36 protein-coding genes and 1 pseudogene are annotated in these 43,426 nt (G+C 69.2%); 18 read left to right on the top strand and 19 right to left on the bottom strand.

Annotated elements, in window-relative coordinates; translation table 11 throughout:
* Positions 1 to 26: 26 nt before the first annotated feature.
* Positions 27 to 503, bottom strand: a complete 477-nt coding sequence (locus ADX84_RS16550; RefSeq protein WP_049575151.1) for a globin domain-containing protein — start codon at positions 501 to 503, stop codon at positions 27 to 29.
* A 402-nt stretch (positions 504 to 905) separates the two neighbouring features.
* Between ADX84_RS16550 and ADX84_RS16545 the strand changes: the two genes are divergently transcribed.
* From ADX84_RS16545 to ADX84_RS16520, 6 genes and pseudogenes are all read left to right on the top strand, one after another.
* Positions 906 to 2,108 (top strand): lactonase family protein, encoded by a 1,203-nt coding sequence (locus tag ADX84_RS16545; protein WP_049575148.1) that lies wholly within the window; start codon positions 906 to 908, stop codon positions 2,106 to 2,108.
* A gap of 169 nt (positions 2,109 to 2,277) precedes the next feature.
* Complete coding sequence (locus tag ADX84_RS16540; protein ID WP_049575145.1) at positions 2,278 to 2,901, top strand: biotin transporter BioY; 624 nt, start codon at positions 2,278 to 2,280, stop codon at positions 2,899 to 2,901.
* Positions 2,901 to 3,593, top strand: a complete 693-nt coding sequence (locus tag ADX84_RS16535; RefSeq protein ID WP_049575141.1) for an energy-coupling factor ABC transporter ATP-binding protein — start codon at positions 2,901 to 2,903, stop codon at positions 3,591 to 3,593. The genes ADX84_RS16540 and ADX84_RS16535 overlap by 1 nt, the downstream gene beginning before the upstream one ends.
* The gene (locus ADX84_RS16530) at positions 3,590 to 4,213 is read left to right on the top strand and encodes an energy-coupling factor transporter transmembrane protein EcfT (protein WP_049575138.1); all 624 of its coding nucleotides are present in this window, start codon (positions 3,590 to 3,592) and stop codon (positions 4,211 to 4,213) included. Before ADX84_RS16535 ends, ADX84_RS16530 begins: the two co-directional genes overlap by 4 nt.
* A 96-nt stretch (positions 4,214 to 4,309) precedes the next feature.
* Positions 4,310 to 5,266: pseudogene (locus tag ADX84_RS16525) on the top strand (serine hydrolase); the annotation flags it as partial.
* Positions 5,267 to 5,430: 164 nt separating this feature from the next.
* A complete protein-coding gene (locus tag ADX84_RS16520; RefSeq protein ID WP_049575135.1) occupies positions 5,431 to 6,711 on the top strand; it encodes a hemolysin family protein in 1,281 nt (426 codons plus the stop codon).
* Positions 6,712 to 6,812: 101 nt separating this feature from the next.
* On the opposite strand, the gene fabG is transcribed toward ADX84_RS16520, so the two are convergent.
* On the bottom strand, positions 6,813 to 7,571 hold the full coding sequence (fabG, locus tag ADX84_RS16515; RefSeq protein WP_049575132.1) for a 3-oxoacyl-ACP reductase FabG: 759 nt from the start codon (positions 7,569 to 7,571) through the stop codon (positions 6,813 to 6,815).
* 317 nt (positions 7,572 to 7,888) lie between these two features.
* Here fabG and ADX84_RS16510 point away from each other — a divergent pair, with 317 nt between their 5' ends.
* Both ADX84_RS16510 and ADX84_RS16505 read left to right on the top strand, forming a co-directional pair.
* The gene (locus ADX84_RS16510) at positions 7,889 to 8,386 is read left to right on the top strand and encodes an ATP-binding protein (protein ID WP_049575129.1); all 498 of its coding nucleotides are present in this window, start codon (positions 7,889 to 7,891) and stop codon (positions 8,384 to 8,386) included.
* Between the two features lie 265 nt (positions 8,387 to 8,651).
* Positions 8,652 to 9,488: a helix-turn-helix transcriptional regulator gene (locus ADX84_RS16505; protein ID WP_049575125.1), complete on the top strand. Its 837-nt coding sequence runs from the start codon at positions 8,652 to 8,654 to the stop codon at positions 9,486 to 9,488.
* A gap of 187 nt (positions 9,489 to 9,675) precedes the next feature.
* On the opposite strand, the gene ADX84_RS16500 is transcribed toward ADX84_RS16505, so the two are convergent.
* From ADX84_RS16500 to ADX84_RS16480, 5 genes are all read right to left on the bottom strand, one after another.
* On the bottom strand, positions 9,676 to 9,909 hold the full coding sequence (locus ADX84_RS16500; protein ID WP_017543722.1) for a DUF397 domain-containing protein: 234 nt from the start codon (positions 9,907 to 9,909) through the stop codon (positions 9,676 to 9,678).
* A 316-nt stretch (positions 9,910 to 10,225) separates the two neighbouring features.
* Positions 10,226 to 11,224 carry a metal ABC transporter substrate-binding protein gene (locus ADX84_RS16495; protein ID WP_049575122.1) on the bottom strand — a complete coding sequence of 333 codons (999 nt, stop codon included), beginning with the start codon at positions 11,222 to 11,224 and terminating at the stop codon, positions 10,226 to 10,228.
* Positions 11,225 to 11,325: 101 nt separating this feature from the next.
* Positions 11,326 to 11,997 carry a TrkA family potassium uptake protein gene (locus ADX84_RS16490; protein ID WP_049575119.1) on the bottom strand — a complete coding sequence of 224 codons (672 nt, stop codon included), beginning with the start codon at positions 11,995 to 11,997 and terminating at the stop codon, positions 11,326 to 11,328.
* Positions 11,998 to 12,035: 38 nt separating this feature from the next.
* A complete protein-coding gene (locus ADX84_RS16485) occupies positions 12,036 to 13,325 on the bottom strand; it encodes a TrkH family potassium uptake protein (protein ID WP_053107305.1) in 1,290 nt (429 codons plus the stop codon).
* Positions 13,326 to 13,608: 283 nt separating this feature from the next.
* Positions 13,609 to 14,520 carry a cation diffusion facilitator family transporter gene (locus ADX84_RS16480; RefSeq protein ID WP_049575116.1) on the bottom strand — a complete coding sequence of 304 codons (912 nt, stop codon included), beginning with the start codon at positions 14,518 to 14,520 and terminating at the stop codon, positions 13,609 to 13,611.
* Between the two features lie 167 nt (positions 14,521 to 14,687).
* Between ADX84_RS16480 and ADX84_RS16475 the strand changes: the two genes are divergently transcribed.
* From ADX84_RS16475 to ADX84_RS16465, 3 genes are all read left to right on the top strand, one after another.
* Positions 14,688 to 15,038, top strand: coding sequence for a helix-turn-helix transcriptional regulator (locus ADX84_RS16475; protein WP_199776618.1), 351 nt, complete (start codon positions 14,688 to 14,690; stop codon positions 15,036 to 15,038).
* Positions 15,039 to 15,606: 568 nt separating this feature from the next.
* The gene (locus tag ADX84_RS16470) at positions 15,607 to 18,843 is read left to right on the top strand and encodes an efflux RND transporter permease subunit (RefSeq protein ID WP_199776620.1); all 3,237 of its coding nucleotides are present in this window, start codon (positions 15,607 to 15,609) and stop codon (positions 18,841 to 18,843) included.
* Between the two features lie 231 nt (positions 18,844 to 19,074).
* A complete protein-coding gene (locus tag ADX84_RS16465) occupies positions 19,075 to 19,254 on the top strand; it encodes a hypothetical protein (protein ID WP_049575108.1) in 180 nt (59 codons plus the stop codon).
* Between the two features lie 77 nt (positions 19,255 to 19,331).
* Here the strand turns inward: ADX84_RS16465 and ADX84_RS16460 are convergent, their stop codons facing one another.
* Entirely contained in the window at positions 19,332 to 19,799 is a 468-nt protein-coding gene (locus ADX84_RS16460; protein WP_199776617.1) for an ATP-binding protein, read from the bottom strand.
* 631 nt (positions 19,800 to 20,430) lie between these two features.
* On the opposite strand from ADX84_RS16460, the gene ADX84_RS16455 reads away from it, so the two are divergent.
* From ADX84_RS16455 to ADX84_RS16430, 6 genes are all read left to right on the top strand, one after another.
* Positions 20,431 to 22,047, top strand: coding sequence for a family 2 glycosyl transferase (locus ADX84_RS16455; protein WP_049575103.1), 1,617 nt, complete (start codon positions 20,431 to 20,433; stop codon positions 22,045 to 22,047).
* Between the two features lie 608 nt (positions 22,048 to 22,655).
* Entirely contained in the window at positions 22,656 to 23,666 is a 1,011-nt protein-coding gene (locus ADX84_RS16450) for an ABC transporter permease (RefSeq protein ID WP_049575100.1), read from the top strand.
* 85 nt (positions 23,667 to 23,751) lie between these two features.
* Complete coding sequence (locus ADX84_RS16445; protein WP_049575096.1) at positions 23,752 to 24,660, top strand: ABC transporter permease; 909 nt, start codon at positions 23,752 to 23,754, stop codon at positions 24,658 to 24,660.
* Between the two features lie 15 nt (positions 24,661 to 24,675).
* Positions 24,676 to 26,874, top strand: coding sequence for an ABC transporter ATP-binding protein (locus ADX84_RS16440; protein ID WP_049575093.1), 2,199 nt, complete (start codon positions 24,676 to 24,678; stop codon positions 26,872 to 26,874).
* 70 nt (positions 26,875 to 26,944) lie between these two features.
* A complete protein-coding gene (locus tag ADX84_RS16435; protein ID WP_049575091.1) occupies positions 26,945 to 28,663 on the top strand; it encodes an ABC transporter family substrate-binding protein in 1,719 nt (572 codons plus the stop codon).
* Positions 28,664 to 28,924: 261 nt separating this feature from the next.
* Positions 28,925 to 30,067 (top strand): polysaccharide lyase family 1 protein, encoded by a 1,143-nt coding sequence (locus ADX84_RS16430; RefSeq protein ID WP_049575087.1) that lies wholly within the window; start codon positions 28,925 to 28,927, stop codon positions 30,065 to 30,067.
* A gap of 32 nt (positions 30,068 to 30,099) precedes the next feature.
* Here ADX84_RS16430 and ADX84_RS16425 read toward each other — a convergent pair whose 3' ends face one another.
* The 11 genes from ADX84_RS16425 to ADX84_RS16375 all read right to left on the bottom strand — a co-directional run bounded on the left by ADX84_RS16425 (position 30,100) and on the right by ADX84_RS16375 (position 41,660).
* Positions 30,100 to 30,924, bottom strand: coding sequence for a hypothetical protein (locus ADX84_RS16425; protein WP_234004021.1), 825 nt, complete (start codon positions 30,922 to 30,924; stop codon positions 30,100 to 30,102).
* 348 nt (positions 30,925 to 31,272) lie between these two features.
* Complete coding sequence (locus tag ADX84_RS16420; RefSeq protein WP_234004018.1) at positions 31,273 to 32,238, bottom strand: endonuclease domain-containing protein; 966 nt, start codon at positions 32,236 to 32,238, stop codon at positions 31,273 to 31,275.
* A 163-nt stretch (positions 32,239 to 32,401) separates the two neighbouring features.
* Positions 32,402 to 33,481 carry a pilus assembly protein TadG-related protein gene (locus tag ADX84_RS16415; RefSeq protein WP_156208111.1) on the bottom strand — a complete coding sequence of 360 codons (1,080 nt, stop codon included), beginning with the start codon at positions 33,479 to 33,481 and terminating at the stop codon, positions 32,402 to 32,404.
* Positions 33,482 to 33,778: 297 nt separating this feature from the next.
* Positions 33,779 to 34,492, bottom strand: a complete 714-nt coding sequence (locus tag ADX84_RS16410; RefSeq protein WP_049575077.1) for a vitamin K epoxide reductase family protein — start codon at positions 34,490 to 34,492, stop codon at positions 33,779 to 33,781.
* Positions 34,492 to 35,184: a thioredoxin domain-containing protein gene (locus ADX84_RS16405; protein ID WP_049575073.1), complete on the bottom strand. Its 693-nt coding sequence runs from the start codon at positions 35,182 to 35,184 to the stop codon at positions 34,492 to 34,494. The genes ADX84_RS16410 and ADX84_RS16405 overlap by 1 nt, the downstream gene beginning before the upstream one ends.
* Before the next feature lie 79 nt (positions 35,185 to 35,263).
* The gene (locus ADX84_RS16400; RefSeq protein ID WP_049575069.1) at positions 35,264 to 35,635 is read right to left on the bottom strand and encodes a hypothetical protein; all 372 of its coding nucleotides are present in this window, start codon (positions 35,633 to 35,635) and stop codon (positions 35,264 to 35,266) included.
* Positions 35,636 to 35,714: 79 nt separating this feature from the next.
* Complete coding sequence (locus tag ADX84_RS16395) at positions 35,715 to 38,222, bottom strand: glycosyltransferase family 4 protein (protein WP_049575066.1); 2,508 nt, start codon at positions 38,220 to 38,222, stop codon at positions 35,715 to 35,717.
* A 761-nt stretch (positions 38,223 to 38,983) separates the two neighbouring features.
* Positions 38,984 to 39,568: a hypothetical protein gene (locus ADX84_RS16390; RefSeq protein ID WP_234004017.1), complete on the bottom strand. Its 585-nt coding sequence runs from the start codon at positions 39,566 to 39,568 to the stop codon at positions 38,984 to 38,986.
* A gap of 208 nt (positions 39,569 to 39,776) precedes the next feature.
* Positions 39,777 to 39,953, bottom strand: coding sequence for a hypothetical protein (locus ADX84_RS16385; protein WP_234004016.1), 177 nt, complete (start codon positions 39,951 to 39,953; stop codon positions 39,777 to 39,779).
* Between the two features lie 360 nt (positions 39,954 to 40,313).
* Positions 40,314 to 41,396, bottom strand: coding sequence for an OmpA family protein (locus ADX84_RS26385; protein WP_234004015.1), 1,083 nt, complete (start codon positions 41,394 to 41,396; stop codon positions 40,314 to 40,316).
* A gap of 48 nt (positions 41,397 to 41,444) precedes the next feature.
* Positions 41,445 to 41,660 carry a hypothetical protein gene (locus tag ADX84_RS16375; RefSeq protein ID WP_049575060.1) on the bottom strand — a complete coding sequence of 72 codons (216 nt, stop codon included), beginning with the start codon at positions 41,658 to 41,660 and terminating at the stop codon, positions 41,445 to 41,447.
* A 641-nt stretch (positions 41,661 to 42,301) separates the two neighbouring features.
* Here ADX84_RS16375 and ADX84_RS16370 point away from each other — a divergent pair.
* Positions 42,302 to 43,426: TIGR04222 domain-containing membrane protein (locus ADX84_RS16370; RefSeq protein ID WP_156208110.1), on the top strand; the 1,125-nt coding region annotated here is incomplete at its 3' end.

Here is a 43,426-nt window from a genome sequence, read left to right as displayed (position 1 = left end):
GGGGGGGGGGGTGGGGTGGGGCCGCGTCAGCGCCGTCGGTGGGACGCCCGTGCGGGGTTCGGGGCCTCTTCGGCCCCGGCGATCATGTTCGCGGTGATCCACTGGTAGACGAGCACCCAGGCCGAACTCATCGAGGACGACCAGGTGGGGGAGACCTCGCTGACCGCGCGGACCAGGGCACGGCCCACGTGCGGGTAGTGCTCGGGCAGCACACCGAGTTCGATGCGGTGCTGTCGACCCAGGCGGCGCAGGTAGTGGGCGACCTCGTCGGGGCTGTCGAGATGTCGCACCACGGACAACAGGGCGTCGGCCATGCGCTGCTGCTGGGGCTTGATGTCCTCGGAGAACATGCCCCGCACCTCGGGGACCATCGAGAAGAGGTTCTCGTAGAAGGACCGGGCCAGACGCGTGGAGCCCTCGGGGATGTCCACACAGGACTGGCGGACCAGTTCGATGATCTCCTGGTCGGGCAACGGCACTTCGGACAGGGAGCGATGGGTCAAGACGGGTCCAGACTTCAGGTGAGCGGGGAGCCACGGAACGCGATGGGGGAGCCGTGTACCGAGGTTCGGGTTCCTCTGGCTGTGGTCTTCCTCCGCGGGGGCGCACGCGATCCCGCGGGTGCAGCGCCGAAACGGTTTCCGTTCGCGGCCTCGCCGAGGCCCGGAACCCGGAGACGAAAAGGGCAGGTCGGAGTGAGGGGGACCTGACCACCGTGAATCGGGCTGTCGAGGAGGAACTGTAACAGAAGGGCTACGTGAGACAGGGGTTTCTCTCTGTAACCCCAGTTGGACCGGGCCCCTGGGCCGACCCGCGCGTCCTTCCCCGCCGACGACGGGGGCGGTAGCATTCCCGCCGTGGTCTGGACCACGATCCTGCCCGAGGCGACGGAAACGAGACACCCTGTGGACACACCACGACGGCTCCTGCTCGTGGGGACCTACACGCCCGACTCCGACCCGCCCGGCAAGGGCGAGGGCGTCCACCGTGTCTGGTTCGACCCCGAGACCGGAGAACTGACCTCGGACGGCGTCGCCGCCCGTACGACCGGACCCTCGTTCCTCGCCTTCCGGCCGGACCCTCCCACGGTGTACGCGGTCAACGAGCGGGCCGAGGGCTCGCTCACCGCCTTCCGGGTGCACGGCGACGCCACACTCACCGAACTCGGCTCCGTGCCCACCGGCGGAGGCTCGCCCTGCCACGTCCGCTACCTGGGCCCCGAACGGGTGGCCGTGGCCAACTACGCCGACGGTGTGGTGACCCTCCAGCCCACGGGTGAGGACGGAGCTCCCACCGGACCCCGCCGCGAACTCGCCCACCGCGGCCACGGACCGGTCTCCGACCGCCAGGAGGGGCCGCACGCGCACAGCACCGCCGTGGTCCTGGACTCCGACGACCCCCGCCTGCGCTACCTGCTCGCCGCGGACCTGGGCACGGACGAACTGCGCGTGTACCACTACCCCACCCCGCTCAACGAGGAGAACCAGGGCCCGGCGCCCGCCATCGACGAGGGCCTCCTGGGCACCGTGCGCCTGCCCTCCGGAACGGGACCCCGGCACATGGCGGTCAACGGCCGCCACGTCTACGTCGCCGGAGAACTGGACTCCCGTGTGCACGTCGTGCGCTGGAACCCCCGCAACGGCACGGGGGAGCACCTGGGGTCCGTGCCCGCCGTGGGCGACCCCCTCCCTGACAACTTCCCGGCCGAGATCGCGCTCCACCGGCTCAAGGTCGAGGGCCGTGAGATCGCCGACGGCGACGCCCTGCCGATGACCACCACCTACGAGGGGCGCGTCTACGTGTCCAACCGCGGCGCGGACGCGGTCTCGACCTTCGCCGTCCGCGACGAGGGCGCCCGCCTGGAGCACCTGGCCGACACCCCCGTGGGCGCCTGGCCCCGCCACTTCACCGTGGTCCGGGGTCACAACGGACAACCCGACCACCTGGTCGTGGCCGCCCAGAACGGGGACTCCCTGATGTCGCTGCGCATCGACCCGGACACCGGCGTTCCCAGTGACACCGGCCACCACCTGGACCTGCCGGTCCCCGTCTGCGTGCTGCCGGTCCCCATCAAACGCATCCAGCGCGCCGAGGCCGCCCAGGGCTGAGATCGAGGGGGATCCCGGGGCCCGGTGCACCCACTGTGACCCGGGCCCTGGGCGAACCCCTACAACACCCGCGCCGAGCTTCTGTACGCCCCGCCCCCTGCCGGTCGACCCCGCATAACGGACAATGGACGGTGACCCGCTCCCGACTCCTCCCCGAAGGTGACCACGCATGCCCACCACCGTGACGGCCCACGTCCGCTACCGGGGACTCACCGCGCGCGACCTCGCACTCGTCGCCGTGTTCGCCGCGCTGATCGCCGCGCTGAGCGTCACCGTCGCCATCCCCATCGGGCCGGTGCCGATCACCCTCCAGACACTGGGCATCATGCTCGCCCCCAGCCTCCTCGGGTGGAAGCGCGGCAGCCTGGCGATCGCCGCCTTCCTGGCGCTCGGACTGGCCGGGCTGCCGCTCTTCGCGGGCGGTCGCGGCGGGCTCTCCGTCCTGGCCGGGCCCTCGGCCGGGTTCATCGTGAGCTGGATCTTCGCCGCCCTTGTCATCGGCTTCCTCACCGACCGCATGGTGGCGCACGGGAGGTACGGATTCCTGCGGGGCCTGCTCATCAACCTGCTCGGCGGGATCGTCGTCATCTACGCGATCGGCGTCCCCTGGATGGCGGTGGTCCTCGGGGACGGCGCCCTCGCCGCCGCCCTGTCCATGGCGGTCTTCCTTCCGGGCGACATCGTCAAGGCCGTGGCGACCGCGGCGATCGCCAGCGCCGTCTTCCGCGCCTACCCGATTCCCCCGGCGGGCCGCCCGGTCATCGACGACCGGGTCTCCCAGGAGAACGACTGATGCTGCGCCTCGAAGGAGTCTCGCACTCCTACGACGGCCGCGCGGTGCTGCGGGACGTCGACCTCGACCTGACCGAGCACCGCATCGGTGTGATCGGGGCCAACGGATCGGGCAAGTCCACCCTGGCCCGCACCCTGAACGGCCTGGTGCTGCCGGACGCGGGCAGGGTCTCGCTGGGGGAGTGGGACACCCGTCGGCACGCGAAGCAGGTCCGGCGCAGGGTCGGGTTCGTCTTCTCCGACGCCGCCAACCAGATCATCATGCCGACCGTCGCCGAGGACGTGGAGATCGGACTGCGCTCCCTGAAGCTGGGCAGGGAGGAGACCGCCCGCCGCGTGGACGAGGTCCTGGAGCGGTACGGGCTCGGTGACCACCGCGACCACCCCGGACACCTGCTCTCCGGAGGCCAGAAGCAGCTCCTCGCGCTGGCCTCGGTCCTGGTGACCGGGCCCGAGATCCTGGTCTGTGACGAACCCACCACCCTGCTCGACCTGAGCAACACCCGCATGGTGCACCGCACGTTGGCCGGGCTCGAACAGCGGGTCGTCCTGTTCACCCACGACCTGGACCTGCTCTCCGGCTTCGACCGGGTCCTGGTCATGGCCGAGGGCCGGGTGGCGTTCGACGGAGCCCCCGGGGACGCGGTGACCTTCTACACCAAGCTCATGGACCAGGCGGACGGCGCCACGTGAGCGCGATCGGTCTGTACGTGCCCGGCACGGGCCCGCTGCACCGGATCCCCGCCGGGCCCAAGCTCCTGGGTCTTCTGGTGGTCGGCGCGGCGCTGCTGGTCGCCGGCGACCCGTGGGTGTCCCTGGGTGCCCTCGCGGCGAGCCTTGTCGTGTATCCGCTGGTCGGCCTGCACCCGCGCCGGGCCCTGGGAGTCCTGCGGGCGCTGTGGCCGTTCCTCCTGGCCATCGGGACGTTCCAGGCGTTGTTCGGCGCCTGGGAGGAGGGGCTCCGGCTCTGCGCCCAGCTCGCCACCCTGGTGCTGCTGGCCAACTCCGTCACCCTCACGACCCGTGTGCGGGAGATGCTGGACCTCTTCGAACGCCTCGCCCGCCCGCTGCGCCACGTGGGCGTGAACCCCGACCGGGTCGCCCTGGTGCTCGCGCTGACCGTGCGGTCGATCCCGATGGTCGCCACCGCCTGGCGAGCCGCACGGGAGGGGTACCGCGCACGCGGCCTGTCCGGGCGGCCCCACCTGCTGGTGGTGCCGGTGATCGTCCAACTGCTCCGGATGGCCGACGCCACCGGTGAGGCCCTGGTGGCCCGGGGAATCGACGAGGAAACCCGCCTGGGAACGGACTGACCCACCGGTACCGATTCGGTATCGGACGGGTGATTCGCGCTGGTTGTCCGGGAATAATGGCCGTGAGACCCCCTCAACGGTGCAACCGGTGATCGTGTGCCCCGGCCTCCCTCCACCGATCGACGAGCCCGGTCCGTCGCGACCGCCGTCCTCGTCGCCCTCCTGATGGGCACGTCCCTGCCCGGCGCGCTCCCCGAGATCGAGGCAGTGCCCCCCGGGAGCGCGCGGATCGCCCAACTGGCTGCCCCGCCCCGGCAGCCGCCCACCATCGCGCTGGGAGGCACGGCCCTGCCCCCGGACGAGCGGGCCGCCCTGACCGAACGCGTCGAGGCCCTCGACGCCGAGCACGCGGCCGAGTTCGGGATCGCGGTCCAGGACCTGCGGACCGGCACCACCTTCAGTCACCAGTCGCACCAGCGGTTCCCCACCGCGAGCGTCGCCAAGCTGACCATCCTCACCATGCTCCTCATGAACGCCGAGGAGGAGGGCCGCGCACTCACCGAGGACGAGCTCGACCGGGCCGAACGGATGATCAGGTACAGCGACAACTCGGTCACCGACCTCCTCTACTCCCGGCTCGGCTTCACCGACGGGTTCCGCCGTCACTCGGAGCGCCTCGGGTTCACCGGCACGGGACCCGACGCGGGTGGGAGCTGGGGCGCCACGAAGACCACCGCCGCCGACCAGGTCCGCCTGCTGCGCGCCCTGTACACCGACGAGGGGCCGCTCTCCGAGGACGACCGCGCCCACGTCCGCGGGCTCATGGAGTCGGTCGCCCCCGAACAGGCCTGGGGAGTCTCCGCGGTCGCCGCCCCAGGGGACACCGTGGGGGTGAAGAACGGCTGGACTCCGAACGGGTCCGACGGCGGCACGTGGATCATCAACAGCGTCGGACACGTCCGCGGACCCGACCGCGAGTACCTGGTGGCGGTCCTGTCCGACGGACACCCCGGCTACACCCAGGGCATCGAACTCGTCGAGGAACTGGTCACCGAGGTCACCGAAGCCATCGAGGCCACGCCTGGCCCCCGCGACGACCTCGCTCCGGCCACCGACCCTCACTCCGAACGTGGGGCAGCGGTCGGCACCGGGTGCCCGGGCCCCCGACAAAGAGCGCGGACCACGGTGCGTGGAGGGGGCCCGAACAGCACGTTGTGTCAGGGTGAGGAGACGAGGGGTAATGATCCACGGGTCCACCACTGGGGAGACGGCGGAACATGGATGGCTACGGGGTACAGCTCGGGTTGGTTCTGGCCCTGGTCCTGGTCAACGCGCTCTTCTCGGGCAGTGAGATCGCACTGATCACCCTGCGCGAGGGGCAGGTCAAGCAGCTGGCGGCACGCGGGGCGGGCGGCAGGGCCGTGGCCCGCCTGGCCGGAGACCCCAACCGCTACCTCGCCACCATCCAGATCGGCATCACCCTCGCGGGGTTCCTCGCCTCCGCCACCGCCGCCGTGTCCCTCGCGCGTCCGCTCGTCGAACCCCTGGGCTTCCTCGGTGCCGCGGCGGCCCCGGTGTCGGTCGTCCTCGTCACGGTCGTCCTCACGTTCGTGACGCTCGTGCTGGGGGAGCTCGCGCCCAAACGCGTCGCGATGCAGCGCGCCGAGACCTGGGCGCTGGCGGTCTCCCGCCCCCTGGACCTGATGGCCACGTTGTCCCGCCCGGTGGTGTGGCTGCTGAGCGCGTCCACCGACCTGCTGGTGAGACTGACCGGCGGTGACCCCGCGGCCGCCAGGGAGGAGATCTCGGAGGAGGAGCTGCGGGACATGCTCGCCTCCCAACGCGGCATCACCCAGGAACAGCGCACCATCATCACGGGTGCGTTCGAGATCGACGACCGGCGGCTACGCCAGGTGGTCGTGCCGCGCGGGGAGGTGTTCACCATCCCGGCCGGGACGCCGACCGACGACGCCCTGGGGATGCTCGCCGAGCACGGGCACTCCAGGGCGCCGGTGGTGGCCGAGGCAGACCTGGACGAGGTCCTCGGCGTGGTGCACTGGTCCGACCTCGTTCGGGGCTCGGGAAGCGTACGTGAGGTCGCTCGGGAGCCGATGCTGCTCCCCGACTCGCTGGTGGTGTCCCTGGCCCTCGAACGGATGACCGAGGAACGCGCGCAGCTCGCCGTGGTGGTCAACGAGATGGGCTGGATCGAGGGGATCGTCAGCCTGGAGGACCTGCTGGAGGAGATCGTCGGGGAGATCTACGACGAGACCGACACCGACGTCCGCGTCGTCCGGCGGCACGAGGACGGGTCGATGACGCTGCCGGGTACCTACCCGGTGCACGACCTGTCCGACCTCGACCTGGACCTCCCGGACCCGCCGGAGGGCGACTACGTCACCGTGGCCGGGTTGATCCTCGCCGTGCTGGAGCACATCCCCCAGAGGGCGGGGGAACGGGTGGACTTCGGCGGTTGGACGGCCGAGGTGGCGCAGACCAACGGCAGGACCATCACCGAGGTGCTTGTTCGCCCGAAGCCGGAGGGACCGCACTCCTAGCGCCCCGGCGTCGGAAGCGGGATGGCCGGTTCCGGCCACGTGAATCACGAAGGGCGGGCGCCCCGCCGAAAGGGGACACCCGCCCTGTGGCGCGGGACCGGTCAGTCCAGGGGGCCGCCCGCGACGTACAGGACCTGCCCGGACACGAACCCGGTGTCCTCACCGGTGAAGAACGCGACGGCGTTGGCGATGTCCTCCGGGTAGCCGACCCGCTGGACCGGGATCTCGGCCGACTTGAAGGCCTTCATGTCGTCGTAGTCGATGCCGATCCGCTCCGCGGTGGCGCGGGTCATCGCGGTCTCGACGAACCCGGGGGCGACCGCGTTGCAGGTGACGCCGAACTTGCCCAGCTCAACGGCGAGGGTCTTGGTGAAGCCCTGGAGCCCGGCCTTGGCCGCCGAGTAGTTGGCCTGGCCCCGGTTGCCCAGCGCGGAGGAGCTGGACAGGTTCACGATCCGGCCCCACTTGGCGGCGGTCATGTGCGCCTGGGCGGCCCTGCTCATCAGGAACGATCCGCGCAGGTGCACGCCGAGGACCGTGTCCCAGTCGTCGGTGGACATCCTGAACAGCAGGTTGTCGCGGAGCACACCCGCGTTGTTGACGAGGATCGCGGGCGGGCCGAGGCGTTCGGCGACGGTGTCGACCGCCGCGGCGACCTGGTCCTCGTCCGAGACGTCGCAACCCACCGCGACGGCCGTGCCTCCGGCGTCGGTGATCCGGTCCGCGACCTCCTGGGCGTCGGACTCCCTGAGGTCCAGCACGGCGACGGCTCGGCCCTCACGGGCCAGACGCTCGGCGGTCGCGGCGCCGATACCACGGGCCGCGCCGGTCACGATCGCCACACGAGGCGTTGGGGACATGGTGTTACCTCCGTAATTCGTGTGCTGGGCGCTGGGGAATCCTATCCACATGCCTACCGGTCGGTACGTCCCCGGGTGGTGGTTGCGCCGCACTTGCGAAACACCTGGGTAACGCCTGCGCGACAGCTCTTCGATACCTCCCACCTGCGCAGCGGCAATCCTTTCGGGTTCGTGTCCGCGTTTGCCTGCACTTTGTCGGGGCGTGGCCTACGATTGCCTCCAACGCCGAGATGCACGTGCATTCGGGTCGTGCACCGGCACGGGCCTCCCCATTCGTCGGCGGCCCGGCGCGAAGCGTCAGTGAGGAGTTGAAGGGCATGGAGTGTGCGGAGGTGGTGGCGAAGCCTACCGGCGCCTGGTGGCTCAGGGTCCTGACCCACGGTTCGCGTCGTTGGAACACCCCGGTCTGCGGAGACCGGCACGACGCCGTCACGTGGACCTTCGAGCCCCGTCCCAGGGCGGTGGCCGCCGCGCGCGAGATTTCCGCGGCCCTCCTCCTCGAATGGCGGATGGAGTACTTGTCCGGTGATGTGGCGGTGGTCGTTTCCGAATTGGTCACCAATGCGGTACGGCACGGTGGACCCCTGGCCTTGACCAGGCAGGGCGAAGCCGGTATTCAGCTGTCCCTCATGCGCAGCGGCGGTGAATTCATCTGCGCTGTTCGGGACGGCGGAGATCGCTTGCCCCACAGAAGGGAAGCGGAGCCGAGCATGGAGGGTGGCAGAGGGCTTGCCCTGGTGAGCGCTTTCGCGCGAGAGTGGGGAGTGATTCCCACGCCGCCCGGCGGAAAGTTCGTTTGGGCGCAATTCGTGTGAGTCGATGACACGGCCCCCGTTCTCGGGGGCCGACCGCTTGGCGGCCCCCGGAAGATGTCCACCCAGCGATCCGACGTGTCGCAGGGGTTGACGGGACCGATCCGTGGGCCGGGCGGGACGCGGGCTATATCGTGTACGTGTAGTGTCCGGACCGCCCGGCAAAGGGGTTCGGTCGACCCGATACCCTTGTTCGGAGAATGACAGAGAGGCGGCGAAGGTGGATATCGCTCAATTGCGTCAGGGGAGTGGACCCACCGTGCGTCGCATGCTCCTCGGGCACCAGCTGAGGAAGCATCGGGAGCGCAGCGGCCTCACGCGCGAGGCGGCCGGTGAGAAGATTCGCGCCTCCGCCTCCAAGATCAGCCGCATGGAACTCGGCCGGGTCGGATTCAAGGCCCGTGATATCGAGGACCTCCTGAAGTTGTACGGCGTCACGGACCGCAAGCTGCTCAAGCAATTCCGGGAACTGGCCGCCGAATCCAACAAGCCCGGTTGGTGGAAGGAGTACGGCGACGCCCTCCACAAGTGGTTCATCCGCTACGTGGGCTTCGAGGAGGCAGCCGACCAGATCCGGATCTACGAGTCCCAGTTCGTACCCGGCCTGCTCCAGACCGAGGAGTACGCCCGCGAGATCATCTCCGGCGGGGTCGAGACGGACATGGTGACCGAGCAGCGAATCCAGGCCAGACTCACCAGACAGAAGCACCTGGAAGCCGGGAAGAAGATGTGGATCATCCTCGACGAGGCGGCCGTGCGCCGTCCCATCGGGGGCAGGGAGCGCGGCCCGGCGATCATGGGCGGCCAGCTCCGTCACCTGATCCACCTCTGCGAGAACCACGAGAACGTCACCCTCCAGATCATCCCCTTCGAGGTGGGCGCGCACGCGGCGGAGGCCGGTTCCTTCACGCTGCTGCGCTACTCCGAGTTCGAACTCTCCGACATCGTCTACCTCGAACAGCTCACTGACGGCGAGGTCATCGACAAGCCCGCCACGGTGGAGGCCTACACCAAGGCCATGACGCGGCTCAGTGTCTCCGCCGCCACCCCCGACGAGACCCTCTCCTTCCTCAAGGACATGTTGAAGGACCTCGAAGGCAACTGACACCGGTACCGAGGGCGCCCCCCGCCCGGCCGGTCCACACACGCGTGAAGGGCTCCGTCCGTTTCGGACGGAGCCCTTCGGTGTTCGTGGAGGCCCTGCGACCTGGGAGAGAGCAAGGGTGAGGCGTACCAGGCCGTGGCTGACGCACCGCCCCGGGGTGCGCCGATCAGGAGCCGGGGAACACGTCCTAGCCGAGCAGGTTGTCGAAGTCGCCGTCCTTGGCGCCCAGGATGAGGCAGTCGATCTCCTCCTGGGTGTAGACCAGCGCCGGTCCGGTCGGGAAACGCGAGTTGCGCATGGCGATCGAACCGTCGTTGAGGCGGGCCATCTCGACGCAGGCACCCTGTGAGTTACTGCGCTTGGCCTTCTGCCAGGAGGCCTCGGTCAGCTCGGTCGCGCGGATGCCGTTGTGTGCGGTCATGTTCGTCTAGCTCCTTGGTCTCTCTGAGGGGATGTGCGTACCGATGCACTACCAGATGCACGTGCATCGGACTGACACTCTTCCGAGCATAGCGTGACCATCGCCACTTGTCCGGGGCTTTGTGAGGATGTAAGCGCCATGTAATCGAGATGCCTTCAGTGCCTGATCAAACCCATTCCAATGCAGGTCAGGCCCTATGTGACAATCGCGGAACCGTTATTGGAAAGGACGCTCCGCGTCGAATGTCCTGTGGTAGCAAAAGGCCCCGCCGGTCATCCGACGGGGCCTCGTTGGGGGGTGTGCGCACCCCCTCGACTCACTCGCAGGAGAGCGCGGCGGTCAACGCGTCCAGGTTACCGAGCATGATCGACGGGTAGTCGTCGCCGGGCGACCGGTCGGTGACTCCCTCCAGCGGATCGAGCACCTCCACCCGCGCGCCGGTCTCCGCGGCGATGGTGTCGGCGGTGGCGGCGGGCATCAGCGGTTCGGTGAAGATCGTCGTGATGTCGCGCTCCCTGACGACGTCGGTGATCGCGGCGATCTGCGCGGGGGAGGGCTCCGTCTCGGGGTCCACTCCACTGACCCCGATCTGCTCCAGGTCGTACTGCTCGGTGAGGTAGGTGAAGGCGGTGTGGCCGACCACCACCTCGCGGTGCTCGCAGGTGGCGAGGCCGTCCTCGTAGGCGTCACCGATGGTGGAGAGCTCGCCGACGACGCGCTCGGCCCCCTCCTGGTAGCGGTCGGCCCCCTCGGGGTCGATCTCGCCCATCCGCTCGGCCAGGGCCTCTGCGGACTCCTTCATGAGCTCCACGTCCAGCCAGAAGTGCGGGTCGAGGTCGCCGTGGTCGTGACCGTCGTCCTCGGCGTGCCCCCCGTCCTCCCCGTGGTCATGGCCGTGGTCATGGTCGTGATCGTGGTCGTCGTCCGCGCCGGCGGCCGGGCGGAGCTCGACGACGTCGGCCACGTCGAGAGCGGCCTCCTCCGCCTCCTGGCTGACCGCCTCGTCCACGGCGGGCTGGAGCCCCTGGACGTAGAAGGCGATGTCGGCCTCACTGACCTCGGCGATCTGTCGGCCGGTCAGCTCCAGGTCGTGCGGTTCGGTGCCCGGCTCGGTGAGCTGGACGACGGCGACGCCGTCGCCACCGATCTCCTGCGCCAGCCACTCCAGCGGGTACACGCCGGTGACGACGGTCAGGTCCGCGTCGGCGGGGGAGACACTGTCCTCGTTGGTCCCACCTCCGCCGGTTCCGCACCCGGTGACGATCAGGAGTGTGGTGGCGCCGAGGGCGGCGGCGCGCGCGATGGGAGTTCTCATGGACCCATCATCGGGAAAATGAAAACGGTTGTCAATTTGTCTGCTTTGTGGGAAAGCTCCTGGTCAGCCACGACTCCGCCCAGGTGATCGCCGAGCCCCGCTCAGGTGCTCTCCGCGAACCGCTCCACATCGTCGGTGCGGCCGGCCACGACGATCACGTCGCCCTTGTGGAGGACGGTCTCCTGGGTCGCGTAGGTGAAGGACGCCCCCACCCGTTTCACCGACACCACGGTGATCCCGAACTGCTGTCGTACCCGTGTCTCCCGCAGCGTCCTGCCCAGCAGCGACTTCGGCGCCCGGGTCTTGCCCAGCGCGAAGCCCGAGTCCAGCACCACGTAGTCCAGCATCCGCCCGGAAAGCAGGTGCGCCACCCGCTCGCCCATGTCGTGCTCGGGCAGCACCACGTGGTCGGCGCCGACCTGCTCCAGGATGCGCCCGTGCCTGCGGTTGGTCGCCTTCGCCCAGATCGAGGGCACCCCCATGTCCACCAGCAGGGACGTGGCGAGGATGCTCTCCTCCAGGTGGCTGCCGATCGCCACCACCGCCCGCGCGTACTGGGCCGCGCCGATCTGCCGCAGCGCCTCCTCGTCGGTGACGTCGGCGACCACCGTGTGGGTGAGCGCGTCGGCGTAGGTCTGCACCAGGCGGGGGTTGGAGTCCAGGCCGAGCACCTCCCAGCCGCGGTTGACCAGTTCCAGCGCGAGCGAACTCCCGAACCGGCCGAGGCCGATGACCAGCACGCGCTTGTCGTCTGATCTGTCTCGGTGTGGCATGTTCTCTCTCCTCCGGGGAAGTGCCGAGTGGGTCCGGCTCAACCGATGACCGGCCGGGCCTCGGCGAGTTCGTAGCGGCGGTGCCGGTCGCGGAAGGCCAGGGCCGTCACGAAGGTGACGGGCCCGATCCGACCGGCGACCATCAGCACCGCCATCAGGTACTGGTTCCAGGGCGCGAGATCGGGGGTGATCCCGGTGGAGAGCCCCACCACGCCGAACGCGGACACGACCTCGAAGAGCACCTGCATGAGGGAGTACCGGGTGGCGTACAGCATGAGCAAGGTGCTGGCCGCGACCACGGTCGCGGACAGGAACACCAGGCTCAGGGCCTGGCGGATCACGTCATAGGGGAGCTGACGGCCGAAGACGTGCACCCGGTCGTGCGCGCGGACCTCGGCGAGCACCACCAGGAAGATGACCGCGAGGGTGGCGACCTTGATCCCGCCCGCCGTCCCGGCACTGCCGTTGCCGACGAACATCAGCATGATGGTCAGCAGCAGGGTGGAGTCCTGCATCTCGCCGGTGGGCACGGAGTTCAGGCCGCCGCTGCGCGGCATCACCCCGGCGAAGACGCCGTCGGTGATCCGGGCCCACCAGTGCAGCTGCCCGAGGGTGTGGGGGTTGTTCCACTCCATCGTGGTGACCAGCAGCGCTCCCACCACGAACAGCAAGCTGGTGGTGGCGACGGTGAGCTTGGTGTGCAGGGTCCAGCGGCGCGGGGTGCGCAGCTGGCGCCGCAGCTCCAGCAGCACGGGGAAGCCGATGCCGCCGAGGATCGAGGAGAGCGCGATGGGGAAGAGGACGAACGCGTCCCCGGAGAACCGGACGAAACTGTCGGGGTACAGGGACATCCCGGCGTTGTTGAACGACGAGATGGAGTGGAAGACGCCGGAGTAGACGGCCTGGCCGAAGGTGAGGTCGTAGCCCAGCCACATGCGGGGGGTGATCAGGAGGAAGGTGATCGCCTGGCAGACCAGGAAGATCGTCAGGACCCGGCTCACCAGCCCGCGCACGTCCCCGACCCACAGGGTGCGCATCTCGGCCTGCACGTTGAGCTGCATCCGGAGCCCGAACCGGTGGATCACGGCGGTTCCGAGCAGTGAGGCCAGGGTCATGATGCCCATGCCGCCCGCCTGCATGAGCGCCAGCACCACGCCCTGTCCGAACCCGCTCAGGTCGTCACCGATCGAGACGACGCTGAGCCCGCAGACCGCGAGCGCCGAGGTCGCCGTGAAGAAGGCCTGTTCGAAGGGGAGGCCGCGGCCGTCCGTCGTGGCCCACGGAGTGCTGAGGAGCAGTGCACCGACCAGGTCGACGGCCACGAACATCAGCAGGAAGACCCGCGCGGGCTTGAGCCAGGCGCGGGGCTCCCGCGTGACGTGTCGTGTGGTGGCCGGGCCCCGGTTCCGTACCGCTCCCCGCAGTGAGAAGGCGCCGCGTGCGAACCATCGCAGCGCCCTGGGGCGACGGCGTGCGGGCGGTGGGTTCACCGTTGACGTGCCTGGTGTTCGGGGCTGCGTGACACGGGCTCTCCTCGCTCGGGGACCCACGCAATTCTGCCAAAGCCACGCGGTCCGGGCACGCCGCCCCACCGCGAGGAGGGGGAGCCCCTCAGGGGTGCCGGGCGCCCTCGTGGTCGGCGTGGCCCGGCGGTTCCAGCTGGAGGGTGGAGTGTTCCACGTCGAAGTGCCCGGTCAGGCACTCGTGCAGTTCGTCGAGCATCTTTCCGGAGTCCCTCAGGTCGTCCTCGGCGACCACCACGTGCGCGGACATCACGGGGACCCCCGAGGTGATGGTCCAGGCGTGCAGGTCGTGAACGTCGATGACGGCCGGGTGCCCCATGAGGTGCGCGCGGACCTCGCTCAGGTCCATGCCCTTGGGCGTGGCCTCCAGCAGGATGTGCACGGCCTCCTTCAGCAGCGCCCACGCGCGGGGCACGATGATCGCGGCGATGCCCAGGGAGACCAGGGTGTCCGCCTGCTGCCAGCCGGTGAGCCACACGATCAGCCCGCCCACGATCACGCCGACCGAGGCCAGGGCGTCGCTCATGACCTCCAGGTAGGCGCCCTTGACGTTGAGGCTCTCCTTGGCGCCGGAGCGCAGGACGAACAGCGCGACGATGTTCATGACCAGGCCGAAGGCGGCGACGGCCACCATGCCGAGCCCGGACACCTCGGTGGGCTCGCTGAGCCGCTTGACCGCCTCCATCACGATGAACGCGCACAGGGCGAACAGCACGATCGCGTTGACGGCGGCGGCGAGGATCTCGGCCCGTTGGAAACCGAAGGTGCGCTTGCTGGTCGCGGGACGCGCGGCGATCCACACGGCGGCCAGTGCCAGGGCGACCCCGAAGGAGTCGGTGACGGTGTGTCCCGCGTCGGCGAGCAGGGCGAGGCTGCCGCTGAACACGGCGCCGGTGACCTGAACGACGGCGACGACGAGCATCAGCCCCAGGACCAGGGCCAACTTCCTGCTGTTGGCGGCCCCGGCGGTGATCGGGCCGTGGTCGTGTCCGGCGCCCATGGGTTCCCTCCTCGGTTCGGCGAGCGGTGGCGTCGCCACGCGTCGCGGCGGTCTGCTGCGGCGGGCCCGGGTGATCAGCGGGCCCGGGTGTTCCGGTCAAACAGTTCAGCCTTCACTGTTTATACAGCGTGGGCTGTCTATACAGCAAACGATGTACAATGATTTTCATGTTGACCTCCGAGCAGCGCCTCTCCGCGATCCAGCGTCTCGGCCGTGCCCTGTCCGACCCCACTCGGTGCCGCCTCCTCCTGGCCCTGCTGGAAGGGGCCGACTACCCCGCCGGGCTCGCCGACCGGCTCGGCCTCACCAGGCAGAACGTGTCCAACCACCTCGCGTGCCTGCGCGACTGCGGACTCGTCAGGACCCAGGCGCGCGGACGCCAGGTCAGCTACGAACTCGTCGACGCGTCCCTGGCCCACGCTCTGGAGGACCTCCTCGGTGTCGTCTGGGGTACCACGCAGCCCCACATGACCCTGGACTCCCAGGGGGAACCAGGGGAACAGGCGCCGGTCGTCTGAGTCACCGCGCCGCGCCGTCGTACGCCCCCGGTCCACAGGGAGGGCCACGGCCTCCCGGCGAGTTTCGGTGGGCCGGAAACAGCCATGTGATGTCCGTTACAGGAATCCGTGGGTTCTGAGTGCACGAACACACACTTCGGGATGGGTGACCCGCGACTTTCCGCGGACGTCCCTAACTTTGGTCGGACGGGACCCTGACAGAAGGCTGACATGTCCCTGAGAGATCCCTGAACTCCCTTGTTCCGCTCAACTTCCGATATAACGCGACGTATGGTGAGTGGTGCGCCCGGCGGATGCGCAGCCCCTCGCGGGCCCCGTACCAGGCGGACGAACACCCCGCATCCCCCACACCCACGTCCTCGCGGATCGGCACCGAGACCGCACGGGTGAGCGCGCGCTCGACAACGAACGCCGCACACCCCGGTCCGGCCGTCCCACACTCGGCGAGCTAGGAGCGATCACCTCTCATGTCCAGACAGGCCCCAACGGCCCTCCGCGCGGAACACCCCCCGACTCGGGGCTCCGCCCACCCGGCGGAAGGGACGAACGCGTGAACCGGCTTTCGGTCATGTCGCTCGGCAACCGGGCGCTGGTCCTCCTCATCACCCTGGCCGTCCTGCTCTTCGGCGTCCTCGCGGCGATGTCGTCCAAGCGTGAGCTCTTCCCCGAGATGTCCCTGCCGATGGTGATGGTCTCCGCCCAGTACCAGGGCGCCACACCGCAGGTGGTCGAGGGACAGGTCACCGAGCCCCTCGAACAGGCCCTCCAGGGCGTGGAGGGGGTCGACACCATCACCTCGACCTCCACCACCGGGTCCGCGCAGATCATGGCGGAGTTCGACTACGGCCGCGACCAGGACGCCCTGGTCCGCGAGACCCAGGTCGCGGTCGACCAGATCTCCGGTCTGCTCCCCGACGACGCCTCCACCTCCGTCATGGCCCTGAGCATGGACATGATGCCGGTGATGATGCTGGCCGCCAGCTCCGAGAACGGCGACGAGCAGTCGATGGTCGCGTCCATCGAGAACGTGCTCATCCCGGAACTGGAGTCGGTCCCGGGCGTGCGCTCGGCCAACCTGTCCGGCGTCCCCGAACAGCGCGTCGAGGTCACCCCGGACGAGGACGAGCTCTCCGACGCCGGGATCAGCACCCAGGACCTGGCCGACGCCCTGGAGTCCAGCGGCCTGCTGATGGCGGGCGGCAGCATCGACGAGGACGGCCGCAGCCTGAGCGTCACCACCGGTGACCAGCTCACCAGCCTCGAGGACATCGAGGACGTGTGGGTGCAGCCCTCCCAGGGCGCGGACCCGTCCGCGGCCATGCCCGGTGCCCCGCCGGCCCCGGCGCCCTCTCCCGTGCAGATCTCCGAGGTCGCCGACGTCGAGATGGTGACCGAGGACGCCTCCTCCATCGCCCGCCTGGACGGCGACCCCAGCGTCGCGCTCATGGTCATGGCGACGCCGGACGGCAACACCGTCGAGATCTCCGACGGGGTCCAGGACGTCCTCGACCAGCAGTCCGACCTGCTCGGCGACGACATCAACCTGGCCGTCGTCTTCGACCAGGCGCCCTTCATCAACGACTCGATCACGGACATGTTCGAGGCCGGTGCCTACGGCCTGGCCGCCTCGGTCATCGTGATCCTGGTCTTCATGCTGTCGATCCGCTCCACCCTGGTGGTGGCGGTGTCCATCCCGGTGTCGGTCCTGGCGGCCTTCGTCGGCATGCAGGTGTTCGGGTTCACCCTGAACATGCTCACCCTGGCCGCGATCACCATCGCGATCGGCCGGGTGGTGGACGACTCCATCGTGGTGCTGGAGAACATCCGCAGACACATGGACTACGGCAAGGAACGGATGACCGCCGTCAAGGACGGTGTCCGCGAGGTCGCCACCGCCGTGGCCTCCTCGTCCTTCGCCACCATCGCCGTGTTCCTCCCGCTGGCCTTCGTCGGCGGCATGGTCGGCGAGATCTTCATGCCGTTCGCGGTCACCAGCAGCCTGGCCCTGGCCGGATCCCTGCTCGTCGCCCTGACCATCACCCCGGTCCTGTGCTACTGGTTCCTGCGGCCCGCCGAGGTCGGGGACGCCAGCCGCGAGGAGATCGAGCGAGCCGCGCACCAGCGCGAGATGCGCACCCCGCTCCAGCGGGCCTACCTGCCGGTCATCCGGTGGATCACCACCAAGCGCAGGGTCGCCACGGTGGTCACGCTGGCCGCCTCGGTGGCGATCTTCGGCGGCACCCTCGTCATGGCCGCCAACTCCGAGACGGACTGGCTGGGCGAGGCAGAGGAGAACACCTACACGGTCATCCAGGAGCTCGAACCGGGCATGTCCCTGGAGGCCGCCGATGCCGAGGCCGTCAAGGTCGAGGAAGCCCTGGCCGGGATGGCCTGGATCGAGACCTACCAGGTCAACATCGGCGGCAACCCGATGATGGGCGGGGGCGGCGACCAGATCGACTACACGATCACCGCCGACCCCGACAGTGACCAGCTCCGCAACCGCGACGTCCTGCGGGACACCTTCGACGACCTCGACACCGAGTACCCGCCGCGCATGGACTCCACGGGCGGCATGGGCGGCTCGGGCATCGAGGTCCGCGTGACCGCCGAGGACCAGGACACCCTGGTCGAGGCGGCCGGGATGATCGAGGACGAACTGCGCGGCATCGACGGCGCGGACGACGTCACCAGCGGTATCTCCCAGTCGCAGCCCGCGCTGGAGGTGCACGTCGACGGTGAGGAGGCCGCCGAGTACGGCCTCAACGAGAGCATGGTCGGCCAGACCGTCTCCGCCGCCTTCAACGGCCGCGACGTCGGTGACGCCACCATCGAGCACATCCGCCGCGACGTCGTCGTCCTGGTCCAGGACGCGCCGGGTACCGTGGTCGAGCTCGAGGAGCTGCCGATCACCACGCCCACCGGTGAGGAGATCGAACTCGGCGACGTCGCCGAGGTCACCGAGGTCGAGCAGCCGCCGGAGCTGACCCGCATCGACGGTGTCACCAGCACCACGGTGTCGGCCAACCCCACCGCTTCCGACCTCGGCGCGGTCAGCGTCGAGATCACCCAGGCGCTGGACGGGATCGACCTGCCCTCGGGTGCCACCGCCAGTCTCGGCGGTGTCAGCCAGGACCAGACCGAGGGCTTCGCGCAGCTGGGTCTGGCACTGCTCGCCGCGGTCATCATCTGCTACCTGATCATGGTCGCGACGTTCAAGAGCCTGATGCAGCCGCTCATGCTGCTCATCTCGGTCCCGTTCGCCGCCACCGGTTCGCTGGGCCTGCTGATGCTGACCGGCACACCGATCGGCGCCGCCGCCCTGATCGGCATGCTGATGCTCATCGGCATCGTGATCACCAACGCCATCGTGCTGATGGACCTGATCAACCAGAACCGGAAGAAGGGGATGGGCCTCAGCGAGGCCATCGTCGAGGGTTCGCGACACCGCCTGCGCCCCATCCTGATGACCGCGGTCGGCACCATCGCCGCGCTCGTCCCGATGGCCACGGGCCTGGCGGGCGGCGGAGCCTTCGTCTCCGCCCCGGTCGCCCTCGTGGTGATCGGTGGTCTGGTCACCTCGACCCTGCTCACCCTGATCCTGGTCCCGGTCCTCTACCAGCTGGTGGAGGTGCGCCGTCAGCGGCGCGAGGCCAGGTCGGCCGCCCGTCAGGAGCGGCGCCGCGCCAGGCGCCGTGCCCGGGCGGAGGCGAAGGAGTCGCGCGACGGCACCACGGCCGACGGCGAGACGGGTGACGTCCCGCAGGAGCGGGACACCACCACCGGAGGAACCACAGGGAACTAGCTCCCACCGGTACGGCACCCAACAGGAGGGTGCCCCGCACGCGGGTCGTGCGGGGCACCCTCCTCGCGTTCGTCGGGGCGTCGGACCAGGTCCGGAAGGTCGCGGGAACCCGGGCCCCGGAGTCCGCCGGATGACCGAGAAGCCCTGTGGGTCAGGGGATCCAGGACCCTTCCTCTGTGTCACCGGTATGTCGATTTGTGCTATCCGCCCAGTCCAGGCAGGCTTCCCCCCATGGATGATTCGAAGAAGAGCCTGGATGACCTCGTTCGCGACGAGCTCGGAGACGAGCCCTCGCAGGAGGCCAAGGACTACGCACGCGAGCTGTACGAGCGCTACCGGCTGCCCGCCACGGACACCGGTGTGACCACCGCTGACCCCAAGGGGGCCGCACCGACCACGGCTGACGACTAGGACAGCACACGCCCCCGGCACGGCGACGCACGGACCTCACGACCGGAAACGCCCTGCTCCGGAACCGCACCGGCTCCTCAGCCGGACCGATCGGACTCCTGGTCGTCGCCGTCCCACACCAGCTCGAACCACACCTGACGGCCCCGGCCGTCGTGGCGTGGTTCGGTCCCCCACTTACTGGCGAGCGCCTCCACCAGATCCAGACCCCTGCCGTGTTCGGCGGTGTCGTAGGGATCCCGGTGCTGGGGCGTGGGCGCCTCCGTCGTGCTGCCCAGGTCACGGACCTCCACCCGGGCCCACCCGGGCGCGCGCCGAACGCACACCTCGAACTTTCCGGTGGCGCGGCCCGAGTCGCTGTGCGTGATGGCGTTGGTGGCGAGCTCGCTGGTCAACAGCGTCGCCGTGGTGACCTCCGGTGAGACCGCCAGCTGCCGCGCGACGAACCTGCGCGCGTAGGAGATCTGGCTGGCCAGACCGGGGAAGCGCCGACGCACTGGACGGCCCTCGGTTGTGGATCGGGACGGGGTACTGCTGGACTCTTCCATGGGACTGGCCGGACGTTGGGGACGGTGGAGAGGGGCCGACGCCGTCGGGAGGTGCGCGGGCACTGGTCGAGGGGCTGCGGTCTCACACAAGTGGGTTCACTCCCCGAGGACGTGTGTTCGCGGGCAGGGCCGGACTGGCGCCTGGCCCTGGACGCGTCCATGCCCGGAACGGGTCACGGCGCGGGATGCAGACACGGGGCGAAGCCCCCGGGAGCAGGGAGGGACACGGCTCGGTGCCGCTGGGGACGCGGCACGAGGGCGACGGCATGCGGTGGGGGAGAAGCCGCGGGGCTTCACACGGGACGGTGACGAGGCCGAAGGGCCGGCCGTGGAGGATGGTCATGTGTGGTGTGGGGTGTGCCCTACGACACTGAAGGGCCTAATCGCGCTCAGCATACGCTCCGTGCCTCCTTGACGACCCAGCCGACCTGCTCCGGACAGGGTAACCCCCTCTGAGCTGCCCAAAGAGGGTTCCGCTCGGGTAGGTGGGCCTGACGGGGGTCGGATATCGGCGGGGATACGCGCCGCTGCGCCGGTTCAAGGTCGAATAACGATTTGGTGAAGACCTCCCGAAATTTGCCGCTTGCCTCGGTCTTGCGCGTGGCGCGGATCACCCGAGAAGGTAGGAGGCATGGCCTCGCCCACCCCCGACCCCCTGCCTGTCGGCCTCGGCGTCGAGATCGACCGCGCCGTCCGACTCACGGACGAGGGCCACGCCCTCGTCGGCGGTTCACCGCCCGCTGCCCTGCGTCTGCCTCCCGAGGGCGTCAGCTCGGTCATCCGCTGGCTCAGCGGAGCCACGCCCGACCGCCATGGTGAACGCCGGATCGCACGTGCGCTGGTCGACGCCGGCCTGGCCCACCCCCGGCCCACGTCGGAGGCCCGGCCTCCCGGCGTGCAGGTCGCCGTGATCGGGGCCGAGCGCCACCTCGAACTGGAGGCCACCCTGGACGGGCTCCGGCAGGAGTACCCGGACCTCAGACCGGTGGTGGTCGGCGCCACCTGCCTGGGTGCCCAGGTGGCCCGCGCCAGGGGCCTGCACGTGGTGCCCGGGCCCATGGACGGCGCCGAGGCCCGGGCGGTCGCGCTCAGGGTCTGCGACGCCCCGGTGGTCGCCCTGGTGGACGCCGGGACCCGGCCCGCCCCCGGCTGGCTGGTCACCGCCCTCGGTCACTTCGCCGACCCCGGTGTCGCCGCGGTGGTGCCCCGGGTCCTCGCCGAACGGGTGCGGAGCGGCCCCCGGGGGATGTTTGTCGCCTCCCTCAGCGCGCTCCACGCCGACCGGGGACCCGACCCCACGTCGATCCTGCCCTGGGGACACGGCCCCGCCCGACCCGCGCCCACCCACGGTCCGGCGGCGTCGCCGGAACCGGTGCCCGCCCTGTTCGTGCGGCGGGGCCTGCTCGGCCCGGACCCCTCCCTCGGCGCGACGGCCGACGTGGACCTGCTGTGGCGTCTGGCCGAGCGGGGGTGGACGGTGCGGTACGAGCCCCGGTCGCGAGTGCGCACCGTGCCGCACACGGACCTGCGCTCGCACCTGCTCTCCCGGTTCGAGGCCGGGGCGGCGGCCGGGCCACTGACGCGCAGGCACGGCCGGGGGGTCGCCGGCCCCGAGCTGCCACTGTCCGGCGTGGTCGGACTGGGCCTGGCCCTGTCCGGTCGGCCCCTGGCCGGTCTCGCGGTGTGCGCGCTCGGGGGAGCGGCGACCGCGCGCGAACTGGTTCGGGAAGCCGGGGTCCCGGCCGGGGACACGGTGCGGCCGGTGCTCGTGGACCTGGCCCACACGGTGCGGACCGGAGCGAGGTTCGCGCGGACGGCCCACTGGCCGCTCGTGGCAGCGGTGGCCGTCAGCGGCGGGGTGCTCTGGGCCCGCGAACGCCCGAGCGGCCGTGTGGACCTGCCCCCGGGAGTCCGGCGTGCGTCGGGTACTGGCAGGGACGGGCGGGCGGGGCGTCGGGCGCTGGTCGCCGCCGCCGTGCTGACCGTGCCGCACCTGCTGTCGTGGCGGCGACGCCACGGTGTGGCCCCGGTGGGGCCACTGGCGTGGACCGGTCTCTCCGTCGCCGGTGACGCGGCGCGCTCGCTGGGCACCTGGTGGGGCGCGGTGCGGTCCGGTTCCCCAGCCCCGTTGGTACCGCGTGTCCGACCGCCGGTGTTGGCCACGTCACTCGAATCCGTGCAGGTGGCAGGGGGTGCGGAGGGCGCCGTTCGTAAGACGGCTTCAGGGGCGATGCTTAGCCCGTGTTAACGCGCGTTACCCAAGGTCACCTATTCGGGGGATGCGGCGTGGAACGGAAATCGCCGGAGATCGGGATTTTGGTGACGGATAGTAATGATTGGGCGTGCTGGTCCGGTCTCGGCCGGCGTGCGGAGGGGGGCCGTTTCCGGCGTGTTGCGAACGTTGATCGGTCGGGTGGCGAATCGTCTCGGGGGTCGGTTTTCCGTAAACGACGTTTACGTGATCCGTGCTCGAAATCCACATAGGCCCAGTTCAGTGCGGTTGTGTGACGCAATGGAGTTGAGGTGCTGCGTTGCGTGTCAGGCTTGACAATTGCATGCGAACTTGCTGCCCACATTGCCACCGTTGTCCTTTCTTGATGCGGTGGTTACCGGCAAGTGTCTAGTGATCCCCCAGAATCTTGACATTCCGGTCACTGACCGTGAACTGGAATCCAGTGTGTTTCGGCGGTCACTGGGGGTGATCCCCGCGGTGTCGGCAGAGCTTGGGCGCTTACCCGGACTAACCGATCGGAGCGCGCGAACCTTGCCCGACCCGTGTCACTCCGCGTGCTGGTGACCCACAACAGATCAAGACAGGTCAAGCGCCGGGCTCGGCTGTGAGGTTCGGAGATAGTTTTGGGCAAGTTCCTGGCCAGACGGCTGCTGAACTACGTCGTGCTGATTTTCATCGCGACGAGTTTCGCGTACGTGCTCGCGGCCACCAATCTGTATCCGCGCGGATACTTCGAGCAGATGCAGCCGCCGCCAGAGCCTGAGTTCATCAACGCCCAACTGGACGTCCTGAACCTCAACGATCAGACCCCGATCTTCCAGCGCTACATCACCTGGCTCGTGGGCGACGTCGGCGCGACCGGCCAGATCGGTGGCATCGTCACCGGAGACTTCGGCAAGACCATCCAGGGCGGTGAGGTCTCCTCCCAGATGTGGATGAAGGCCGGTGTGACCCTACGGCTGATCACTGTCGCCACCATCCTCGGCAGCGCGCTCGGGATCCTGATCGGGGCCTACGCCGCGGTGCGCCAGTACCGCCGCTTCGACAAAGCCGCCACCGCCGCGTCCTTCTTCGTGCTGTCGGTCCCGACCGTGGTCATTGCCATCGTCGTCCAGGTCGCCGCGGTCTTCGTCAACGACGCCTTCGGTTTCACGATGTTCCGCTATTCGGGCGAGTACACGGCGGGGTTCAGCGGGGCCTGGTGGGAACTCCTACTCAACCGAGTCCACCACGCGATCCTGCCCACTCTTGTGCTCGCCCTGGCGTTGTTCGCCGCCTTCGCCCGCTACCAGCGCAACATGATGCTGGACGTGCTGGGCTCGGACTTCGTGCGTACGGCGATGGCCAAGGGGCTCACCCGGAGGAAGGCGCTGTTCAAGCATGCGCTGCGTACCGCGCTGATCCCCACGATCACCTACTTCACCTTCACCTTCGGTGCCCTGGTGTCCGGCGCGACCTTCACGGAGAAGATCTACGGCTGGCACGGCATGGGCGCCTGGCTGATCGACTCCATCGCCCGTCAGGACGTGCATGTGGTCGCGGCGGTCTCCTGGTTCATGGCGATCACCATCATGGCGGCGTCCTTCCTCTCGGACATCCTCTACGCCTGGCTCGACCCGAGAGTGCGGGTGTGACTATGACGCACCCGCGAACCCGATCCCACAGCCCCGCCATGCCCCACCCGCGCACCTCCGCGGCAGTCCAGCTGGAGACCACGCCATGAGCACGCCCCAAGAGAGTACGGCGGTCGAAGGGCCGACGATGCCACCGGCCCCGAACCGGCTCAAGGACGTCGTTCGTCAGATGCTGGCCACCCGACGAGTCATCGTCGGCCTCGTCCTGATCGTCCTGCTGGCCCTGTTCGCCTTCGTCGGACCGATCATCAGCGCTTGGGAGGTGGGCCAGCGCGACTACGTGTCCATCCTCAACGGACCCTCACCTGACCACTGGTTCGGCACCAACCGAACCGGCCAGGATATCTTCACTCACACGACGGCTGGCCTGCAGAAGTCGCTCCTCATCGGACTGCTGGTCGCGCTCGGCTCCACCGCCGTCGCCGCGCTCGTCGGCTCCTTCGCCGGATACTTCGGTGGCCTGCCCGACCGACTCCTCATGTGGGTGGCCGATCTCGCTCTGGTTCTGCCCAGCTTTGTCGTCCTCGCCATTCTGTCCCGGCACTTCGTCGGCCAGGGCGGCTGGCTCATCCTGGTCATCCTGCTGGCCGCGTTCAGCTGGATGGTCACCTCGAAGATGGTCCGGGGCCTGACGATTTCGCTCCGTGAGCGCGAGTACATCCACGCTGCCCGCTTCATGGGCGTTCCCTCTCACCGCATCATCCTGCGGCACATCCTGCCGAACATGTCGTCCCTCCTCATCGCGGACGCCACGATCATGGTCAGCGCGGCGATCATCGGTGAGACCGCGCTCAGCTACTTCGGCCTGGGTGTCCAGCCGCCGGACGTCAGTCTTGGTGTCGTGATCGCGGACGGGGCCCCGTTCGCCACTACAGCCCCGTGGGTCTTCATGTTTCCCACGGTCATGCTGGTCGTGCTGGTCCTGGCAGTGAACATGATCGGGGACGGGCTGCGCGACGCCCTCGACCCCTCGTCCAAGTCGCGTCGCTCCTAGGGGGAGGGCACACACATGAGCACCGACATGACTGAAACTCACGCGTCGGAACGGAAAGACCAGACCGGTCACGTCCCGGTTCTGGAGGTCACCGACCTCACTGTCACCTTCGCCGGGCTGAACAACAATCCGGATGTCCATGCCGTACGTGGCGTCAGCTACGCCGTCAACCGCGGCGAGGTGCTCGGCATCGTCGGCGAGTCCGGTTCCGGCAAGTCCGTGTCCTCCATGGCTGCGATGGGATTGCTGCCCGACAACGCCCGGGTCACCGGTTCCGTCCGCCTCCACGGTGAGGAGATCCTCGGGTTGGACGACCGCGCCATGGCCAGGAAGCGCGGCAAGGTCATCTCCATGGTCTTCCAGGACCCGCTGTCCGGGCTCACCCCCGTGTACACGGTCGGCGACCAGCTCGCCGAGGCCGTCCTGGTCCACGATCCCAGGGCGGGCAAGGGCAAGGCGCACGCTCGGGCCGTGGAACTCCTCGAACTCGTCGGTATCCCCAACGCCGCCCAGCGCTACCGATCGTTCCCGCACGAGTTCTCCGGCGGGATGCGCCAGCGCGTCATGATCGCCATGGCCATGGCCAACAACCCCGACGTCATCATCTGTGACGAGCCCACCACGGCCCTGGACGTCACCATCCAGGCACAGATTCTCGACCTTCTGCGCACCGCCCAGGCCGAGACCGGCGCCGCGATCGTCATGATCACCCACGACCTCGGCGTCGTGGCGGGGTTCGTGGACCGCCTCCTGGTCATGTACGCGGGACGCCCCGTGGAGATCGGCGGCGTCGACGAGATCTACTACTCCAGCCGCATGCCCTACACCATGGGTCTGCTCGGTGCGGTACCGCGGATGGACCTTGAGCGCCAGGGCGCGCTCATCCCCATCAAGGGGACTCCGCCCTCCCTGACCAACCTGCCGCCGGGTTGCCCGTTCGCCCCGCGCTGCCCCATCGTCAAGCCAGAGTGTGAGCTCGCCGAGCCCAAACTACTGCGCGTCGGCGGCCAGCCCCCCGCCCACGAGATCCGCGAGGAGGTCGCCGACGACACCGACGGTCACACCACGGTGCACGACACCGGTGTGCAGCGGGTCGCCTGCATCCGCTCCGGGGAGATCGCCGAGAACGACTGGACCGGCCAGGACATCTACCCGATTCCGGAGATTCCCGAGGTTGTCGAGAACGAGGTCCGCCGTGAGGATCGTCCTGAGATGCTGCGGGCTGAGGGCCTCATCAAGCACCACCCGCTGATGAAGGGGTCGGTGTTCAAGCGCCGGGTCGGCTCCGTCTACGCGGTGGACGGCCTCGACTTCGACGTTCGCGAGGGCGAGACCCTCGCCCTGGTGGGCGAGTCCGGCTGCGGCAAGTCGTCGACCCTCATGGAGATTCTCCACCTCCACAAGCCCCAGAAGGGGCGGATCGAGGTCATGGGCAAGGACACCGCCTCGCTCAGCAAGGCCGACCGGTTCGCGATGCGCCGCGACATGCAGATCGTGTTCCAGGACCCGATGAGCTCGCTGGACCCGCGCATGACGGTCTTCGACATCATCGCCGAGCCCCTGCGCACGCACGGCGTCCCCTCCGCTGAGTCCACCGCGCGCGTGTACGAGCTGCTCGAGTTGGTCGGCCTCAACCCCGAGCACGCTGTCCGGTTCCCGTCGGAGTTCTCCGGCGGCCAGCGCCAGCGCATCGGCATCGCCCGGGCCCTGGCCCTGGAGCCGAAGCTGCTGGTGCTCGACGAGCCGGTGTCCGCTCTGGACGTGTCCATCCAGGCGGGAGTGGTCAACCTGTTGGAGGAGCTACAGGCCAAGCTGGGCCTGTCCTACCTCTTCGTGGCACACGACCTGTCCGTGGTCCGGCACATCGCCGACCGGGTGGCGGTCATGTACCTGGGCCGGATCGTGGAGATCGGTGACACCAAGTCGATCTACACCCGGCCCGCTCACCCCTACACCCAGGCGTTGCTGTCCGCGATTCCCATCCCCGACCCCGAGAAGGAACGCGCCCGCACGCACATCGTCTTGGACGGTGACCTGCCCAGCCCCGCAAACCCGCCCTCGGGTTGCAGGTTCCGGACCAGGTGCCAGAAGTTCATCACTCTCTCGGAGTCCGACCAAGAGCAGTGCATGAGCGTCGAACCGCGGATCCTGCCCACCAACGGTGGGGACCAGGGAACGGCCTGCCACTTCGCGGAGCGACAGGACGTGCTCTGACCGCGGTCCGAGACGGCAGAGGCCAGTACCACCCCGCGTACTGGCCGACACTCACAGGAGGAAGATCCCCATGCGAATCGGGAAGGCGCGTTATCTCGCCCCCGCCGCGGTCCTGGTGCTTCTCGCCAGCGCGTGCAGTAGTGACGACGGAAACGACCCGGAAGCCGCTCAGGAGGCGGTCGCGGAGCTTCCACCCGAAGACCTGAACCCTGCGCCCCGTGACGAACTCCAGGACGGTGGCACCTTCGTCTGGGCGCTCAGCCAGTACGAAGAGCAGCACAACATGCACCACGTGCAGGGCAACAAGGCGGATGTCCGCCGCGTGGCCGCCGCTGTTCTGCCCTCCGCCAGCCGTTACACCGCCGAGGGTGACTACTTCCCGCGTGAGGAGTACGTCCTCGACTACGAGCTCAGTGACGACGGCCTCCAGCTTGACTACACCCTGAACCCGGACGCCGTGTGGTCGGACGGCAACCCGGTCACCTCCGAGGACTACGAGGCGACCGTCATCACCCGCACGGGCGAGCGGGGCTCCGACTTCGAGATCGGCTCCACCGTCGGTTACGAATGGATCGACGAGTTCGTCGAAGGGGAGGACGAGTACTCCTTCTCGCTCACCTTCACCGAGCCCTACGGTGAGTGGCCGACCCTGTTCTCCCCTCTGTACCCCAAGGAGTACATGGAGGACGCGGAGCTGTTCAACACCGGGTTCAACAAGGCGATGCCCGTTACCGCCGGTCCCTTCGGGGACGTGGAGTTCGACGACGTCGCGGAGCGCATCACCATCCACAAGGACGAGGACTGGTGGGGGGCCGAGGCCAAGCTCGACCGCATCATCTTCGACGCCATGGCGTTGGACGCACAGCCCGCTGCCTTCAACAACGGTGAAGTCGACGGCTTCTACCTCGGCTATGACGCGGCCGGTTACCAGTTGCTGAAGGACAAGGAGGATGACGGCGCGTACTTCACCCAGGCGGTCAACCACGGCCATCGCTTCCTCTCCATCAACGGTTCCAGTCCGCGACTGGAGGACAAGCGCGTCCGTCAGGCCGTCGCACTGAGCATTGACAGGGACACCATGGCCGAGGTCGCCCTCGGAGCCGTGAACTGGCCCATCACCGGTGAGGTCAACCGTCTTCTGCGATCCAGCCAGAACGGCTACCAGGACAACAGCGGTGAGCTCGGCACCCGAGACCTGGAGCGCGCGGCAGAGCTGCTCGACGAGGCTGGATGGACCCTGGAGGAGGGCCAGGAGTTTCGTACCAATGAGGACGGTGACACCCTGACCCTCGCCTACGTCGCCTCCGACGACATGACGCTGGCGCAGGACGAGGGCGACATGGCCCGCGAGATGCTGGCCGAAGTTGGTATTGAGGTGGACGTCCAGCACGTTCCCGGCAATGCCCTGTTCTCCGAGTACGTCATCCCCGGCAACTACGAGATGGCCGGATTCGTCCTCACCGGCACCAGCCCGTTCTCCTCGAGTTCCAAGGGCAACTACGGCATGCCGCTTGACGAGGACGGTGAAGACTGGGGTAACAACAGCAGTCGCCACTCCACCCCGGAGGTCGAGGAGCTCTACGATGAACTCGCTCTGGAGCCGGACCCCGAAGCCTATGCGGCCAAGGCCAATGAGATCGACGCGCTGCTGTGGGACGAGGTCGTCACCATCCCGCTGTTCGAGCGTCCCGGTCTGTGGATCATGGACGAGAACCTGCACAACTGGGGTGAGTTCGGTCTGGCCTCGGACTACGTGTACGAGGACATCGGCTGGGCCAAGGAGGACTAGGCGCCACCCCAGGGTGACGTGCCTCCAAGGGGCGTCACCGGTGTCCACACCGGGCACCGGGGAGCCCTCGCGGCCACGGTGAGTGATCGCGAAACGTGAGAGTGAGGGCGTCGGCCCCCGTCGGATGGGGGACGGCGCCCTTCGTTGTGCCCGCACGGGGCGGGACCGCGCGGGCGGTGTGTTCGGTGTCTCCCCCCGCCTGAGAGAATCGTCGGAGCCCGACACCCCCCTCCCCCCGCCCCGCTCGTTGGAAAGTTCCAGATGCGACTCCACCCTCTCGCCGCCGCCTGCCTGGCGGCTCTGTTGTGTGTGGCCCTCACCTCCTGCTCCCGGCAGGAGGAGGACGCGGACGACACGCCCGAACCCCCCGTCGGTGCCGCCGTGGACCCGGACACCGGCGAGGCGGACGAGTCCAGCCCGCCCCCGGAGACGCCCGAGGAGGAGTGGCCCTTCGGCACCCCTGTCGGCTGGGCGGACCAGCCCATGGCGCTGGCCGGCCCGGTGGACGAGGACGAGGCGGACGGGGACTCCGGAGACGACGCGGAGGCCTCGGCGGACGAGGAGGACCCCGACTCCGAGGAGGCGGAAGACGCCCCGGCCGAACACCCCGGTGTGACCGGAGGTGCGGACGGCGAGACCGTGACCGCGACCGACGCCGACCAGCTGGCCGAGTACCTGGGGGCCGAGGAGCCCCTCGTGGTGGAGGTGGAGGGCGGGATCGACCTCGACGGCACTGTCCGGGTCGCCTCCGACAAGACCCTCCTCGGTGTGGGGGAGGGCGCCGGGTTCACCGGCGGAGGCCTTGCCGTGGACGGTGCCGACAACGTCATCCTCGCCAACCTGGGCATGGTCTCCGAGGGACCCGCCGTCACGATCAGGGGAGGAGCCCACCACGTGTGGGTGGACGGTTCCACCTTCTCCGGTGGTGAGGACGACTCCCTGATCTCCGTGACCGACGGCGCCGACCACGTCACCCTTTCCTGGAACCACTTCACCGAGGCCGAGTCCGCGGTCACCGTGGGAGGCGGCGACGACGAGCCCGGCGCGCTGCGGGTCACCGTGCACCACAACTTCTTCGACGGCACCTCCGAGCGTCATCCGCGTGCCCGTAACGCCGAGCACGTCCATGTCTTCAACAACTACTTCCGCGCCAACCCCGAGTACGGTGTCCAGTCCTCGCACGGCTCCCAGGTGCTGGTCGAGGGCAACTACTTCGAGAACACCCCGGTCTCCGTGTCCACCGAGCCCGACGAACCGGGCAACGTGGTCACCCGCGACAACCTGCTGGTCGACTCCGACCAGCCCGAGCCGCGCGGCACCGTGCCCGACCCGCCCTACGCCTACGAGCTCGACGACACCGTCAACGTCCCCGAGCTGGTGATGAGCCGGGCCGGAATCGACTGACCGCCGCGCTGCGCACGCTGCCGGAGCGGTTCCTAGGTCTCCACGGGGTGGTACTCGTAGGTCTCACCGAACCCGTTCGGGGCGGTGTAGCTGAGTCTTCGCGGGTGGCCGCCCTCGTCCACCCAGAGGTCGAACCGGGCTTCGGGGACCTGGACCAGGCTGTTGCGGCCGGGCTCCAGCAGGTAGTCGCCCGCCTCCGTCGCGAAGGTCCCCGAGTACCGGTAGGCGGTGTGCGTGCTGGCCCCGACCCCGCGGGTGCTCTCGGGGAGATCGATCTTCTCCGAGCCCACCAGTTCCAGGTCCGTCGCGGTCTCCACCAGGTCCTCCAGGACGCCGAGGACGAACTCCTCCGAACACAGGCGGCGGTCGGCCTCCGTGGGCTGGGTCAGCACGGTCATGCCGGGCAGGCCCTTCTCGGCGGTCATCATGAAACCGGTGCCGGGCAGGTCGTAGCGGTGGACCCGTACCCCCTCGGACGACTCGAAGTAGTGCTCGAAGGCGGTGTCGGAGCCGGGCTCGTGGCGGGCCCACCCCTGGGCGGGCTCCTCACCCTCCACGGTCCGCGTGTAGCTCACGTGGAAGGCGGGGGCGTCCCGCACCTTTTGGACGGCCGACTCCAGAAACACCTCCGGGTCCGAGGGGTCGGCGTCCACGGCCCGCACCAGTGGTGACTCCACCCCGACCGGGTCCGCCAGCGGTGGCACCGCGGACTCCCCGTCCAGCGTCAGCCGGGCCACGCTCCAACCACTGGCGACCACCGCCAGGCTGGCCACGGCCACCAGCAGGCTCAGCAGCCAGTTGGGCTGCCCGGGGACCTCCTCCAGCTCCTGCTCCGTGGACGGCATCGACGTCGACACTGACAACGCCTCGATTCTGCGGCTCGACGATCGGGGGGTACCGCTTACGCGGAGTACGACGCGGTAACTCACCGCTCCGTTCGGGGATCGGGCGAACATCATCGCTGTCACCACTGACGATCGGACGGCCCGTCACGGGGCCCGGGGCGCGTACGGAGGGCCCGGCGGCGCCGACCTCCGGGGCCCCACCACGCGGCCCCGGACACGTTCGACCAGGGTGCGGCAGGGGCCAGGTCCCGCCGCCCGAATCCGTGACCCGGGCGCGCCGGGGACGGTCGGCCACGGTACGCGTCCGTCCGGTGTCCGCATGTGGCCGTATGGGGCCGCGCGAACACCGCCGGGAACGGACTAGCCCAACCGCGGGGGATGGCGCTCGATCCGACGGATGGACCGCCAGGCCCCGGCCGTGCGTTCCGGCGTCCCCGACCAGCCCCGTTCGGTGAGCGCCCCCATCACCCCGCGCAGGAACCCGGCCGGGCGAGCGCACAGGTCGTACACCCCGATGGAGATCACGATCCACCCGGCCTCCTCCATGGCCCGGTACCGCAGCCGGTCGCGGGCGCGGTCGATCGGCAGCGAGTGGTGCTCCGCGCTGTCGTACTCCACGGCCACCCGGTAGGCGGGCCAGCCCAGGTCGACCCTGAAGTCGCCCTCCATGGTGGAGACCGAGCACTGTGGCACGGCCCTGGGCAGGTCCACCTGGTGCAACAGGACCCGGGTCCAGCTCTCGGCGGGCGACTGGCTGCGCCCGTCGGCCAGCCCCAGCGCCCGCCGCAGCTGTCGCTGGGACCGCCGGGGGTGGGTCAGCGCCGCGGCCCGCAACCGCTCCTCCGAGGTGAGGCCCAGGGCGAGGAAGCGGTCCAGTGCCGCGGTCGCGGCGTACAGGGAGGTCGACTGCACCGCCACGTCCAGCGCGGTCCTCGCCCGTGTGGTCACCCGCACCCCGTGCACCCGGGTGCGCTCGGCCTCCGGGAGGCGCTCACGGTGCGCGATGACCCCGGCCCGGGCAGCGCCCTCGACTCCCGGAGGTACCGCCACGTGCAGCCGGTTCCGGGTGACGGAGGTGCCCTGGGGATGCAGGTCGACTCCCCACACGTAGGCGGCCGTCCGACCGAAGGCCACCGCGTCCGGGGACAGCTGGGCCAGGACGGGGCGCAGCGTGCGCAGGAGGAGGTCGTGGTCGGTCGGCGGACCCGTCAGCGGGGAGGGGCGTCGCGGCGGGGGTTCCCTGCGGCGTGGTCCGGGCCGGGGCACGGGGCGGGGGAGCGGGAAGAGCGGGGAACAACCAGAGGGAGCACGGCGGTCTCGCTTCATGCTTCCAGGTTCGGCCGCCGGGTCACCCCGGACAAGCCCCGATCCGAATCTGTGGACAACCCGCCGCGGGGGCTGAGGGAGCCGGAGCACACGACGGGGGAACCGGCGCGGGACCGTGGACCGCTGCCCGCTCGACCCCGTGGACGAGACGTGGTTGTGGGGACTACCGGAAGGGCGGTGGACCGGCGGACAGGTGGATGTGGTCCACGTGGTCCAGGGTCGGGTTGTGGTGAACCGTGGCTGGCCGCCTGACGTCGAGCCACGCCCCCGTGCTGTCTCTGGCGGGATTCCAGATGTGGTAGTTGTAAATGATTCCCTTGACGTTGAGGTCCTGGTGGTTCTCGATGAGGAAGTCGATCACCTGGATGGCGGTCGCGTCCATCGCCGGGGTGGGGGTCCCGCCAGGGTCGGCCATCATGTAGTCCACCGCCTCGCCGTAGCCGTGGTCGCTGGACGACTCGTCGCGGTAGCCGCCCGCGCTCAGGTAGAAGCCGGGGAACTCCTGGTTGAGCACCTGGTGTGCGGCGCACATCTGCGGGTGCAGCCCGCCCAGGGAACCGCAGTCGGTGATCGCCCCGCCGCCGAACACGGAGTTCGGGTCGAACTTGAACCTGCCCTCCTGGTCGATGAGGTGCACGTCGAAGTAGGACGAGGCCTGCTCCTCGTCGGTGACGGCGTCGCCGCCGCACACCAGTCCGTCGGCGTTGCGTCCGCAGTCCGCCGAGAGGTCGATGATCGCGATCGCGGCCGCGGTGCCCTCGAAGGACGAGGCGTCGTCCTCCTCGCCGTCACACACCACGTCGTCCCACGCACGGGACCCGTCCTCCGTCAGCTCCTTCTGACAGAGCGCCCCGCGTACCTCCACCCGGACGATGTTGCCGAACCGGCCCATGGCGTTGTCACTGGCCCGGATGTCCGTGAGCACGCCGCCGTTGTTGCGGGCGTACGTCTCGGCGCGCGACTCGGCGATCTCCTCGTCGTACCGGGGCATGGGGTGGACACCGTCCGCGAGCTGGCGGGCCGCGTGGTCCCGGAGCCCGGCCACGGCCGCCAGCGCAGCAGCGTCGGCGGCCGTCTGCGCCTGTGAGCGCATGTCGTTGGCCGCTCCCACCCGCACGAACAGCACGGTGAGCGCGAGCAGGCTCAGGGTCAGACCGAACAGGAGGAGGACGTTGGCCTGACCGTCGTCGCGGCGACCCTGGAGATGGCGTCTGCGTACCGGGGAGGAGATGGGCCTTCGCATGGCGGTCCGGGGGGTCGGTCCCCGCGCGGAGGGCGGGGGAGGCGGGAGCGGGAGGAGTCGGTTGGTCGGGAGCAGCGGGCCGGGCGCGTGGACACCGAGAAACCCCTGCCTGGCGCAGCTTAACCCGCGCGGGCGCGGCAGGGAAAGGCAGAGCCGTGGCCCCTGTGGACGACCGACCCGTCACCGCAGGTGACAACGGTGACACGGCGGGAGAACCCGGTGGCCATCACGCGGCCCGCGTCTCCGGGACGCGGAGCGGGCGGCCGGGTACCGGCGGCCCGCTCCGCGGCGGTCTCCCTACAGCAGGGTCGTCCAGTAGCTCCAGAAGGCCTCGGCGACCGCGCCCGCGATCACCACGCCCCACACGGTCAGTACCACGGTATGGTTGCGCGCAAGCACCCCGATGGGGCGACGCAGCGCGTTCGGAACCGGCACGTGCCCGGATCGCAGGTTGTGCAGCGTGACGTACCAGAAGAGCGGGATCGTCACCGCCCACACCACCATGCAGTAGGGGCACAGCGCTCCGATCCGGTACAGGCTCTGGAAGATCAACCAGTGCACGAACACCACACCGAACAGGCACCCCGCCTGGAGACCCAGCCAGAACCACCGACGGAACCCGAGGTCAGCTCCCGATCCCAGCACGGTCCCTTGTCCCGTTCGCGCCCCCGTCCCGAGCTCGGTCCTCGCGAGCAGGGCCGCCCCCACGGCCGTGACCACCGCGAAGCAGGCCACTCCGACGAGCGGGTTGGGGACACCGAACACCTCGGCCTGCGGAGTCACCATCACCGTCCCGCAGGAGAGCACCGGGTTGAAGCTGCACGCGGGAACGTGGTCGGGGTCGGCCAGGACCCGGATCCTCTCCACGAGGAGCGCGGCGGCCGCGATCAGGCCGACCAGCCCGCCCACCACGAGCAGCCATGGCAGCGTCCGACTGACGACGGGAACGTCCGCACCGGGAAGCGGGTTCGGGGAACCGGCCGCGTCGACGTGACGCACGGAGGCGGCCATCACTCCAGCTCCGAGTCGATCATGGCGGAAAGGACCTCCGGGATCGGCATGCTCGGAGCGAGACGGCCGTTGACGAAGATGGTCGGGGTGCCCTGCACGCCCAACAGCAGACCGTCGTCGAAGTCCGCCTGGACCCGCGCCTCGGTCTCCTCGGACCCCATGGTCTCCACGAACTCGTCCATGTCCAGGCCGAGGTCCTCCGCGAAGCCCACGAACACCTCGCTCTGGTCCTCGCGGGACTCTCCCCACTCACCCTGGGTCTCGAACATCAGCTGGTACATGTCGTCCAGAGCGTCCTGTTGGGCGGCGGCCTCCACCGCGGCCGCGGACGGGCCGGAGTTGAGGTGACCGGGGAGCGGGAAGTAGCGGATCACCATGTTGATCCGGCCCTCGTAGTCCTCCCGGATCTGCTCCATCGCAGGGTACTGGGCGCGGCAGGCCTCGCACTCGAAGTCCAGGAACTCCACCACCGTGACCCGGGCGTCCTCGACCCGGTCGAGGTAGCGGCTGTCGTCCCGAACGAGCACGTCGGCTGGGGCGGTGGGCTGGGCCTCGGGGGAGGATCCCGGCGCGGTCGGTCTGGCGCCGCCCTGGGCCGTCGCGGCCTCGTCCCTGTCGAGGTGGACGAGCAGGCCGATCCCGAGGGCGGCGACGACGAGGAGGCAGAGGGTGATGATCAGGTTCTTGCTCATGTGAGGGTTCCTGTGGTCCGTTGCGAACGAGGGCACGCGTGTGAGCCCCACGAGCACGGGGCGGGGCTCGTCGGTGCTCCTAGACCCGCTGGACGCAGAGGAGGGTGAGCAGGCGGTGGCCGTGCGGACCGGCGGGGTCCCCGCGCGTGCGGCGTGGGGAGGGCCCGACCCGGGGCAGTGCGGGCACACACAGGACCAGGGCCGATCCGAGGGCGAGCATCGGCTGCGCGGTCAACAGGCCACGCTCGTCCGGGGTGGGGCAGACGTGCGAGGAACCGGAATCCTCGGCCGGGTCGGAGGCCGCGGACCACTCCGTGGAGACCCGGGAGCCAGCCTCCCCCGGTGAACCCTCGCCGGGATAACACAACGCGCACAGGAAGCACAGCACGACGACGGCCACCAGGGGCACCACGAGGGTGCCCCACCGCCGTGTCGTGGTGTGCCCGTTCATGAGGGGAACTGTAGCGGTGTGCTCACGGTTGTCCAGGCCGGGGTGGGCCGACCCGACCCCGGCGCTCCCCGGGTCTGTCTCAGTGGATACGGCGGTTGATGGCCTCCACCAGGTGGACGTCGGCGACGGTGACCCTGAGATCCCCCGAACCCAGTGGGGAGACGGTCGCGGACCGCACGTACGCACCATGGCTCCACCGGCGGGCGGTCCGGTCCGGAACCGCCTTCGCACCCAGCTTGGCCAGGGCCCCCGCCGGACCGGCCTTCAACCTGAGCTGCCAGGAGGCGCGCAGCGCCGACAGACCCCGGTAGTCGTCATGATCGAGCAACGGCAGGATCCCCACCAGACGCCCCTCCTCGCCCCCCGGCTGGGCGGGTATCACTTCCAGCGGGAACCGCTGCCCGGCGCCGGTGCCCCGTACGACCTCGAGCGCGAAGCTCGTGTCCACGGGCACCGGGGCTCCCAGGGCCACCTCGATGTACAGCTGGTCGCCGTGGCGGCCCATCGGACGCACGCGGACCCGGTCCACCGGCAGCGAAGGCGCCAACGGAGCGGTCAGCAGCCCCAGTCGGTCGTTGACCGTGTAGTACGGGCGCACCCTGGTGCCGAGGCCGTGCTCGGGCCGCACCTTCTGGGGCGCGTACTCGATGATCTTCTTGTACCCGACCACCCCGGACAGGTGTCGGCCCACGGTGTACTCGGTGCCGTCCGACAGGACCACGCGCATCTCCCACTTCTCGGAGTCGCCCTCCCTCCCGCGCACCACCAGCTCGGGATCGATCACGGAGGTGAACTCACCCCCGGCCGCGACGGCCGAGGGGAACTCGTGCTTGGTCTGCTGGGAGGTCCGCAGCCGCACGACCAGTCGTGCGCGCGCGTCGGGGAGGTGCCGACCGAGGACCCGCCCCTGCACCGTGATCAGCCCGTCCGCGACCTCCACGTGCGAGATCTCCGCGTGGTGCGCCGAACGCCGCACGTGCAGCACCAGGCGCCCCTTCGCCGACCGCGCGGGAATCACGATGGAGAGCTCTCCGGTCCGCTCGGGAGCCAGCGGGAAGCCGTGCTGGTGGATCTCCACGTCGCGAACCGGGGCCTCCACACCGTCGTCCACCCGGAACACCTGCCACGTTCCGGTGACCAGACCCTTCGGCGGCTCACCCCCGGGCGCCTCGGTGTCGTCCCCCGTTCGGGACGCGTCCACGAGGAACCGTCCGTCGGCCTCGGGCAGCAGCTCGACCCGCCTTCCCTTCTTGGTCAGCACCAACCGGTTCGGGAGTCGACCCGCCACGGCCCCGGCCCTCCACTCGGCCGGGCCGAACGACAGCACCGTCACTCCGTCGGGGCCGACCTCCACCCGGCAGGCGGCGGGGAGCTCCGGGCGGGGCGCGGGCACGGCCGCCACCGGCGAGGACGGCGTCCCCGCTCCGGCGAGGTCGAAGAACAGCTCCTCATGCAACCGGACCACGTTGACCGGGTCGAAGCGCTCGGATCCGGAGAGCGCCGCCGACGACATGCGCTGACGCATCTCGTCGTCACCCATGAGCTGGGCCAGGCCCTCGGCGATCCCGGGCGCGGACCTGTTCGGCACCAGGAGGCCGTCCTCCCGGTCCCGGATGATGGACGCGGGACCGTGGGGGCAGTTGGTACTCACCACCGGCAACCCGGAGCGCATGGCCTCCACGATGGTCATTCCGAAGGGCTCCTCACTGGAGGTCACCGCGGCGAACGAGCCCTGGGCCCATGCCTCCTCGACCCTTGGGTGCGGTCCCATCAGCCACACGCGGTCCTGGAGTCCCAGGGAACCCACCAGTCTGCCGAGGGCCCCGCGTCGGCTGCCCCGCCCGTAGATCCTCAGCGTCCAGTCGGGGAACTCCTCGCTGACCATGGAGAACGCCTGGACCAGCAGGTCGTGCCGCTTGCTGGGGGCCAGTCTGCCCGCGGAGACGATCGTGCGCGTGTCGTGACCGTTCACGGTGAAGGGCGGAGCGGGCACCGAGTTGGGGATGGACAACAGTCGCACCCCCGGCAGCGGCATCCGCGCCGAGTAGGTGCGCGCGTCCGCCTCGGTGACGGTGACGAACGCGTCGAGGTTGGGGTACTCGGCCGCCATGACCCGGATCAGTTCCTCGGAGTGCTGCTCGTAGGTGAGGTGTTCCTGGCCGATCTTGATGACCCGGCTGGGCGCGGCCCGTGCGATCACCACGTTGAGTCCGGGCCTGGTCCCGACGATCACGTCGGCGTCGGTGGTGGCCAGGTACTCCTCGAGCCGGTCGTCGGTGAGGCGGCTGTGCGTGCTCCCGCGACCGTCCTCCGGCGGGAAGAGCAGCGGGGGCAGACCGGCCCGTTCCGACCCCTCGTACAGGGGGCGCCCGTCCACCCCGGTCGACCGTTCGTCATGCTGTCTGATGTCGACCAGGGGACGCAGGCTGACCTGTGCGGGGACGGGGAGCACGGGATCTGCGCGGTGCCGGAACACCGAGACGATCTCCACGTCGTGCCGGGCGGACAGAGCCGCCGCCTGGTTGGCGACGGTGCGCACGGTGCCACCGATGCCGTACATGTCGTTGATCAGATAGGCGATCCTCATCGAGCCCCCATGTCCTCGAGACCGCCCCGCGCCGAATGCGCGCGAGAGGGTCCCGGCCCCGTCCCCCCACACCGAGCCGGCTCCTGGCCGGGGCTCGGTGGGGATTGAGGGATCAGACTATGGGCGATATGGGCCTAAAAGTCCGAATCTGTCCCGTACTGTCCAAAGGTTTGCTGCCAACTGTGGGGGTTTTGCGGCGCGTTCACGCGGTCGTGGCGCGAGCGGACACCGGGGCCTGGCTCCTGGGCTCCGGGGGTGAGGTCCGCTCCCCCGTCCCTCGGCAAGGGGAGCCGGTGTTCGGGACGGGGGAGCGGTGGGGGAGACAGCCCGGCCGGGTTCCGGAAACCGGGTCGGGGCGAGTGCTCGGAGACCCTCCAGGTCCGAGCACCATCCCCGACCACCGAACCCGACCCACACGAACGGGGCCCGCCCCCCGTCCGGGTGCCGTCTCCTGGTCTGTGGTCGTGCCGCCGTGCGCCTCCCGCACGTGGGCGCACGCACGCGCTGGACCGCAGGCGGATTCTCCGCTCTCGGCGGTGAACGCCGGTCTCGATCCAACGATCGGTGCTTGACCCACCCACAACGTCTCGCCGGGAGCAACGCAACGTTGGTTGTGATGGACACTCTGCCGGATGGGCGGTCAAAAATCCCGGCTGTGAGCGGACTTCCCCTGGCCGAATCCGGCCACCCTAAGGAAATGCCAGGTCGCGCACGGTGAGAGGAACCGTGGGCCCGCACCGGGGTTGGCGGACGGCTCCCGCCTAGTAGTACCCGGTGCTCTGCCAGTACCGCCACGCGGTACACGGGGAGCCGTGGGCCTCCTGGATGTAGCCCAGACCCCAGCTGATCTGCGCCGACGCGCTGTCATTGAACCCCGAGGGCAACGAGCCGTGCTCCGCGGGGTTGAATCCGACGATCCCGCGTGCGCCGGTCGTCGGATCGACCATCCCCGAGTCCCAGTTGGACATCGCGCCCCAGAGACCGTCCAGACAGGTCCACTCCTGGTTGGTCCAGTTGTACGGGTCGGCGGCGGCCGCCTGCATGCCGAGGTTCTTGTTGTCGCTGGCGTTGGAGTTACCCGAACCCCACTCGAACTGCTCGGGTTCGTCCGGGCGGTCCTCGTCCACCCAGGTTCGGTCACCGCAGCCGGGGCCGTTCACCAGACACACCATCTGCCGGACACCCTCGTTGAAGGTGGAGCTCACACCGGAGGCGTAGACGGTGGTGATGATCAGCGCGGCCAGGATGACCGCCGCACCCATCTCCACGAACGCGGCCCCGCGGTCCCGCCCGGTGTCCCGAGGGGGCCCTGAAAGGCGCAGGAGCCTCTGCCACCACACGGACATCCGAGGAGGGCGGTCGCGCCCGTCCGAACGGTTGGGGGGTCGGTTGGAGGAGGGTCGGCGCGTGTCCCCGAGCTCGGGACGGTGAGGGGTGGTCAACTCCGCCTCCAGAAGAGTCCGGGAACCGGGAGCAGATGTGAGGTCTGTGCCCGGCCTTCGGCGAACGGGATCATGATGGTCAGGCCTGAGCGATTGCGGATGTGTTCCCGACTCAGGAGACGGGGATGTTCTCGATGGCGTCGAAACCGGGGATCTCCAGGTCGATCTCATTCACGTCGAGAGGGACCGAGTACATCGACCAGTAGGCGACCTTCTCGCCCGGTTCGATGGTGCTCTTGGAATCCACGTTGATGTTCCCCGAGCAGAGACAGTCGCCCTCGCTGTCCATGACCGGGTGATAACGCTGACCCTCGTCCGAAGAGGAGACAGTAACCCCTGAGTACGAATTCGCGTTGTGGTACATGTAGGTCGTTCCGTGCGGCCAGTTGAAAGTGGCCTGCGCGTCTCCCTGGTTCTCCACGCTCCACGCCACAGAGAGCAGATTTCCCGATTCGTTTCGTTCTGCCGCGTGGGCTTCCGCGGTGAGTCCCGCGCTAATCGAGTCATTGGATTCCGCCGTCCCCAGGGAATCAAGGTTCTCGGTCTGCGGCGCTGGGGCTGCCAGGACGCTCGAAGCCGTCCCGAAGGGAAGTACCAGCATGAGCGAGATGGCCCAGGCCCATCGGTGTCTCAGGTTCATTGCTGCCCCCTACTTCTCGAAGGTGACGCTGACTCGACGGTTGCGTTCGCGTCCCTCTTCGTTGGAGTTGTCCGCGATGGGGTCGGCGGAACCGTGTCCCTCGACCTCGAACGTGATTCCGTCTCGGGCGATGAGCTCGTTCAGCGCGGACTCGACACTCTCGGCTCGTTCCTTGGAGAGCGGGGTGTTGATGGACTCGCTGCCGGTGTTGTCCGCGTGCCCGTCGACGGAGACCATGGTGGAACTCGCGTCGTCGATCTCCTGCGCCACCTGCGCCAGGATCTCCTGAGCCTCGTCGCTGAGGTCGGAGCTACCCGTGCCGAAGAGGACGTCGGAGGAGAGGATGATGCTGACTTCGTCACCGCTCTCGGTTCGTCCCGTCTGGTCCTCTTCGAGACTGTCGGAGATCAAGGTGAGATCGAGAATCTGTTCTTCGCCGAGATTGCTCTGCTCGACGGACTCGGAGACATCGTTGATGGGGATGTCAAAGAACGGAGACGTCAACGGTGTCGTAATCGTCATCCTTTCCAGGGCTCCCTGGTCCCCGGGGAAAATAACCCAAAGGCTTTCCGTGTCCCCGCTTCCGAGCGGGCCGTTCAGGGAGTCACAGAAGCAGCTTCCGTCGCTCTGGTCGTAGCTCAGGTATCTCTGCTGGTTGACATCATCAATGAGACTGATTTTGCTCGCGGTCTGCGCATCGAGCTCCTCTGCGAGCTTGTACCCCAGATCGAAGTTCTCGGATGAGTTGTTGGTGACGCTCAGACGCAGGCGGAGGAGATCATTACTCAATCGTTCCAGAGCATTGATGTCGATCTGCAGATCAGAACCAAGGTCGGAGGAGGTGAACTCCGAACTGGCGATGACCTCCGCGTCTTCTCCCCCGGCCTCACCTGGATCTGCCTCTCCAGGCTGTGCGGTCGACTCCTCCCCGGGAAGTTCCGGTGCCTCCTCCGCCCCCACAACACAGCCGGACGAGGTGAGGAGAACCAGGGCCCCGGCCAAGCCAGCCCACAGACGGCTTCTTTCCCTCAACGTGGAAGGCGTATTTCTGGGGGCCACGTTCTTCCCGTCCCTCTGACTGTCCTGGGGCAACTGAGCATCCGATGTCTGAGGTCCCCGGCGGTTCCTGCTCTCGGTGACCTACGGAGTTCCGGCGAAGACTCCGTCAATGGTGCTGCTGATGCCCTGGGCGATACGGGCCCCGATCCCGGCGTTCATGATCACGACGGCCACGAGCGCGACGAACACGAGGATGGCCCCGTACTCGACGAAACCAGCGCCTCTGTCGCTGCTCCGCTCGGCCCTGGGCAGGGCAAGGGAGCTGAGCCTGACCCAGACCTGATGCGTGAAGTTCACTGGGAGCCTCCTTGGGGGGCTGGGGCTGCGACGCCACGGCGGCTGGCGTGTTCGCCTGGTTCGAGGGCCGGACGCCGACTCGGGGCGCGCCCAAGGGTGCGCCGTCCTGCGCTCTGTGTGGCCCGTGCTGTTTGGAACGTGGTCATCGCGGTCACCTCCTCGCGGGGCTGAACTGATCCGGGTCCGCGCATGGCGGTGCCCTGAACCTGTGCCCCTCCACTATCGGACATCACTCGGTGTCCCACCCCCGAGTCTGGCCGAATGTGGCCACATTGATTCGGGCCTCATCCTAGGCGCTCTGGATTCCCCGTCCCCCTTCCGTCCGAGAAGTCGCAGGTAAGGGTGGATTCTCGTCGGCACTCTCGTCTCGGTGGAGGGCTCGGATGTCCGTGGGGGTCTTCATCGGGTCATTTGACACGGAGGTGGTCGCCGTGTTCTCCCGGGTCGAATCCGTGATGTGGAAACAAAACCCCAGGCCAGAGGGTATGTCCGCACGATGGTGTTGAATTGTCCAGTTCGCCCACGACGCTCACCACTCCTCGCCCCCTTACCCCAGTGACCTCCACCGCCGCACCCCCTGCTCCAGCTGATCCTCCTGGCCGACGCCCCCAACGGCCGACCTGTCAGAAAGGCCCGAAATCTTGGACGCCACGGTGCTCATCCCCCTCCTGGGGGCCCTGCTCGGCCTGGCCATCGGTCTGTTTCCCCTCGTCAAGGTGGTCAACGCGATTCGTGTGATCAGCGCGTCCGTCTCGGGGGTCCCCGCCCCGAGCCGACAGCCGAGGCCCGACGAACTCACCCCCACCGAACTCGCCTACCTGGTGGGCGGTGCCACCCGCGTCGGAGAGGTGGTGCTCCTGGACCTCTTCCTCTCGGGACGCGTCCGACGCCAGGCCAGGGGCGGGTTCTTCACCCTGGTGGGTCCCTCCAACGCCTACGTCACCGAGAAGGACCGGGTACGCAGGGACATCGTCAAGGCTTTCAAGGACCGCACGGGGTTGACGGCGCGGGGGATCATCCGGACCGCCACCTTCAGTCGGGGCATCGACCGGCTTCGGGAGCGGCTCGCCGAACGGCGTCTGATCGCCCACTCCGGTGAGCTCACCAGGACGCTGGCCGACTTCCACGACGGCGGGTGGATCTCCCAACGGCTCTCCTTCGTGGGGTCGGGGCTGCTCCTGGCCGGACTGGTGCTGGTGACCGCCCATGAACAGAACGGCTGGACGGTCGCCCTGACCGTGCTCGGCGGGTTCCTCTCCGTACTGAACGGCCTCTCCTTCGCCCTGTACCTGGGGCGAGGCGGTCGGAACGTCTCCACCAGGACCCCCTCGGGCCGGGAACTGCTCCTGGAAGCGGAGCGCACCTACTCCGTCGACGGCGTCGAGGGACGTTCGATGGTGAGGGAGGTGGCGTTGGGCTACACCGCGGTGATCGGACTCGGCCGGATGAGCCGTGAGGGCGCGGGACGCCGGGGACGGGACGGTTCGAGCGAAGACGCCGTACGGGTCGTGACCGACTCCGGATCCGCGCAGCTGGTCGGAGAGTCCTCGGGCGGGGCCGGGGAGCGGACCCCCGAGCCCCGGGAGGGGTTCGAGCTCGGATGGGGCGACCTGTGCGAGTTCGCTGGCCTGTGCTCGGTGGGCGGCGACTCCGGTGGCTCGGGCCCATCGGGTTCCCACGGAGGCTCCTCGGGCGGTGGCGGCCTCTTCGATGGCGGCTCGGGTGACGGTTCGGGGGGTGACTCCGGTGGCGGTGACGGTGGAGGC

This window comes from Nocardiopsis sp. SBT366 (assembly GCF_001083815.1).
Taxonomy (GTDB): Bacteria; Actinomycetota; Actinomycetes; order Streptosporangiales; family Streptosporangiaceae; genus Nocardiopsis; species Nocardiopsis prasina.
The sequence above is the reverse complement of the archived record's forward strand: the minus strand, read 5'-3'. Positions and strand labels throughout refer to the sequence as shown.

Bases quoted from the DNA above. Each gene is read 5' to 3' on its own strand.
- ADX84_RS16540 (WP_049575145.1), top strand. From the start codon at position 2,278: ATGCCCACCACCGTGACGGCCCACGTCCGCTACCGGGGACTCACCGCG.
- ADX84_RS16535 (WP_049575141.1), top strand. From the start codon at position 2,901: ATGCTGCGCCTCGAAGGAGTCTCGCACTCCTACGACGGCCGCGCGGTG.
- ADX84_RS16520 (WP_049575135.1), top strand. From the start codon at position 5,431: ATGGATGGCTACGGGGTACAGCTCGGGTTGGTTCTGGCCCTGGTCCTG.
- fabG (WP_049575132.1), bottom strand. From the start codon at position 7,571: ATGTCCCCAACGCCTCGTGTGGCGATCGTGACCGGCGCGGCCCGTGGT.
- ADX84_RS16510 (WP_049575129.1), top strand. From the start codon at position 7,889: ATGGAGTGTGCGGAGGTGGTGGCGAAGCCTACCGGCGCCTGGTGGCTC.
- ADX84_RS16505 (WP_049575125.1), top strand. From the start codon at position 8,652: ATGCTCCTCGGGCACCAGCTGAGGAAGCATCGGGAGCGCAGCGGCCTC.
- ADX84_RS16500 (WP_017543722.1), bottom strand. From the start codon at position 9,909: ATGACCGCACACAACGGCATCCGCGCGACCGAGCTGACCGAGGCCTCC.
- ADX84_RS16495 (WP_049575122.1), bottom strand. From the start codon at position 11,224: ATGAGAACTCCCATCGCGCGCGCCGCCGCCCTCGGCGCCACCACACTC.
- ADX84_RS16490 (WP_049575119.1), bottom strand. From the start codon at position 11,997: ATGCCACACCGAGACAGATCAGACGACAAGCGCGTGCTGGTCATCGGC.
- ADX84_RS16485 (WP_053107305.1), bottom strand. From the start codon at position 13,325: ATGTTCGTGGCCGTCGACCTGGTCGGTGCACTGCTCCTCAGCACTCCG.
- ADX84_RS16480 (WP_049575116.1), bottom strand. From the start codon at position 14,520: ATGGGCGCCGGACACGACCACGGCCCGATCACCGCCGGGGCCGCCAAC.
- ADX84_RS16475 (WP_199776618.1), top strand. From the start codon at position 14,688: ATGTTGACCTCCGAGCAGCGCCTCTCCGCGATCCAGCGTCTCGGCCGT.
- ADX84_RS16470 (WP_199776620.1), top strand. From the start codon at position 15,607: ATGTCGCTCGGCAACCGGGCGCTGGTCCTCCTCATCACCCTGGCCGTC.
- ADX84_RS16465 (WP_049575108.1), top strand. From the start codon at position 19,075: ATGGATGATTCGAAGAAGAGCCTGGATGACCTCGTTCGCGACGAGCTC.
- ADX84_RS16460 (WP_199776617.1), bottom strand. From the start codon at position 19,799: ATGGAAGAGTCCAGCAGTACCCCGTCCCGATCCACAACCGAGGGCCGT.
- ADX84_RS16455 (WP_049575103.1), top strand. From the start codon at position 20,431: ATGGCCTCGCCCACCCCCGACCCCCTGCCTGTCGGCCTCGGCGTCGAG.
- ADX84_RS16445 (WP_049575096.1), top strand. From the start codon at position 23,752: ATGAGCACGCCCCAAGAGAGTACGGCGGTCGAAGGGCCGACGATGCCA.
- ADX84_RS16440 (WP_049575093.1), top strand. From the start codon at position 24,676: ATGAGCACCGACATGACTGAAACTCACGCGTCGGAACGGAAAGACCAG.
- ADX84_RS16435 (WP_049575091.1), top strand. From the start codon at position 26,945: ATGCGAATCGGGAAGGCGCGTTATCTCGCCCCCGCCGCGGTCCTGGTG.
- ADX84_RS16430 (WP_049575087.1), top strand. From the start codon at position 28,925: ATGCGACTCCACCCTCTCGCCGCCGCCTGCCTGGCGGCTCTGTTGTGT.
- ADX84_RS16420 (WP_234004018.1), bottom strand. From the start codon at position 32,238: ATGAAGCGAGACCGCCGTGCTCCCTCTGGTTGTTCCCCGCTCTTCCCG.
- ADX84_RS16415 (WP_156208111.1), bottom strand. From the start codon at position 33,481: ATGCGAAGGCCCATCTCCTCCCCGGTACGCAGACGCCATCTCCAGGGT.
- ADX84_RS16410 (WP_049575077.1), bottom strand. From the start codon at position 34,492: ATGGCCGCCTCCGTGCGTCACGTCGACGCGGCCGGTTCCCCGAACCCG.
- ADX84_RS16405 (WP_049575073.1), bottom strand. From the start codon at position 35,184: ATGAGCAAGAACCTGATCATCACCCTCTGCCTCCTCGTCGTCGCCGCC.
- ADX84_RS16400 (WP_049575069.1), bottom strand. From the start codon at position 35,635: ATGAACGGGCACACCACGACACGGCGGTGGGGCACCCTCGTGGTGCCC.
- ADX84_RS16395 (WP_049575066.1), bottom strand. From the start codon at position 38,222: ATGAGGATCGCCTATCTGATCAACGACATGTACGGCATCGGTGGCACC.
- ADX84_RS16390 (WP_234004017.1), bottom strand. From the start codon at position 39,568: ATGTCCGTGTGGTGGCAGAGGCTCCTGCGCCTTTCAGGGCCCCCTCGG.
- ADX84_RS16385 (WP_234004016.1), bottom strand. From the start codon at position 39,953: ATGGACAGCGAGGGCGACTGTCTCTGCTCGGGGAACATCAACGTGGAT.